This window comes from Selenomonas sp. oral taxon 137 str. F0430, assembly GCF_000183625.1.
GTDB lineage: Bacteria > Bacillota > Negativicutes > Selenomonadales > Selenomonadaceae > Centipeda > Centipeda artemidis.
Genome location: NZ_AENV01000005.1, coordinates 1 through 57,671 on the forward strand (window position 1 = coordinate 1; position 57,671 = coordinate 57,671).

Annotated in this window: 46 protein-coding genes, 1 tRNA gene, 3 pseudogenes and 1 riboswitch; of the genes and pseudogenes, 24 read left to right on the forward strand and 26 right to left on the reverse strand. The window is 57.8% G+C overall.

The genetic code is table 11. The features are described 5' to 3' along the window. Window positions 1-340: 340 nt before the first annotated feature. From HMPREF9162_RS11810 to HMPREF9162_RS12850, 4 genes and pseudogenes are all read right to left on the reverse strand, one after another. Window positions 341-1,576: pseudogene (locus HMPREF9162_RS11810) on the reverse strand (IS256 family transposase). Window positions 1,577-1,650: 74 nt separating this feature from the next. Then, window positions 1,651-1,944, reverse strand: a complete 294-nt coding sequence (locus HMPREF9162_RS11815) for a hypothetical protein (RefSeq protein ID WP_254655336.1) — start codon at window positions 1,942-1,944, stop codon at window positions 1,651-1,653. Window positions 1,945-2,525: 581 nt separating this feature from the next. Further along, a complete protein-coding gene (locus HMPREF9162_RS01400; protein ID WP_009752662.1) occupies window positions 2,526-5,153 on the reverse strand; it encodes a heavy metal translocating P-type ATPase in 2,628 nt (875 codons plus the stop codon). A gap of 44 nt (window positions 5,154-5,197) precedes the next feature. After that, window positions 5,198-5,323 carry a hypothetical protein gene (locus HMPREF9162_RS12850; protein ID WP_009752610.1) on the reverse strand — a complete coding sequence of 42 codons (126 nt, stop codon included), beginning with the start codon at window positions 5,321-5,323 and terminating at the stop codon, window positions 5,198-5,200. 197 nt (window positions 5,324-5,520) lie between these two features. On the opposite strand from HMPREF9162_RS12850, the gene HMPREF9162_RS01405 reads away from it, so the two are divergent. Continuing rightward, complete coding sequence (locus HMPREF9162_RS01405) at window positions 5,521-6,114, forward strand: sodium:proton antiporter (protein WP_026762395.1); 594 nt, start codon at window positions 5,521-5,523, stop codon at window positions 6,112-6,114. Between the two features lie 77 nt (window positions 6,115-6,191). Here the strand turns inward: HMPREF9162_RS01405 and HMPREF9162_RS01410 are convergent, their stop codons facing one another. Genes HMPREF9162_RS01410 through HMPREF9162_RS12650 form a run of 4 tightly spaced genes read right to left on the reverse strand, consistent with a single transcriptional unit; the run spans window position 6,192 to window position 8,146 of the window. Beyond that, a complete protein-coding gene (locus HMPREF9162_RS01410) occupies window positions 6,192-6,815 on the reverse strand; it encodes a flavodoxin (protein WP_009752590.1) in 624 nt (207 codons plus the stop codon). Window positions 6,816-6,874: 59 nt separating this feature from the next. Beyond that, entirely contained in the window at window positions 6,875-7,813 is a 939-nt protein-coding gene (locus HMPREF9162_RS01415) for an aldo/keto reductase (protein ID WP_009438248.1), read from the reverse strand. A 28-nt stretch (window positions 7,814-7,841) separates the two neighbouring features. After that, the gene (locus tag HMPREF9162_RS12645) at window positions 7,842-7,988 is read right to left on the reverse strand and encodes a hypothetical protein (protein ID WP_009752648.1); all 147 of its coding nucleotides are present in this window, start codon (window positions 7,986-7,988) and stop codon (window positions 7,842-7,844) included. Then, complete coding sequence (locus HMPREF9162_RS12650) at window positions 7,985-8,146, reverse strand: hypothetical protein (protein ID WP_009438287.1); 162 nt, start codon at window positions 8,144-8,146, stop codon at window positions 7,985-7,987. The genes HMPREF9162_RS12645 and HMPREF9162_RS12650 overlap by 4 nt, the downstream gene beginning before the upstream one ends. 158 nt (window positions 8,147-8,304) lie before the next feature. Between HMPREF9162_RS12650 and HMPREF9162_RS01425 the strand changes: the two genes are divergently transcribed. Next, window positions 8,305-8,381, forward strand: a tRNA-Arg gene (locus HMPREF9162_RS01425). Between the two features lie 52 nt (window positions 8,382-8,433). Here the strand turns inward: HMPREF9162_RS01425 and HMPREF9162_RS01430 are convergent. Beyond that, window positions 8,434-8,718 (reverse strand): zinc ribbon domain-containing protein, encoded by a 285-nt coding sequence (locus HMPREF9162_RS01430; RefSeq protein ID WP_009752721.1) that lies wholly within the window; start codon window positions 8,716-8,718, stop codon window positions 8,434-8,436. A 16-nt stretch (window positions 8,719-8,734) separates the two neighbouring features. After that, entirely contained in the window at window positions 8,735-10,351 is a 1,617-nt protein-coding gene (locus HMPREF9162_RS01435) for a DUF805 domain-containing protein (protein ID WP_254655337.1), read from the reverse strand. 219 nt (window positions 10,352-10,570) lie between these two features. On the opposite strand from HMPREF9162_RS01435, the pseudogene rsmG reads away from it, so the two are divergent. The 11 genes and pseudogenes from rsmG (at window position 10,571) to HMPREF9162_RS01490 (ending at window position 21,087) form a co-directional block, all read left to right on the forward strand. Beyond that, window positions 10,571-11,302, forward strand: a pseudogene (rsmG, locus tag HMPREF9162_RS01440) (16S rRNA (guanine(527)-N(7))-methyltransferase RsmG). Between the two features lie 30 nt (window positions 11,303-11,332). Further along, window positions 11,333-12,199: a hypothetical protein gene (locus HMPREF9162_RS01445; protein WP_009752730.1), complete on the forward strand. Its 867-nt coding sequence runs from the start codon at window positions 11,333-11,335 to the stop codon at window positions 12,197-12,199. A gap of 37 nt (window positions 12,200-12,236) precedes the next feature. Then, window positions 12,237-14,363 (forward strand): bifunctional diguanylate cyclase/phosphodiesterase, encoded by a 2,127-nt coding sequence (locus tag HMPREF9162_RS01450; protein WP_009752621.1) that lies wholly within the window; start codon window positions 12,237-12,239, stop codon window positions 14,361-14,363. Between the two features lie 189 nt (window positions 14,364-14,552). After that, complete coding sequence (locus tag HMPREF9162_RS01455) at window positions 14,553-15,737, forward strand: iron-containing alcohol dehydrogenase (protein WP_009438224.1); 1,185 nt, start codon at window positions 14,553-14,555, stop codon at window positions 15,735-15,737. Window positions 15,738-15,927: 190 nt separating this feature from the next. Then, the gene (locus tag HMPREF9162_RS01460; RefSeq protein ID WP_009438313.1) at window positions 15,928-16,599 is read left to right on the forward strand and encodes a Fic family protein; all 672 of its coding nucleotides are present in this window, start codon (window positions 15,928-15,930) and stop codon (window positions 16,597-16,599) included. Between the two features lie 75 nt (window positions 16,600-16,674). After that, window positions 16,675-17,400 (forward strand): AzlC family ABC transporter permease, encoded by a 726-nt coding sequence (locus tag HMPREF9162_RS01465; RefSeq protein WP_037350129.1) that lies wholly within the window; start codon window positions 16,675-16,677, stop codon window positions 17,398-17,400. After that, window positions 17,393-17,701 carry an AzlD domain-containing protein gene (locus HMPREF9162_RS01470; RefSeq protein ID WP_009752752.1) on the forward strand — a complete coding sequence of 103 codons (309 nt, stop codon included), beginning with the start codon at window positions 17,393-17,395 and terminating at the stop codon, window positions 17,699-17,701. The genes HMPREF9162_RS01465 and HMPREF9162_RS01470 overlap by 8 nt, the downstream gene beginning before the upstream one ends. A 79-nt stretch (window positions 17,702-17,780) precedes the next feature. Then, window positions 17,781-18,752, forward strand: coding sequence for a DUF4178 domain-containing protein (locus HMPREF9162_RS01475; RefSeq protein ID WP_009752527.1), 972 nt, complete (start codon window positions 17,781-17,783; stop codon window positions 18,750-18,752). A gap of 29 nt (window positions 18,753-18,781) precedes the next feature. Further along, window positions 18,782-19,212, forward strand: a pseudogene (locus tag HMPREF9162_RS01480) (DUF350 domain-containing protein). Between the two features lie 11 nt (window positions 19,213-19,223). Next, window positions 19,224-19,802, forward strand: a complete 579-nt coding sequence (locus HMPREF9162_RS01485) for a hypothetical protein (RefSeq protein WP_009438253.1) — start codon at window positions 19,224-19,226, stop codon at window positions 19,800-19,802. 7 nt (window positions 19,803-19,809) lie between these two features. Then, window positions 19,810-21,087 carry a glutathionylspermidine synthase family protein gene (locus HMPREF9162_RS01490; protein WP_009752574.1) on the forward strand — a complete coding sequence of 426 codons (1,278 nt, stop codon included), beginning with the start codon at window positions 19,810-19,812 and terminating at the stop codon, window positions 21,085-21,087. 311 nt (window positions 21,088-21,398) lie between these two features. Here HMPREF9162_RS01490 and panF read toward each other — a convergent pair whose 3' ends face one another. Next, a complete protein-coding gene (panF, locus tag HMPREF9162_RS01495; protein ID WP_009752683.1) occupies window positions 21,399-22,844 on the reverse strand; it encodes a sodium/pantothenate symporter in 1,446 nt (481 codons plus the stop codon). After that, complete coding sequence (locus HMPREF9162_RS01500) at window positions 22,841-23,101, reverse strand: DUF997 family protein (protein WP_009752586.1); 261 nt, start codon at window positions 23,099-23,101, stop codon at window positions 22,841-22,843. Before HMPREF9162_RS01500 ends, panF begins: the two co-directional genes overlap by 4 nt. Window positions 23,102-23,658: 557 nt before the next feature. Here HMPREF9162_RS01500 and HMPREF9162_RS01505 point away from each other — a divergent pair. Together HMPREF9162_RS01505 and HMPREF9162_RS01510 are read left to right on the forward strand one after the other, a co-directional pair. Continuing rightward, window positions 23,659-25,632 carry a methyl-accepting chemotaxis protein gene (locus tag HMPREF9162_RS01505; protein WP_009657567.1) on the forward strand — a complete coding sequence of 658 codons (1,974 nt, stop codon included), beginning with the start codon at window positions 23,659-23,661 and terminating at the stop codon, window positions 25,630-25,632. Between the two features lie 240 nt (window positions 25,633-25,872). Beyond that, on the forward strand, window positions 25,873-27,849 hold the full coding sequence (locus HMPREF9162_RS01510; RefSeq protein ID WP_009752677.1) for a methyl-accepting chemotaxis protein: 1,977 nt from the start codon (window positions 25,873-25,875) through the stop codon (window positions 27,847-27,849). Between the two features lie 89 nt (window positions 27,850-27,938). Here the strand turns inward: HMPREF9162_RS01510 and HMPREF9162_RS01515 are convergent, their stop codons facing one another. From HMPREF9162_RS01515 to HMPREF9162_RS01530, 4 genes are all read right to left on the reverse strand, one after another. Next, entirely contained in the window at window positions 27,939-28,517 is a 579-nt protein-coding gene (locus HMPREF9162_RS01515; RefSeq protein ID WP_009438257.1) for a phosphatase PAP2 family protein, read from the reverse strand. Window positions 28,518-28,644: 127 nt separating this feature from the next. Continuing rightward, window positions 28,645-29,379, reverse strand: coding sequence for a PepSY domain-containing protein (locus HMPREF9162_RS01520; protein WP_009752560.1), 735 nt, complete (start codon window positions 29,377-29,379; stop codon window positions 28,645-28,647). Window positions 29,380-29,577: 198 nt separating this feature from the next. Then, entirely contained in the window at window positions 29,578-30,009 is a 432-nt protein-coding gene (locus tag HMPREF9162_RS01525) for an EamA family transporter (RefSeq protein WP_009752594.1), read from the reverse strand. Window positions 30,010-30,101: 92 nt separating this feature from the next. Next, entirely contained in the window at window positions 30,102-30,878 is a 777-nt protein-coding gene (locus HMPREF9162_RS01530; RefSeq protein WP_139057068.1) for a substrate-binding domain-containing protein, read from the reverse strand. A 64-nt stretch (window positions 30,879-30,942) separates the two neighbouring features. On the opposite strand from HMPREF9162_RS01530, the gene HMPREF9162_RS01535 reads away from it, so the two are divergent. Next, complete coding sequence (locus HMPREF9162_RS01535) at window positions 30,943-32,349, forward strand: MATE family efflux transporter (RefSeq protein ID WP_009752516.1); 1,407 nt, start codon at window positions 30,943-30,945, stop codon at window positions 32,347-32,349. An 80-nt stretch (window positions 32,350-32,429) separates the two neighbouring features. On the opposite strand, the gene HMPREF9162_RS01540 is transcribed toward HMPREF9162_RS01535, so the two are convergent. Continuing rightward, complete coding sequence (locus HMPREF9162_RS01540) at window positions 32,430-34,094, reverse strand: methyl-accepting chemotaxis protein (RefSeq protein ID WP_009438290.1); 1,665 nt, start codon at window positions 34,092-34,094, stop codon at window positions 32,430-32,432. 242 nt (window positions 34,095-34,336) lie between these two features. Beyond that, on the reverse strand, window positions 34,337-35,428 hold the full coding sequence (locus HMPREF9162_RS01545; protein ID WP_009752760.1) for a D-serine ammonia-lyase: 1,092 nt from the start codon (window positions 35,426-35,428) through the stop codon (window positions 34,337-34,339). Between the two features lie 176 nt (window positions 35,429-35,604). Between HMPREF9162_RS01545 and HMPREF9162_RS12900 the strand changes: the two genes are divergently transcribed. After that, window positions 35,605-36,648 (forward strand): CatB-related O-acetyltransferase, encoded by a 1,044-nt coding sequence (locus tag HMPREF9162_RS12900; protein WP_009752695.1) that lies wholly within the window; start codon window positions 35,605-35,607, stop codon window positions 36,646-36,648. A 100-nt stretch (window positions 36,649-36,748) separates the two neighbouring features. Here the strand turns inward: HMPREF9162_RS12900 and HMPREF9162_RS01555 are convergent, their stop codons facing one another. Then, complete coding sequence (locus tag HMPREF9162_RS01555; RefSeq protein WP_037350067.1) at window positions 36,749-37,378, reverse strand: NAD(P)-dependent oxidoreductase; 630 nt, start codon at window positions 37,376-37,378, stop codon at window positions 36,749-36,751. Window positions 37,379-37,579: 201 nt separating this feature from the next. Here HMPREF9162_RS01555 and HMPREF9162_RS01560 point away from each other — a divergent pair, with 201 nt between their 5' ends. Further along, a complete protein-coding gene (locus HMPREF9162_RS01560) occupies window positions 37,580-39,016 on the forward strand; it encodes a sodium:alanine symporter family protein (protein ID WP_009752554.1) in 1,437 nt (478 codons plus the stop codon). A gap of 76 nt (window positions 39,017-39,092) precedes the next feature. Here HMPREF9162_RS01560 and HMPREF9162_RS01565 read toward each other — a convergent pair whose 3' ends face one another. Together HMPREF9162_RS01565 and pfkB are read right to left on the reverse strand one after the other, a co-directional pair. Further along, window positions 39,093-40,997: a fructose-specific PTS transporter subunit EIIC gene (locus HMPREF9162_RS01565; RefSeq protein WP_009752656.1), complete on the reverse strand. Its 1,905-nt coding sequence runs from the start codon at window positions 40,995-40,997 to the stop codon at window positions 39,093-39,095. A gap of 569 nt (window positions 40,998-41,566) precedes the next feature. After that, window positions 41,567-42,478, reverse strand: a complete 912-nt coding sequence (gene pfkB / locus HMPREF9162_RS01570; RefSeq protein WP_009752698.1) for a 1-phosphofructokinase — start codon at window positions 42,476-42,478, stop codon at window positions 41,567-41,569. Window positions 42,479-42,653: 175 nt separating this feature from the next. Between pfkB and HMPREF9162_RS01575 the strand changes: the two genes are divergently transcribed. The 3 genes from HMPREF9162_RS01575 (at window position 42,654) to HMPREF9162_RS01585 (ending at window position 45,751) form a co-directional block, all read left to right on the forward strand. Further along, a complete protein-coding gene (locus tag HMPREF9162_RS01575) occupies window positions 42,654-43,535 on the forward strand; it encodes a YitT family protein (RefSeq protein WP_009438223.1) in 882 nt (293 codons plus the stop codon). Window positions 43,536-44,266: 731 nt separating this feature from the next. Next, window positions 44,267-44,902 carry a hypothetical protein gene (locus HMPREF9162_RS01580; RefSeq protein ID WP_009752611.1) on the forward strand — a complete coding sequence of 212 codons (636 nt, stop codon included), beginning with the start codon at window positions 44,267-44,269 and terminating at the stop codon, window positions 44,900-44,902. Between the two features lie 189 nt (window positions 44,903-45,091). Continuing rightward, window positions 45,092-45,751 (forward strand): hypothetical protein, encoded by a 660-nt coding sequence (locus HMPREF9162_RS01585; protein ID WP_009438231.1) that lies wholly within the window; start codon window positions 45,092-45,094, stop codon window positions 45,749-45,751. Window positions 45,752-45,925: 174 nt separating this feature from the next. On the opposite strand, the gene HMPREF9162_RS01590 is transcribed toward HMPREF9162_RS01585, so the two are convergent. Together HMPREF9162_RS01590 and HMPREF9162_RS12855 are read right to left on the reverse strand one after the other, a co-directional pair. Further along, window positions 45,926-46,366 (reverse strand): DNA starvation/stationary phase protection protein, encoded by a 441-nt coding sequence (locus HMPREF9162_RS01590; protein WP_009438237.1) that lies wholly within the window; start codon window positions 46,364-46,366, stop codon window positions 45,926-45,928. Window positions 46,367-46,509: 143 nt separating this feature from the next. Then, window positions 46,510-46,641: a hypothetical protein gene (locus tag HMPREF9162_RS12855; RefSeq protein ID WP_009657764.1), complete on the reverse strand. Its 132-nt coding sequence runs from the start codon at window positions 46,639-46,641 to the stop codon at window positions 46,510-46,512. Window positions 46,642-46,874: 233 nt separating this feature from the next. Between HMPREF9162_RS12855 and HMPREF9162_RS01595 the strand changes: the two genes are divergently transcribed. Both HMPREF9162_RS01595 and HMPREF9162_RS01600 read left to right on the forward strand, forming a co-directional pair. Further along, on the forward strand, window positions 46,875-48,164 hold the full coding sequence (locus HMPREF9162_RS01595) for an O-acetylhomoserine aminocarboxypropyltransferase/cysteine synthase family protein (RefSeq protein ID WP_009752727.1): 1,290 nt from the start codon (window positions 46,875-46,877) through the stop codon (window positions 48,162-48,164). A gap of 187 nt (window positions 48,165-48,351) precedes the next feature. Continuing rightward, a riboswitch (cobalamin riboswitch) is annotated at window positions 48,352-48,528 on the forward strand. A gap of 199 nt (window positions 48,529-48,727) precedes the next feature. After that, the gene (locus HMPREF9162_RS01600; protein WP_009752652.1) at window positions 48,728-51,313 is read left to right on the forward strand and encodes an autotransporter outer membrane beta-barrel domain-containing protein; all 2,586 of its coding nucleotides are present in this window, start codon (window positions 48,728-48,730) and stop codon (window positions 51,311-51,313) included. Window positions 51,314-51,395: 82 nt separating this feature from the next. Here the strand turns inward: HMPREF9162_RS01600 and aepY are convergent, their stop codons facing one another. Then, window positions 51,396-52,508, reverse strand: coding sequence for a phosphonopyruvate decarboxylase (gene aepY, locus HMPREF9162_RS01605; protein WP_009752608.1), 1,113 nt, complete (start codon window positions 52,506-52,508; stop codon window positions 51,396-51,398). A 171-nt stretch (window positions 52,509-52,679) separates the two neighbouring features. Then, window positions 52,680-54,806, reverse strand: a complete 2,127-nt coding sequence (locus tag HMPREF9162_RS01610) for a sulfatase-like hydrolase/transferase (protein ID WP_009752522.1) — start codon at window positions 54,804-54,806, stop codon at window positions 52,680-52,682. Window positions 54,807-54,868: 62 nt separating this feature from the next. Here HMPREF9162_RS01610 and HMPREF9162_RS12570 point away from each other — a divergent pair, with 62 nt between their 5' ends. Continuing rightward, a complete protein-coding gene (locus HMPREF9162_RS12570) occupies window positions 54,869-55,027 on the forward strand; it encodes a hypothetical protein (RefSeq protein WP_217490381.1) in 159 nt (52 codons plus the stop codon). Window positions 55,028-55,314: 287 nt separating this feature from the next. Here the strand turns inward: HMPREF9162_RS12570 and HMPREF9162_RS01615 are convergent, their stop codons facing one another. Then, on the reverse strand, window positions 55,315-57,417 hold the full coding sequence (locus HMPREF9162_RS01615; protein WP_009752644.1) for a sulfatase-like hydrolase/transferase: 2,103 nt from the start codon (window positions 57,415-57,417) through the stop codon (window positions 55,315-55,317). Window positions 57,418-57,671 lie beyond the last annotated feature (254 nt).

A 57,671-nucleotide genomic window follows, 5' to 3' on the forward strand; every position in this document is an offset into this window, starting at 1 on the left:
TACATCTGGTAGCGAACCCGGCTATATTTGTGGTCTCCGGCAAGCAGACGGGCGTATAATAGGAGTATGCAAGAAGCCATGCATAAAGGGTAAGACCGATCCCCATGATGACAGCAAGCACCTTTATGACGAAGTAGGATTTCATTTGGCCAGCTCCTCTTATTCATGAACCAGATCCGTTATAGGATAACTAAGGTCGTATGTCGTTTTATAAGCAAATGTACGTCGTAGGCCGGATTGCTGGACGATATATGCATCTCTAAGGAAAGAGCCCAGCCTTGCTTCGCCCTTGCCGTGATCCCAATTATCGGAGGTATGTCAAGTAAAGTGTGTAAGTTTCTTATAGAGCAGAATATTTTCGGATCATCTGTCCGAGCCGCTCATCAATACAGAGTTGATTCATCACAATCGCCCAGTTCTGAATGGAGTGTCCCTTCCACTTCTTGTACAGCTCCTTGATCCGTAAGTAAAACACCTTGAACACAGCCGTCTCGCTTTGAAATGCCCCTGCTTCGTTACTTTGCGAAAACTTGCATTGACGCTCTCTATCGCATTTGTTGTGTACATGACACGACGGACATCACTGCCATATTGGTAAAGTTGTTCAACATGCCGGAAGTTGTCCTTCCATACGCGAATTGCCCCCGGATACTTGCTCCAAGTCTCACAGAATTTCTCAAATTCGCTCTGTGCAGCCCGAAGGCTAACTGCCCCATAGATCTTTTTAAGTTGTGCCGTAAATGCCTTGTAATCCTTGCTCGGAACGTATTTAAGAGAATTGCGTATCAGGTGAACAATGCACCGCTGTACCACCACGTTCTTAAAGATCGACTTTGCGCCGTCTTCCAGGCCGCTCACTCCGTCCATTGATATGAAGCCGATGTCCTGTACGCCGCGTGCTTTGATCTCGTCAATACCTGCATCCAGTGATGTTTGCTTTCCGTATCGCCCATCCATAGCCCTAGAACGTCTTTCTTGCCTTTCAGATCATATCCGAGGATCACATATACCGCTTGATCAGATACGCCTTTGTCACCGCGCATTGAAACATAGATACAGTCAACGAAGACAAATGGATAAAATGCCTTGAGCGGTCGATTTTGCCATTCATGCAGCTCGTCAAGCACACTGTCTGTAATATGCGAGATTTGCTCGGCACTGAGCATAAAGCCATAGATGTCATCGATGGTGGAGGAGATGTCTCGCTGACTCATTCCTCTGGCATACATCGCGAGGACTTTTCCTTCAATGGACGAAACGTCCGTCTGTCTTTTGGGAACGATTTGCGGTGTAAAAGAGCCGTCACGGTCTCTTGGGACGCTGATGGGAACCTCGCCTGCTGAGGTTTTGAGGACTTTGGGGGTATATCCGTTGCGGCGATTTGCTGTATCCTTTCGCTGCGCTCGTTGCTCATGTAACCGAGATGGTTTTCCATCTCGCCGTTGAGCATGGCTTCAAACATGGGACCGAAGATTTCTTTGAGGGCGTTTTGCATGTCTTCTACACTCTTGGGCTGATACTCTTCGATAATTGCCTTGGCGAGCGTTGCACTGCGCCGTGGGAGCCTCTTTGACATAAGGGTTCCTCCTTAGTTTTTGACTTCCCCTCACGGGGAGTGCTCCTAAGCTGTCTTCCTACTTACACAGTTTATTATACACTCCCCGTTTCTAAGTCATACTCGCAAGATATGGAGTCATGATATTTAAAAAACTTATTCCATGTTTTGTATGGAGAGGATTTAAACGGTTCTGTTGGTTCGATTTCTTGTTGATAGGCGGAGATACTGTCTCGTATACATATAAGAACCTCCTTTTTTAATGATTCTCGATCCGTTTGAATCAGGCAGCCCATACCTGTCCAATATCCAATTTTTGTTTTATACTCTTTGAGTAAGGAAATTTCTCTATCCTTTTTATTTACATATATATGTACAGCGCCTCTCATATCAATCTTCCTTTCATTGATCACGGTTTTGTTCAGATAAACCTTGCTTTATAAATTCAAGCGAGTAAGAGTATCGTCATATTTGATTACAACGACCGGATTATACGAATCATTTTTTGCCGTTTCGACAACAGCTATGTATCTGTCTTTCTTTGTGCTTAGGGAATGTGTTCCGGTGATCGCCTTTATTTTTTCACTTCCCATCCGGTGCTTAATAGATATGCTTCTATCTCACGGATAGAATCCTCACCCGATTGATTCGTTTCGAGGCATGTCGTGAGGGTTTGTGAAATCAACGCCCTGCTAGTGCTTCTAGGCTGTATTTCTCTGACTGTATATTTATCCAAAATCTCTATTCTATGTAATACCCGGAGCATCGCTTGTTCCCTTTCTTGTATTTCGTGTTGAAAAAAGGTGCCGTAATAGTTTATTATATTATACAATGATCCAAAGCATGGAGCAATTTAGAAATAAAAATCCGGCGACATGGAGATGCCCCGACGACGGTACTATTTCAGTATCGTTGTCGGGGCATTGTTGTAATTTACAAAGAGATTTTCGTCGGTTGGGAGGTGTCGAGGTCAGCCCAGCTCATACCCCGCGTCGTCGAGGATGGCGGAAAGCTCGGTATTCGGGATGTCGCGTGCGGCCTTAAAGGTTGCCGTGCCCGCCTCGAGGCTGACGCTGACGTCCGAGACACCCTCCATGCCGGAGAGCGCTTTCGTGACGTGCTTGACGCAGTTCGGGCAGGTCATGCCCTTGACGTTGATTGTTTTTTCCATGATTTTTCCTTCCTTTCCGGAGCTGCCGGCGGCAGACTCCTCCATATCTTCACCCCGATCATCGGGGAGTGAAAGCTCCAAAATATTGACCTCCGCCGTGGGCGCATCCGTCGCAGCCTTCTCCTCGTGCGCGATGGCAAAAAAGCGCAGGCGCAGGGCGTTCAGCACGACGCAGACGCTCGACAGGCTCATCGCCGCCGCGCCGATCATGGGCGAGAGCTTGATGCCAAACGCGGGATAGAGCACGCCCGCCGCGAGCGGGATGCCGATGATGTTGTAGAAAAACGCCCAGAAGAGATTTTCCTTGATATTGCGCATGACCGCACGGGAGAGGCGCATTGCAGATACGGCGTCCAGCAGGTCGCTGCGCACGAGCACGGCATCCGCGCTCTCGATGGCGACGTCCGTGCCCGCGCCGATGGCAATGCCGAGATCCGCCTGCACGAGGGCGGGCGCGTCGTTCACGCCGTCGCCGATCATGGCGACGCGGTGACCGTCCGCTTGCAGCCGCTCGACGTGGGCGCGCTTATCGCTCGGCAGGACGCCCGCGATGACGGTCTCGATGCCGAGCCGCGCGGCGATCGTGCGTGCCGTGCGCTCATCGTCGCCCGTCAGCATGACCGGGGTCAGCCCCATGCGCTTCATCTGCGCGACGGCCGCGGCGCTCGTCGGCTTCTCTGCGTCGCGTACGCCGAGGAGTCCCGCGATGCGCCGATTGCGAATGACGATGAGCGCGGTCTCCCCGCGGTCTGCCATCTCCTCCATCCGCGCGCGGACGGTATCGGGGAGCGTGATCCCCATTTCATCGAGCAGGGCGGCGTTGCCTGCCGCACAAGGCGCACCGCCGACTGTGCCGTGCACGCCTTTGCCGAAGACCGCCTGAAAGTCCGTGACGGGCGGGACGCTGAGACCGTGTTCCGCCGCATAGCCCGTGATGGCGGCGGCAATCGGATGCTCGCTCCCCGCTTCGAGCGCGGCGGTGAGCGCGATAAGCTCGTCCGCTGTCATGCCCGCGGGCGCGATCGATACGAGCTGCGGGCGTCCCGCAGTGAGCGTGCCCGTCTTGTCCATGAGAACCGTGTCGATATGCCCCGCCGTTTCGAGCGCTTCGCCCGACTTGATGAGGATGCCGTGCGCCGCGCCGCGCCCCGTGCCGACCATGATGGCGACGGGCGTTGCAAGTCCGAGCGCGCACGGGCAGGAGATGACGAGGATGGAGATGACGATGGAGAATGCAAACTCCGTATCCGCGCCCATCATGAGCCACACGCCGCCCGCGATGAGGGCGATTGCGATGACCGTGGGGACAAAGACGGCGGACACGCGGTCGGCAAGGCGCGCGATCGGCGCCTTTGACCCGCTCGCTTCGTCCACGAGCCGGATGAGCCGGCGGATCGTCGTGTCCTCACCGACGCGCGTTGCGGCGAACCGGATCGTCCCCTCGACGTTCAGCGTGCCGGAGGTCACGGTGTCCCCTTCGGATTTCGGGACGGGCATGGATTCGCCTGTGACGGCGGATTCGTCGATACTCGTTGCGCCCTCCGTGACCGTGCCGTCGACGGGAATGCGCGCGCCCGGGCGGACGACAATGATGTCGCCGACCGTGAGCGATGCGACGGAGACGGTTTCCTCAACGCCGTTCCGCATGACCTGCGCTTCGGCGGGGGCGAGCTGCATGAGCGCACGGAGCGCCCCCGTCGTCTGCCCCTTGGCACGCGCCTCAAGATATTTTCCGACGGTGATGAGCGTGACGATCATGCCCGCGGATTCGAAATAGAGGTTCTCGCCGTATGCCTCCACAAGCGCAAGATCGCCGTGTCCGAGTCCCCAGCTCATGCGGAACATCGCAAACACGCCGAAGAGGGCGGACGCCATCGAGCCGATTCCGACGAGCGAGTCCATGTTCGGCGCGCCCGTCAGGAGGTTGCGGAAACCGTGGACGTAGTAGGCGCGGTTGACGTACATGATCGGCAGGATCAGCACGAACTGCGCGAGCGCGAATGTCAGCGCGTTCTCCGCTCCGTGGAATACCGTGCCGAACCATGACGGGTACGGGATGCCGAGCGGCATGAACATGTGGTGCATCGCGATATACATCGTCGGCAGGAGGAAGATGATCGAGATGAGGAGACGCGCGCGCATCGCGCGGATCTCCTTTTCGGCGCTATCCTCCGCGGATGTCGCGGCGGGCGATGCGCTCTGCGCGCCGGGCGCGGACTTCACGCTCGCCCCGTAGCCCGCATCCTCCACGGCGGAGATGATCGCGGCGGGACTTGTGCGTCCTTCGTCGTAGGAAAGCATCATCGTATTCGTCAGCAGGTTCACGCTGACATCCGCCGTCCCCTCGACTTTCTTCGTCGCCCGCTCGACGCGCGCCGCGCAGGCGGAACAGGTCATGCCTGTGATGGTGAATGTTTCTTTTCGCATAATTTCATATATTTCCCTTCCAAAGTGTGACGCAGGATTTTGACTTACTGAATCTGCACCGCTTTGGCATCCGCCTTGCCAAAAAAGCGGGGCTTAAAAATGGCTGCGGCGGATGCCGACGCTGCACGAAACGATGCGGCACAACGCCGTGTTCCTTGCTCTGCATCCAAACTTCCGCGTCACTTATGTTGCGGAGGCGCACCGCTCCCCATTGTGCGACGCACATATATTGTAACTTGATGTTTTTCTATTATATCACGCCTTGGCAAGAGGGGGGCTGTGTTTTTGTGCATGGTGGGTAAGGAGTCCCGTTGACGTGTGTGTTACTATAAAAAAGAACATATATGTGTACGAACAGGAGGAAAAGATGTTTCAACGAATCGACCGCCCCGGCTTTTACTATGGCTTCCCGGTACTGCTCATGACGACGAAGGATCAAGAGACAGGGGAGGACGCCTTAACGCCGCTTTCCTCCTCGTGGGTGCTCGATCAAACAATTGTCATCGGAATCGGCGCGGGCAACAAGGGATTTTGCAACATAGAAGCGGGGGCGGATATGGTTTTTAACCTGCCGGGTGCGAATCTCTATGAGAACGTTAAGCGGATCGAACGCCTGACGGGGCTGCGCAAACTTTCTGAGGTGAAGAAAAATCTCGGCTATACCTACTGCGTGGATAAGTTCGGCGTCGGCGGATTTACGAAGCTGCCTGGGGAGACCGTCGCGGCTGTGCGCATTCCGGAATGCCCCTTTCACATTGAGGCGACCGTCGAATCCATCACGCGCAAGGACTGGTTCGCGATCGTCGTTTGTCACATTACGGCGATCTTTGCGGATGAAAAACTTTTAACGGCAGATGGGCGCATTGATACGGCACGCTGGCAGCCGCTCATCTATAAGCTCAAGGAGTATACGACGACGGGCGTGCGGCTCGAACTGAACTTTGGGTTCAGGGAATATTGAAACCGCGCGGTCATGAAAACGACAAAATAAAAGGACGGCAGACGTTTCATCTGTCGTCTTTTTAGTTTACAAAAATTCTACTCGATCAGCCCGATTTCCTGAAAACATTGGCCGAGTGTATCGTTAGAGGTGTCGGGCTCGAACCGTTTGCCCTCTTTCCAGTTCGCCGCGCCGGTCATATTGATGGCGAGCGCCGCGGCACTGCGGTCGATGTCGCTGCTGCCGGAGGTACAGATCGGAACGATGGTCTTGCCGGAAAAGTCGTAGCTCTCGACGAAACTGTCGATGATGCGCGGTTCCTGTCCCCACCAGATGGGATAGGCGAGCACGACGGTATCATATTGATCGAAATTCTCGATCTTATTTGCGATCTTCGGGCGGGCGGAGGGATCGTTCTGCTCGCGCGTTGCGCGTGAGGTCTTGTCGTTGTAGTTCAGATCCTCGCTCGTATACGGCTCTGCGGGCTGTATCTCAAAGACGTCGGCACCGAGGATATTTGCCGCGTTCTTTGCGAGCGTCTCGGTTCGTCCCGTACCGCTGAAATAGACAACGAGCGTTTTGCCCGGGGCTGTTTTCGGTGCGGCGGCGGTCTCCTGCTTTGGTGCAGTGTCCGTGTCGGCGTTCGTTCCGGCGGAAGAGCCGCAGCCGATCACCGCCAGCATCAGGAAGAGCGCCGTGATGATAGACAGCAGTTGTTTCATCGTTTATCCCTCCTTTTAAGGTTCTCCTAGGTTCAGAATACCGCGTTACGGATGCGGTGTCAATTCATTTCCTTTTCCCATGCGCGGATGATGCTGAAATCCAGCTTGTCCGCGGTGTCCTCGAGGAGCCGGATCTCCTCGGGCGTGAGCGAAATCGCGGCGGCTTTGACTGCATCCGCGACGTGATGCGGCTTCGTGACGCCGATGATGGGGAGCGTCCCCTTGCCGATCGCCCAAGCGACGGGGATCTGCGCGATGCCTACGTTGTACTTATCGGCGAGCAGCTTGAGCGACGCGTTTAATACCTCGATTTTGTCGAGGATGGGATTGTAGGTCGCTGCGCGCGCCGAGCCCTCGGGCATGGGGTGATGCGTGTCATACTGCCCCGAGAGTGCGCCCTGCTCGAGCACCATGTAGGAGAAGAAATGCACATCGTTCTCGCGGCAGTATGCGAGGATGCCGGAGTCCTCCGAGGAGCGGTTCAGCAGGCTGTAGTGGTTCTGCACGGCGCCGAGCTTCAGCCCGTGCTCACGCAGAATCCTGTCCGCCTCCTTGATCTCGTCGATGTTGTGATTCGATACGCCGATCATGGGAGGATTTTTCTTATCCTTGAGGAAAATCGCAAGATCGCGGATCCAGCGCGGCGCGTCGACAGGGTTGTGTACCCAGTAGATGTCCATGGTATCGATGCCGAGCAGTTTGCACTGCTGCTCCCACATGTCCTTCACGGGCGTATTTGATTCGTAGTTCATGCACTGCGGCGTGAGCTTATCCGAGACGATGTATTTCTCGCGCGGCAGCCCCTTGAGGAACGCGGCGAGCATCCGCTCCGATGTGCCCATGCCGTAGGCGTACGCCGTGTCCCAGAGGTTCAGTCCCGCGGCCATCGCGGCGTCGAAGACCGGGCGCAGCGATTCCTCCGTGTAGTTCGTGCCGAATGTGCCGTCGTTCCCCCATGCCCATGCACCGAGCGCGATCTTTGGCAGTTGTGTGGCCATTGTAAATGCCCCTTCCATACAATAGATATTATTTCCCTGTGTATGCGGTGATGCTGTCCGCAACCATCGCGGCGCGGAACTCGTGCACCTCATAGCGCGCCATGTTGTCCGCGTAGAACACGTCCCCGCGCAGGATCTCCTTGAGCGCTTCCCTGCTCTCCGCTTGCGCGATCATGATGCCCGCGCCCTCCATGTCGAGGTACGGACACCTACGATGAGGAAGTCCCCGCGGTCAAAATGCGCATTGAACCATGCGCGGTGCGCCGTCATCAGTTCGTCGGCGCGCTCCGCCGGCAGTTTGTCCCTATCGATATACTCGCTGACAATATACATAGATCGTTCCCCTTTCCATTGATACATTTATATTCAGTATAATACCTAGAGCATAGTTCAGGTCAAGAAAATATTCGGAACAGGGGATTTTCGGCGTCTTTTTTGCGGTGTCGAGGGCTTGCATATCGCGCCCCGGTTTGATACAATCTATCTTGCTTGCGGTTGTAGCTCAGATGGATAGAGCATCTGCCTCCTAAGCAGAGGGTCGCGCGTTCGACTCGCGCCAATCGCACCATATACGCCAAAACAAAGGGCTGTGTACGCGCAGATTCGTACACAGCCCTTTTCTATTTCTTTCCAAATCCAAACAGCGATTTGAGTTTTGTGCCGATGCCGGAGGATGATTCCACTTCCTGCGGCGCATCCGCCGCATCCTCCTCGGGGATGTCGTCGTAAAGGTCGGAGTCATCCGCTGCGCGGGGCAGAGCGTCACTATAGCTCTCCGTATCGTCGGCACCGAGGTCGAATCCCGCGCCGTAGTTCGGGGAGAATCCGGAGATGATCTCGATGCCGCAGTTCGGGCACCTGCGCGCGGAGGAGGGGACAAATTTGTCACATTTCGGACAGAACATAGGAATCCCCCCTTTCTCAGTCTCTCGTCAGACGAACGACAGATACGATACTGACGATGCCGCAGACGAGTGTGAGCGCGGCGCAGGCGATCGTACTGCTGCTCGGCTCAATGCTGAGGAGTGAGAGGAGCTGCGTCGGATCGATCTCATCTGTGCCGGAAAGGGCGGCCTCTACGTTCAGACGATCCAGCTCACCGTAGAAATGCGCGATCGGCAGCACGATCACAGGCGTGGGCAAAAGCGCCGCATAGACGAACAGCGCTTCATAGGCGCTGCGTCCAAGGGTCTTCAGACGGCGCAGGACGAGCGGCAGCGCCGCGAGCGGATAGATGGAACTCAGAAGGAGGATGAAATAGTAATCGCTCCCGTATGGCAGTATACCTGCAGGCATCAATATGATGCACAGCGGATTGATGATGAGGTTGGATGCGAACATGAGGATGAAGTTCGCTGCAGCGCAGACAAGGAGAGCGGAAAAACGAAAATTGCGGTAATTGATCGTTCGGATCCGGCTCAGGAATGCCGTTCGTACACCCGGCAGGGGCTGCGTCGACGGGGGCGCGCCGTAGGCATTTTCCCCGGCATCTCCGCTGCCGAAGAAAAGCCATCCGTTCAGCGGAATGAGGATCAGCAGGAGGACGGCGCCGATCAGCGTCGAGCCAAGCAAAATGTAGGGAAGGGTATTTCCGCCGGTGGACCAGTGCATAAAGTCCGTCAGGAAACTTGTGAGCGGAATGCCCATCGCGTAGGCCTGACTAACGCCCCAGATCAGTATGTAGAACACGGGGATAAAGATGATCGTCAGGATGGCAAGGAAGGCGGGCAGGGCGTAGAGACCGCTGCGTCCCATATCGTGCAGACGGCGCACGACGGCAGAGACGCCGAGGAACGGCGTCGCGAGGAGCATCAGGAAGATCGCGGCACCGAGCGTTGTAACGGTCAGCCCCCAGAATGCCGGCGTTGCATCGCGGAAGAGAGATGCGGCGACGAGGTAGTTCAGCGGCAGGACAAGGCTGTCATAGAGGGCGAACAAAAGCCCCTGACCGCCGCAGATCGCGCCAAGCGTGAGTGCAAAGTCGCGGCGGGAGAGCCGACCCTTCATTGAGAAAAAGCGCAGATCGGAAAACGTGTGCAAAGGGGCATCCGGGAGCTCGGCAGCGGCAGCGGGCAGGGATGGCTCCGCATCGGCGGGCGGCGACGGGTGCGCATCTCCGGCATTTGCCGCAGCGGGCAGCGCGCGCGGATCGTCGCCGTAGGCGTTCGCGCCCGACTGTCCCTCCTTGAAGAGGAGATAAAAACCGAGCGCCACATTGACGAGCGGCACATAGAGGAAGAGGAGGTACCACCCCGACATGCCGACATCGTGCAGGCGGCGGACGGTGAGGGTCAAATGGGAGATAATGAGCGGTGTGCAGAGCAGCATGAAAACGCCGATTCCGGTCATGAAGGAATGCAGAAATGCCGCGAATGCACCCTCCCCGGTATCGATCAGTGTCATACCGATATAAATGCTGAAGAAGATCAAAAGGAGCACGCCGAGGGCGGCGAGCACAACATTGCGCAAAAAGTACCGCTTTCGGTTCAGACGGCCGTCCGTGCGGAAAAAGTTCTCCTTGAGTCCTCTGTCCGGCATATGCATAGTGATTCCCCCGTTCCTGCGATCAGTTGAAATTCTGTTTCATTGTAGCACGAATCACAGGGGCAATCAAATAGAAGGAGATGAAGCTTTTCAGGATGTTTTCATCAAAGCCGTATGCACCGGCGATCCCTCTTGCACGATGTGATATGATAGAAGTACCGCTCGCTGCGTACGGCGCGGGCGGCATGATGAAAAAGGAGAGGGGCGCGTTTTATGGCGGAGGGATTTCGTGAGATACTGGCGGCGCGTGCGGCGGCGTTCGGTATGGCGCTGACGAATGCGCAGCTCGAGCAGTGCGTACGCTACAACGAGCTGCTGCTCACGTGGAACGAACGCATGAACCTCACGGCACTGACTGCGCCCGAGGATGTGGCGGTGAAGCACATCGTGGACAGTCTATCGGCGTACGACGCGCCGCTCTTTGCGCGTGCAAAGTCGCTCATCGACGTCGGCACGGGCGCGACTGCCGGGCATTCCTCTTGCGATCTATGCGCCGGAGATCGAGGTGACATTGATGGATGCGCTGCAAAAGCGCGTCCGCTTCCTCACGGAGGTCATAGAACAGCTTGGTCTTAAAAATGTCGTCTGCGTCCACGCACGCGCGGAAGCGGCGGCGCGGATGCACACCTACCGCGCGCAGTATGACATCGCCGTCAGCCGCGCGGTGGCGCGGCTGCCTGTGCTCGCCGAATATGCGCTCCCCTTTGTCCGCGTCGGGGGACGTTCCTCGCGCTGAAGGGGCGCGCGTACGCCGAGGAGATGGAGGAGGGGCGCGCGGCGGTGGAGATGCTCGGCGGCGGCGGGATCGCGGCGCGCCCCGTGACCCTGCCGGGACTTGACGATGCGCGCGCCGTGCTCGTCATCGAGAAATACCGCAGCACGCCGCGCGCCTATCCGCGCCGTGAGGGAACGCCGGAGAAGAGCCCCCTTCGTTCGTGTCCTTGAAATAATTCTAATGAAGGATTTATTTCCTTTTTGTCGAAATATGAAATACAGGTTGTATTTGCTGTGCGCATTTTCAAGGTCGGATTAAATCGACTTATATCTGAATACGTCGTGTTTTTGGCAATAGAACCGGGGAATAATCAGCAAGGGGATGAGGTAATGAACCGAGTCAAAGGATTTGCGGCGGGACTTTTCGCCGCACTCGTCTTTGCCCTGCCTGTGGGGGGCACGGCGGCATCGGCAGCGGAGGAAAGCGCCGATCCGGCCGCCCCGCCGCACCGGACGGCAGACGAGGTACAGACGGGCGCGCTCAAGGCGCCCGCAGAAGCGGCGGCACAGCGCGATGCCGAGCGCGCCGCACAAAAGGCTGCAAAGCAGGCGGTCAAGGAACAGAAGAAAGCGGAAAAGAAGGCGGCAAAGGCGGAGAAAAAGCGCGAGAAAAACGCGCGGTTCAAGCGCCTTTTTGTCGACAACGGCTTTACGTATTATCTCGATTCGAAAAACTCGCGGTGGATTCCGCGCCCGAACAGTGGCTCGGAGCGCATCATCGAGGCGTGGGTACGTCTGGTGGAGGATGCGCAGAGCGATGCGGCGGATAACGATGCGCGCCCGCAGAAATACTTTCTCGAACATTACTATATCAGTCCGACCCGGCGCGAGATCATGTTCATCTCGGAGCTCGAGGTCACGGGACGTCCGGAGAACGCGATTCATGAGCGTCCGTACGACGCGGCGCATTGGGAACGCCTCGTCCCCGGATCGATCGAGGACGACCTCTTCGACGCCATTGTAGCGCGGATGAAGCAGGCACCGGGTGAGCGCCGCGGCGTGCTCAGCGGAACGAGCGGAATGAGCCTGCGCGACATGGTGGAGGAATACGCGCGCATCTCTCTCTGACGCGCCTGTGGGGGGAAAGAACCCGGAGGATTATATTTTGAAGGAAAAACCGTGTAATTACGACCGGTGCCAGGTCACGGGACTGCTGAATATGATGCAGTTCATGCGGCATGTTTCCGTTCGTATGCAGGAAGGCGGGGCGGGGAAACTCACCTTCCTGTATTTTGACATCGAAAATTTTAAGAGTTTCAACCAGCGCTACGGGTTCTCGCAGGGCAACCAATTCCTGCGCTACATGGCGGATCTCCTGCGCGAGACGTTCGAGGAGGATCTGCTCGCGCGCTTCAACGACGACCATTTTGCCGTCGCCACGGGGCGCGAGGACATCGCGGCGTGCATTCAGTACATCCACGAGCGCGTCCGCGCGTATGAGCTGGGGCTTGCGATGGAGATCAAGGCGGGCATCTACCACCCCTCCGAGGATGTGCGCGACATTGCGCTCATCATGGATCGTGCGAAGATCGCGTGCAACAGCATCAAAAAAACCTACGACCTCACGTGGGCGGAGTTTGACCCCACGATGGAGGAGAACATCAATTTCCGCAGCTACATCATCAGCTCGTTCCAGGAAGCGATGGCGCAGGGGCATATCGAGGTTTTCTATCAGCCCGAGATTCGCACGATGACGCGCGAAATCTGCGGGGTCGAAGCACTCGCACGCTGGCGCGACCCCATCCACGGCATGATCGCGCCGGGCACGTTCGTCCCCGTTCTCGAGGACGCGCACCTCTCGCCGCAGCTCGACCTTTATATCGTCGAGCAGGTGTGCAAGGACATTCTCCTCACGCGCAGCAACATCCCCGACTGGGAGCAGCTGCGCGTCTCGGTCAACATCTCGCGCGCAGATTTCCGCCTGCTCGACGTCGTGCAGGCAGTCGAGGATATCCGTATGCGCTACGGGATTGAGCGGACGATGCTCAACATTGAGGTCACGGAGGGCGTACTCAACGACGATGAGAAATTCCTCCAGTCCGAGATCGCGCGCTTCCGTGCCACGGGCTATGAGGTCTGGATGGACGATTTCGGCAGCGGCTACTCCTCGCTCAACAATATCAAAGACTACGTGTTCGACGTGCTCAAAATCGATATGGCGTTCCTGCGCTCCTTTGAGACCAATCCGAAGACACGCGTTGTCGTGCGCTCTATCGTCAACATGGCGAAGGAGATCGGGATGCACACCCTTGCCGAGGGCGTCGAGACGGAGGAGCAGTTCGAGTTCCTGTGCGAAATCGGCTGCGAAAAGGTGCAGGGCTTTCTCTTTAGTCCCCCCATCCCGATTGGAAAGATGGTTGCTTATTGTCAAAAAAGAGCGGTCGAGCCGTTTGACCTCGCGGACTATTATACGGAAATCGGGGCGATTAACGTCCTCTCGAGCGAGCCTCTAGAGCGGCGCGGATCGCCCGAGATTGGCGATGCGCCTTCGCTTGCGCTGCTGGAGCGGCGGGACGGCGAGATCCGCTATCTCTACCAAAGCCGCATGTTTCGGCTGTTCCTTCATAATATCGAGCTGGATGAATGCTGTGCGCATACCCCGAACTACGAGCGGCGGCTCAAGCAGAACCACCGCATGATCGGGCATATGATGGAGGAAGCGGAGCATACGGGACGAGAGGCGTACACGGACTTTATCACACGCAACTCGTTCAACAGCGTACGGCTGCGGCTCGTCACACAGTGCCCCGACAACTCCCGCGCAGTCTTTCTCATGGCGACCGTCAACATCTCGCGCTTCAGCCCCGAGGCGGGTTCTATGCAGGAAGCGCTCAATCAGATCGTCGCGCTCTATGACCGCATTGATCTCTACGAACTCGGAACGCATCGTGTATCGACGTTGTACCGCGACGTCTATGAGCCGCGCTATGAGGAGACCTATGGGCATTTTGAAGATCTCGTCGCACGCTATGCCGACGAGATGATTATTCCGGAAGACAACGCCGCATTCAAAAAGTTCTACAGCGAGACGCATCTGCGCGGCATTCTCGAGCACAAAGAGTCAAGCGACCATACCGCCGTACTCTTCCACAAACGCATGCCGGACGGCGAGCGCTGTCTGCGGCTGCACTATCTGATCCCGTTCCACGTTGAGGGACACGACTATGTCATCTCGTGCATACAGACCATCGACGAGAAGGGCATCGGCGCCGCCCTTGCCTCTCTCGCATAGATATGATTGCTTCAAACAAAAAACCGTCACAGAGAACATCTGCGGCGGTTTTTGTGTGCTTCTCGCACATGGGGCGGGCATGCACAGTCTGCGGCAGCGCGGCGCCCCTATCGGACAGATGGTATTTATGGTATAATAACGCCGATACGATTGCGAAAACGGCTTTAGCACGCCGGAGGAGGATACATCATGCAGAGTTTTACCTTTCAGAGTCCTACGGAGATCATCTTCGGGCGCGGGGCGGAGGATCGTGTGGCGGAGCGGCTGCGCGCACGCGGGGCGAGCCGCATTCTGATTCTCTACGGCGGCGGGAGCGTGGTGGAGTCGGGGCTGCTCTCGCGCATTGAGAAAAATCTGACGTCCGCGGGTCTGGCGTTTCTCGTCATCGGCGGGGTGCGTCCCAATCCGCGCGTCTCCCTCGTACGTGAGGCGATTCGTGAAGGCATCGCGGCACAGGCAAATTTCGTCCTCGGTGTGGGCGGCGGCTCTGTCATTGACTCGGCGAAGGCGGTTGCACACGGGATTGCGAACCCAACCGTGGATATTTGGGATATTTGGACGCACAAGGTCGAGATCGAGCAGACCATACCCATCGGCACGGTGCTGACCATCCCGGCGGCGGGCAGCGAGGTCAGCGACTCGGCGGTGCTGACGAACGAGGATACGGGGCGCAAGCTCGGGCTCAATACGCCGCTGAACCGCCCGCTCATTTCCTTTCTGAACCCGGAACTGGCATTTACGCTGCCGCGGGCGCAGATCGCCGCGGGCGCAGCGGACATCATGATGCACACGATGGAGCGGTATTTTACCAATGTGAAGGAGCCGAATGTCTTCACTGACCGCGTGGCAGAGGCGCTGATCCGGACGGTGATGGAGTGTGCGGAGCGCCTGCTCATCTCGCGCAAGGACTACGACGCGATGAGCGAGCTCATGTGGTGCGGGAGCGTGTCGCACAGTGGATTTACAGAACTCGGGCGGTGCAAGGATTTCTCCGTGCATAAACTGGGGCATGAGCTCTCGGCGCGGTTTGACTCAACACATGGGGCGACGCTGACGGCGCTCTGGCCGTCGTGGGCACGGCATGTTTATAAATATGACGCGCCGCGCTTTGCGCAGTTTGCCGCTGCGATCTTTGGCGTCAATGCGGGGACGGACGAAGAGCGTGCGCGTGCGGGCATCCGGCACATGGAGGAGTTTTTCACATCGATCGAGATGCCGACAAGCCTTGCGGGACTTGACATCGGCACGCCGGGCAAAGGGACGATTGAGGAACTGGCGCGCGCAGCGACGGCAAACGATACGATCCGTCTTGGATGCTTCCACCCGCTGAACGCGGCGGACGCGGCGGCAATCTATACGGCGGCGAATCACTGAGACGGGGCGCCGCTGGGTGTGCGGCAGCCGGCGCGCTTATCCATGTGGTTCTAAAGAAAAAGTTGAGGCGCAGCCCGTTCGAAGACCAAAACCACCGCAAGAGCGTATACTTTGCGGTGGTTTTTGATTGTATAATTTACAAAAGCCCGTGCATGTTGGTATAATAGCACAAAGAAAGGAGCCTCTTGCTATGGTTCTGCCGGACGATTATCTAGACGACCTCATGGTACGCATGGCACACCACTCCACTGCCATCGAAGGGAACTCTCTGACGCAGGGGGAAACCAAAAGCGTCCTGATCGACGCCTATATTCCGCGCGCGATGAATGTGCGCGAACTCAACGAGGTGTTGAACTATAAGCGGCTCATGCCCGTTTTGATCGAGATGCTCAAAGAGCATTCGCCTGTTGATGTGATGCTCGTTCGCCGCATTCATGGCATCCTATGCGAGAATGCGATCGAGGGCGTACCCGGCGCATTCAAAACGGTGCAGAACATGATTGTCGGTGCAGATTTTACACCGACGCCGCCATATCTTGTGCCCATGCAGCTGCACGATTGGGCGTGCAATCTCGAGACGCAGATGAGGTGCGCAGCGACCGATGCAGAGCGCATCGAGGCAATCTGCCGGCAGCACATCGCCTTTGAGCGGATTCATCCCTTCTCGGACGGCAACGGGCGCACGGGGCGTGCATTGATGGTGTATTCCTGTCTGCGTGCCGAACTCCCGCCCATCGTTGTTCCCGTGGAGCAAAAGCCCGCCTACATCAGGTGTCTCAATACGGAAGATCTGCCCGCTTTTGCCGCATTTGCGAACCGGCTGATAGAGGAAGAACGTGCGCGGATGCGTCTGTTCTCGTAAATGCGCCCTGCCGGCGTATCGATATGTATAAAGCTGCCGCCTTGCGGTACCGAAGAAAGAAAGGTCGATGTCCGTATGGTCGAAGGAGGACGACGCGCGGCGTTCATGCAGGGGATACACGACGGGGTGCCGATTGCGCTCGGGTATTTCGTGGTCTCGTTCACGCTTGGGATTCTCGCGGGGACGGCGGGGCTGAGTCCCGTGCAGGGGTTCGTGGCGAGCTGGCTGAACTTCGCCTCGGCGGGCGAGTACGCGGGGTTTACCTCCATCGCGGCGCATGTGCCGTATGCGGAGATCGCGGCGCTGACGCTCGTCGCGAACATCCGCTACACGCTGATGTCGGCGGCGCTCTCACAGCGGTTCGCGCCCGATACGCCGTTCCTCCACCGTCTGGCGGTGACGCTTGGCGTGTCGGATGAGATCTTTGGCATTACCGTTGCGCGCGGCGGCTGTGTGGAGCCGTTCTACAACTACGGTGCGCTCGCGATCTCTCTGCCCGCGTGGTCGGTCGGCACGGCGCTCGGCGTGGCGGCGGGGGATGTGCTCCCGGCGGCGGCGCTCTCTGCGCTGTCGGTCGCGCTGTACGGGATGTTCATTTGGGTGGTGATTCCGCCCGCGCGGACGAGCCGGATCATCGGGGGACTCGTGCTTACGAGTTTCCTCCTGTCCTTTGCGGCGGCACATGCGCCGCTCGTCTCCGCGCTCTCGGGCGGCACGCGGACGATCATCCTGACGCTCCTCATTGCGGGGGCGGGAGCGGCGCTCTTCCCGGTGCGCGGGGAGGAGGACGGCGATGCATGACATTTGGAGCTATATCGCGGTGATGTCCGCCGTGACGATTGCCATCCGCCTGACGCCTGCACTTCTCCTGCGGCGGGAGATAAAAAATGTGTTCGTGCGATCGTTCCTCTACTACGTTCCCTACGTGACGCTTGCTGTGATGACGTTCCCCGCGATCATGGAGACGACGCGCATCCCCGCGGCGGGGGCGGCGGCGTTCGTGTTCTCGCTCTATCTTGCGTGGAACGGGGCGAGCCTCTTTCGCGTGGCGGCGGGGGCGTCGGCGACGGTGTTTCTCGTGGAGCTGCTTTTCTTTGCATAATGTTTGGGATTCGTATTTGCCATTTTTCGGGCAATGTTATATAATTGTGTGAATATTTACATGAGAAAGGGGCGTTCTCATGGAGTTTGACTGTTGGACGGGCATCCTCGTCGAGGGAAAACCGTACACAATCGTGGAGAAAATCCGATATAAGGAAAAAGAGACTGATGACCGCTGGACGGAATACGGTCTCGCCGCGGAGGGCGAAGAAAAACGTTTATGGCTCACCGTCGAGGGGGATAATCTTTCATGTACGCTCAGCCGGACGGTGCATCGGTCGACGGCGCCGCAGGGCTACGGTCTCCGGGACAAGGGGGAGCAGATCGTCACGGGCGTGTGGGGCGACACGGACGCATCCGTCGGGGATACGGCGTCCTACCGCCAATATCGGCATGAGGACGGGAAGCGTCTCTTTTTCATCGAGTGCTGGAAGGGCGGCGAGCAGGATTCTGCCGAGGGACACAGCGTACAGCCGAGTGACATCGCACTCGATCCCGCGGTCTCGGAGACGCGCGTCCGCAGTATGAAATGGTCGGCGCGAAAGAAGCGGTTCATGAATGGGCTGTCACAGGGCGTTACCGTTCTCGGTGTGGGGCTGTTCTTCTTCTTCATGATCGACGAGATGCCCGATATGAGCACATGGCACGATCTGCGCCGTCTCGTGGGGATGCCCTATGCGGCGGAGGAGCGCGTCGGGGATGCGCCGTACGCATCCAAGGAAATCTCCGCCGAGGGCGGCGCGCGTGCCTACGAGGTGCAGACGGATGCGGGCACGGCGACGCTCGACCTCATCGAGGGACTGGACGGGAACGTCATGGATGGGTATACGGAGCCGGAGCTAGAGGATCCACCGTTCGTTCTGCGTACGAAGGCGGAGGAGGTGCGTATCACCGCCGCATCTGCGGGGACGGCGCACATCGCCATACTGCCGCACTACGTCGACGATGCGTCCGCACAGAACCGGCTCAAACGGAACTATACGCTTGCGCGCTATGCGGAGGTTGTCCGTACAGGAGATGTACGCGGTCGTTCCGTTGTCGTGCGGCAGTAGTAGCCCGGGAGAAGATAGGAGCGTTCGTTATGATCGATTTGTCCGTTCTTATGCTGTCTGTGTTTTATGCCATGTTCGGCATTCTCTTGATGATTGTCTCGAACATCGTCATTGATTTTTTATCCCCGGGGACTTTTCGGAGGAGATTCGGCGCGGCAACCGCGCGGTCGCGTGGCTCTCGGCAGGCTCGTTCATCGGCATCGGCGAGATCCTGCGCGCGGTCATCGTCACGCCCGTCTATGACGCTGTGCCGCTCGATTTCGTGAGCGGCGTCACGGGGAGCGTCGTCTATGCGTGCGTCGGCATCGTCTTTTTCATCCTCGGGTTCTTCATCATCAATGTGTGGCATCGGAAGTATGAGCTGCCCGCCGAGATCATGCGCGGCAACACGGCGGCGGGGATCTTCGTCTTCGGTATTTTTGTCGGGCTCTCGCTCGTCATCAGCGGCGCGGTACACTAACGGGGCATGCCATGGAGAATGCAGGACGAAAGGCAAAAATTCTCGCTGCCGTATTCGCATCGGTCGCGGCGCTCGGTGCAGGGTATTACTATCGCAACGACATTGTATATGTGCTGTGCGAGGTCGTACACCCTGCGTGGAACGCGGGCGAGCAGCGGCTCTCGGATGCCTATGGGCGGCGCTTCACGCTGATGAACGGCGGCGACGGCACGGAGACCGCGCTCTATGACGACGATACGGTGGTGACGTTCCGCCGGGACGAGGCGGGCAATCTGATCTGGGAGTACGGCACGGCAAGCCTGCTCGCGCCGATTGCCGCGAACTATTTTGCGTTCCACGGGATCGCGTACCCGGGCGGCGCGATGGATGTGAGCGCGATGACCTATCGCCCGAACGGAGCGCTAGAGGCTCTGCCCGCGCCGCCGCCCGTGTCCAAGGGGGTGTCCAACTACCACGGCGGCGCGGGACGCGGCTACTGGGGACGCAGCGGAACGAACTACGACGGAAAAAAGAGCGATAATGTCAAGCAGCTAACGCGAAAATCCGGCTTTGGACGCGCGGGCGTGCGCTCGTCCGGGCACGGTTCGTGAGGAATCTATGATGAGTGCATCCGCAACCTATATCGATCGGCTCGATCCTCGTATTTTCACGTATATTCAGTACGGTGACTATGCGGATCGCTACCCCGCACATACGGCGCAGGCGTTTCCCGACTCCTTTTATGAGGAGCTGCGCGCGGCGTCCCGGGGGCTTTTTCATGTGTTTTGCAAGGCGGCGGCGGTGTTCCGCGATGCGCCCGACGACTTTGCGCGCGCGATGGACATGCCCGAGGAGCTGCTGCCCTATCTGCGTACGCCGAACGTGTTTGGGCTGCCGACATGGCTCGCGCGGTTCGACTATGTGCTCGACGCGGCGGGGCGCATCCGCATGGTGGAGATCAACGCGGATACGCCCTGTTTTATCATCGAGAGTTACTATGCGAACGCTGTTGCGGCGGACTATTTCGGAAAAAGCGATCCGAATGCGGGCGCCATGGCGCAGCTGCGCGTCTTTCTCTCGCATGTGTGGGCGCGCTGCATCGGTGATGCGGATGAGGACGCGCCCTTCGTGTTCTCCTGTTTTGACGACTATCCCGAAGACCTCGCGACGACCCTGTTTTTGCAGAGGCTCATGCAGGAGGGGCATCCGCAGGCGGACATCCGCTTCCTCTCGTTCTACGACATGGAGATCGATGCGGAGGGTATTCCGCTGCCTGATGATGAATATACGGCAGCACTCTACCGATTGCATCCGATGGAGATCCTGATCGACGAGCGGACGGATGAGGACGAGCCGCTCGGCGCGATGTTCCTCGATCTTTATAAGGAAGGAAAGTTCGCGATGATGAACCCCCCCGAGGCGATCGTTTTGCAGAACAAATCCTTTATGGCACTCGTTCATGCCCTCGCCGCGGAGCGCAAATTCTTCTCCGCGGAGGAATGCGCGCTCATCGGGCGGTATCTCGTCCCATCCTATTTCGAGGACGACTTCGGCGCGCTCGCGGACGGAGCGTATATCCGCAAGGAGATCTGGGGGCGCGAAGGACGGAACGTCCGCGTCGTACAAAAAAACGGCAGTCAAACGCGGACTGCCGTTGAAAAATACGTCGAGAACTATGATGAGATCGTCTGCCGCACGAGCCGCAAGGCGATGTATCAGGACTTCATCCGTCAACCGCAGGTTCGGCATACCGTTGATTCGGGGACGAAAGACGGGTACCTCACGCTCTCCTGTTTTATGCTGCTGGGCGAGCCGTCGGCGGTCGGTGCGCGCTTCTCTCCGGAGGAAATCGCCGGCACGGAGGCGTATTTTGTGCCGCTTGTGTGCACGAAGTAAGAGGAAAATACATCTTCTAATTATAGAAAATATGTGCTATAATAATCACAAGTGGCAGACGAGGTTCGGCCTCCCCGCGGGAGGTGATGCGCATGACGCTGTATGAAGTGCTTTCGCTTGCGATCGCTGCTCTGACGCTGATTGTCAGCATTATATCTGCTCTATTTAATCGTTGATTAAATAGAAAAAGAACCGTCCACGCGGTTCATGTCGGCTCTTCTTCAATCCTAAAAAATTTGGGGAGTGACCGACGGTACCACTCGGCTGTCACTCTTTTTATGCCATTATTATACGGTTCGACACAAAAAATGTCAAGTCTGAGTGCGCCGCTCGAGCATATTCCCGATGAGGAAAAACGCGAGCGAGACGGTAATGCCGACGGCGATGGGATGCAGACCGAGCGGACGAAAGCCCACCGCCATCGCGATGCAGTAGACGAGCGTCCCGCCGCCCATGGCGCAGAGCGCGCCCGTGCGCGTCGCGTGCGTCGTAAAGAGACCAAAGACAAGCACCCAGAAAAACGCCGTCTCAAGCCCACCGAACGCGAACATATTGATGAGCCAGATGAGCGACGGCGGCGCGATGGCGAGAATGAACACAATAATGCCCAGCGCGGCGGTAATGCCCATGGAGAGACGGCGCAGCGTCTTTTCCGGGACGAACCGACCGCGTTTTTGCATGTGATGGAGATAGACATCCTTCACCACCGCGGAGGACGCCACGATGAGCACGCCCGAGATCGTTGAGATGGACGCCGCGAGCGGGCCGATGATCGCAAAACCGAGCAGCGCGGGCGGCATCACCGACGCCATCAGCTGCGGGATCACACTGTCCACGCCGCCGAGTTCCTTTGCCGGAACCATGAGCACACCGCGCCCGAGCACACCGACGAGGTTCACCGCGATGTTCATAAAGGAAATCACGATCGTCCCGATGATCATCGCCCGGTTCATATCACCGCTGCTCCGATAGCTGATCGAGCGCACCACCGACTGCGGCAGCGCGATCGTCAGCGCGCCCACGAGCAGCCACTGTGAAATGTAGAGCGACACCGGCATATGCCCCGCTGACGTCGGCGTCAGCATCTCCGGATGCGCCGTGCGCAGCGTCTCCATGATCGCCGCAAGCCCCCCGCCTGCATCGAGTACATAGTAAAAGAGCAGCACGATCCCCGCCATCATCACCAGCGCACAGCAAGTATCCGTCAGTGCAACGGCACGGAATCCGCCGATCGACGTATAGACAACGACCACCACACCGAAGAGAATCAGCCCCAGCTCGTAGCTGTATCCCGTCACCGCCGCAAAGAGCTGTGCCCCGCCGACGAACTGCGCCACCATCGACGCCGCAAAGAACAGCACAATCGCAAATGCCGCCAGCGCCGCGAGCGCGTCCGAACGGTAGCGGTGCCGGATGATGTCCACGATCGTCACCGCGTGAATGCGGCGGGCAAGGCGCGCCACCTTTTTCCCGAAAATGCCGAGCACGAGGAAAATCGTCACCGCCTGAATGACCGCCATATAGATCCAGCCGAAGCCGATCTCGTACGCCATCCCGGGACCCCCAACGAACGAACTCACAGAGCTGTACGTCGCGACCATCGTCATCGCGAGCACGAACGATCCGAGCGACTGCCCCCCCACGAAGTAGCCCGAGAGGAAGCCGCCCGCACCTTCATGTCGCCGCACATAGATGCCGAGCGCGAGCATAAAGACCATAAAAAAGAGCAGCGGCAGCAGCACATAGAGCGTATTCATCGCTGCGCCCCCTCTCCGTGCGACTCAAAGGGCACATCCTCCGCCGTGCGCGCAAGATAGAACGCGAGCAGGGCCCCCACCACCATCACGCCGACTGTCGACGTGATCGCCCAGAGCGGGAATCCCGCGACCCAAATATCCGCATCCGCCAGCCCAAAGCCCAGCAGCACCCACAGCACCGCAAACACGATACCGGCAGCCACGGTACGCCTCGCCTCACGCGCGATAGCGTCCGCACATCTCTCTTCGGTTGTCATAAACTCCTCCTCAAAACACGCGCCGTCGAACGCAGAACAACATGCTGTCCGCGGCAGTTTCCAATAAAATATACCGCATTATCCTACCATAAGTTGATATAGTGTGCAAATTTTTTCTGAATTCGACGTAGGTCTTTAACTACGCCTTCGCTTGGATTCTCCTCATGCCTAGCTATGCATCAAAGCTTGCACGCCGCGTAGGTTGCGGTGGGGAGACACGGAATTTTCGCGCCTAGCGTTGTCATTTTCGTCGAACGCTTCGTCGACGTAGGTTTTGGCTGCGCCTTTATTCCTAGCTATGCATCGAAACGTCCGTGTCATTCGGCTGCAAAATCAAATATCATAGATCGAAAAGAACCGGAAACGTTCCTCGTTTCACGGTTCTTTTTATTGTTTCTATAAAATTCTCATGACATTTGTTAAATTTCTTAAAGTATGGGATTGATTTAAATATATAAATCATATAAAATGGATAGCATTAAATGTCGGGGACAGGTACGCTGTGGGGCGCACCCGATTGTTGTGTAGAAATGGAAATGAAAAGGAAGGGATGTATTTTGGGAATCAAGCAAAAACTGCTTCTCATGGGAACCCTCATGGTGCTGCTCGTTATTGCGATCTGCGGCATCGGCTACTACCGCGCACAGGAAGCGCTCGTGGAGAGTACCTCCGGCGAGATCAACGCGCTCCTGCACGTTGAATCGGAGAAACTCGACAGCTGGATCTCGAAAAAACTCCAGCGCACCGAGAGTCTGGCGAACCTCCTCACCGCCATGGGCGACAATCCCGTCGTCATGAACCGTGAGATCGTCAGCCTCGCCGCCGGCGACAAAGATCTCATCGACCTCGCCTACGGCGCCGAGGACGGGCGCTTCATCAGCTGGGTCGACGGCAACATCACCGGAGAGTTTGACCCGCTGAACCGCCCTTGGTATCTTGAGGCAAAGACCAAGAGCGCACCGTTCTTCACATCCGTTTACGTGGACAACTCCACGAAGAAACCCATCATCTCCGCCGTCGCTCCCTACAGCATCGACGGCACGTTCCGCGGCGCCGTTCTCTCGGACATCTCGCTTGACGCCCTCGCGGAACACATCAAATCCGTCAAATACCAAGGTACCGGAGCGAGCATCGTCGTCGACCCGAGCGGGCTGATCATTGCGTCCTCCGAAGGGCAGGCACTGCACAAGGTCGACGAGAACGAAGTCCTCAAAGTACGCTTCCCGGAGATGCTGCAAAATAAAAATGGCTACTTTATTATGGAAAAAGACGGGCAGTCGCAGATCATCGCGTACGCCACCGTCCCATCGACCGGCTGGGTCGTCAGCATCGCCGTCCCGGAGAGCGTCGCCTTTGCGCAGCTTGCCGGGCTCAAGACCACCTACACGGTCATGAGCATCATCGGCATCCTGCTCGTTGCGGGCATCCTCTTCGCCCTCCTGCGCTTCGCATCGTCCATTACCGGAGCGACCGAGCGCCTCATGCACCACGTCGGACTGCTCGCAAAGGGCGAGCTGAACCTCCCCGATCTGCCTGTTGTCTCGCAGGATGAGCTCGGGCGCCTTGCTGAGAACTTCAACAGTATGGTCAAAAATATCAAGGCGCTCATCAAGCAGGTTGCCGGAACCGCCGAGCAGCTCGCCGCCGCAAGCGAAGAGCTCACCGCAGGCGCGCAGCAGATGGCGGAATCCGCCACCGCCGTCGCCTCCACCGTCATTGAGGTCGCGGGCGGTACGGATCGCCAGCTCGAGAGCCTTGCGGGCGCAAAGAAGACCATCGGTATCGTCATGGGCGACGTCACGCGCATGAGCGAAAAAGCGGAAAAGGTCGCCGCCGGCTCCGCCTCCACCGCGGATGCTGCCGCCCGGGGCGAAACCCTCATGAACGAAGCCATGACAAAGATGAGCGGCATCGAGCAGAGCGTCCTGCGATCCGCCGAGGTTGTCGAAAAACTCGGCGAGAGTTCCAAGCAGATCGGCGAGATCGTCGAATCCATCTCTGCCATCGCAGAGCAGACCAACCTCCTCGCCCTCAACGCCGCTATTGAGGCGGCGCGCGCAGGGGAGTCGGGGCGCGGCTTTGCAGTCGTCGCCGAAGAGGTGCGCAAGCTCGCCGAGGGGGCACGTGAAGCCGCCGAGCAGATCAAAGAGCGCATCTCCGTCGTCCAGCACGATACCGCCGAAGCAGTTACCGCCATGCAGAGCGGCACCGCCGAGGTGCAGTCGGGTTCCGCTGCCATCCGCGACGTTGGGGCGCAGTTCGAGGACATCATGCGTATGGTCGATGAGATCAACACGCAGATGACTGAGATGAACAGCGCCATTCACACCGTCGAGACAGGCATGGACGACATTGTCGGATCTGCGACCATGGTCAACGAAATCACCGAGCAGACCGCCGACCATATGCAGAGCATCTCCAGCTCGTCCGAGTCGCAGTCCGCCTCGAGCCAGGAGATCGCAAGCGCATCGCAGAGTTTGGCGATGCTCGCGACGGACTTGCAGAATACCACGAATAAGTTCAAATTCTAATCGGGTTCGATTAAATATTGGTTCCGCAAAGGCATGCCGGGGATTTCCCGCCGTGCCTTTTTTTGCGCGCATATCCGATGGCTTCGAATCATTTTCTCACAGATATCTCGGTAAATTTTCTCTAAATATGCATAAGGGCTTGATTAACCCGCGAGAATTATATAGAATAAAAAAGGAACGCGATAGAGTCGGGGGACTCTGATAGAGTGATTCCATATTTTTTGAAGGAAGGAATATATTGTGGGGATCAAACAAAAACTTCTGCTGACGGGAATTCTCATGGCGGTACTTGTCGTTGCGATTTGTGGCATCGGTTATTTCAAGGCGAAAAGCGCGCTCGAAAATAGCATCTCCGGCGAGATCAAGGCGACGTTGACCGTCGAGAGCGAAATGCTGAACGGCTGGCTGAACGAAAAAGGGCGTATCGCTCAAGCCACGGCAAACCTCCTCACCGAATATGCGGGCAGACCTGAGCAGTTTGACCAAAGCATGCTTAGTCTCGGCGCAGACGATAAGGATGTGCTTAACATCATTCACGGTGCGGAAAGCGGCAGGTACATCCGCTGGACGACGGGCGATGCCACGGGACAGGTCAATCCACACGAACGCCCGTGGTACAACGAAGCCAAGGCAATTGGAAAACAGGGATTTACCAAGGCATATGAAGACCTCAATACCAAAAAGATCCTTGTCTCGGCAATCGCTCCATACAATGATAAAAATAATACGGTCGCGGGTGTTGTCTGCGTCGACATTTCGCTTGCTCCGCTCGCCGAACATATCAAGAATCTCAAATATCACGGGCAGGGACAGGCCGAGATCGTCGATCCGAGCGGTATCATCCTCGCCTCCTCCGAAGGGCAGGAAATGCAGCGCTTCGACCAAAATGAGGTTCTGAAAGCGCGTTTTCCTGAGATGCTGCAAAAGAAAGCCGATTACTTTACAATGGAAGAGAACGGTGAGGAGCAGATTATCGCCTATGCCACCGTCCCTGTAAACGGTTGGATCGTCGTCGTTTCCGTACCGGAATCCATTGCTTTTGCCGAGTTGAACAGCCTCAAACTGACCTACGCCGTGATGAGCATCATCGGTATCGTGCTTGTCGGCATCATTATTTTCGTGCTTCTGCGCTTTGCGTCTACCATCACGGGGGCGACCGATCGCCTCATGCACCATGTCAGTGCATTGGCAGAGGGGAAACTGAACCTCCCGGATCTCCCCGTTACCTCCAAGGATGAACTCGGTCGGCTTGCATCGAACTTTAATACTATGATGAAAAATATCAACGGTCTCATCAAGCAAGTTGCCGGAACCGCCGAGCAACTCGCGGCGGCGAGCGAAGAGCTCACCGCGGGCGCGCATCAGATGGCCGAATCCGCAACAAATGTTGCCTCCACCGTTGTCGAGGTCGCGAGCGGTACACAACGGCAGCTTACGAACGTCTCCGGAGCAAAGGCCGGTGTCGAAACCGTATCCGGCGATATTCGCCGTATGACCGACGATGCGAAACAGGTTGCCGCCGGCTCCGCTGCGACTGCAGACGCAGCGCAAAAGGGCGAAGCTCTTATGAACGAGGCCATGGCGAAGATGGCGGGCATCGAGCAGAGCGTTCTGCATTCAGCCGAAGTCGTCGAGAAACTCGGCGAAAGCTCCAAGCAGATCGGCGAGATTGTTGACACGATCTCCGGTATCGCCGATCAGACCAACCTTCTTGCACTCAATGCAGCCATCGAAGCGGCACGCGCGGGAGAGACCGGACGCGGCTTTGCAGTCGTCGCAGAGGAAGTAAGAAAGCTTGCTGAACAGTCCCGTGAAGCCTCCGAGCAGATCAAAGAGCGCATCGCCGGCGTCCAGCGCGATACCGCCGAAGCCGTCGCTGCGATGCAGAGCGGCACATCGGAAGTACAGGTAGGCACAGCTGCGATTCATGACGTCGGTGCGCAGTTTGAAAGCATCATGAAGATGGTCGATACGATCAACGGACAAATGGCACAGATCAACAACGCCATGCAGACCATATCGACGGGTGCCGAGGACATCGTTCACGCCGTCGACGACATCAATGAGATCAGCAAAATAACGGCAGATCATATGCAGAGCATTTCCTCCTCGTCCGAGTCGCAGTCCGCTTCGAGCCAGGAGATCGCAAGCGCATCGCAGAGTCTGGCGACACTAGCGACGGATCTGCAAAATATCACGAATAAATTTAAGTTTTAGCAGCGACGCGCGACCTTAGCACATCGTTGTGTTACGATAAAAAGACCGCTCCCCATCGAGCGGTCTTTTTTGTATGCGGTCGATCGTATTTACTTTTTACACCGGCAGATCAGCGTGGGCGGGAAGTTCCGCAGGATGCGCTCGGCAAGCCGCCACGCGGCGACACCGAAGAAGATGCCGAGCGCGGCGCCGGCGATGACGTCGGTCGGGTAATGGACGAAGAGATACATCCGTGAGAACCCGATGAGCGCAGCGAGCGCAAGGAATACCGTGCCGATGCTGCGCCGCACGCCGCAGGCAAGCGCCGACGCCATTGCAAATGCGCCGAAGGTATGCCCCGACGGGAAGGAGTAATTCGTTGGACCGCCGTCCGCGAGCACGGTAACGAGTGGATATGTGACGCAGGGGCGCGCGCGCATGATGAGGTTTTTCAGCGCGAGATCGCCGACGACGAGGCAAAAGAGCAGTGCGAGGATGACGGCGATGCCGACGCGGCGGTATTTACGGGTGTAGATGAGCACTCCTGCGAGGAGGCACCAAATGATGCCGAGTCCGTGCAGATCGCCGAGCGACGAGGCGCCGATCATCCACGGGGTGAGCCACGGGTGTACGAGGTGGTTCTGTATCCAAAAGATTGCCGCCGTATCCGCCCCAAGAATCATGTCCATATGTGAAGCTTCCCTCGATTCTAATCATATGAAATGTAACTTTTTTGCCCAAAACGATACCCGCAGTGCGCCTGACGGTCGCCTGCGGGATCGCGGCGTTGCTCTTTAATTTTCGGTATCCGAGGGATTAGTCGTCAACGCGGCTCGAGAGCACATTGCCGGTTGCGGCGTCGATGCGGACTTTGTACTTCACCGTGCCGTCGGTGCAGGTGACGTTATAGACGGGCAGGAAAGCGGGGCGCGCGTCGGGCATGGCCATATGCGGGGCGGGTGCGGCGCCGTGCATCGGTGCAGGGACGCCGACGGGCGGCTGTGCGGCATCCGCAGGGGTGGTCTGCGGCGGCTCTGCGGGAGCTCCTGCCGGCTGCGGAGCGGGGGCGTTTGCCGCCTGTGCGGCGATGCCGCGATCGCGCTGCGCCTCTACGAGGCGGAAGTAATCTTCGGTGGTGACGTCGCCGCGGTCACGCCGTTCTTTGTGTTTTTCTCCCTTTTCGTGCTTTTTGTCCTTGTCGTGTTGATCGCGCTTGTCGTGCTTGTCGCGCTTCTCATCACGGTCGGCGGCGTTGCCGAGCTCCACGCGGCGGAAGGTCAGCGCGCTCTCGTCCTTTCCGATTGCCGTTGCGGCGATCGAGCGCGCCTCTGCCTCGGAGATGAGGCTGACGTTCTCGCGCTCTGCCTGTGCGGTGATCATCGCGCTCCGTGCGGCTGCGGCGGCGGTGCGATGCGCGATCTTTTGCTCATGCATGTAGTACGATGCGCCGCCGGTGACGACTGCCGCGAGCACGAGGAGCGCGCCCAGTTTCTTCAGACGCGACTTCGTGACGATACCCGATGCTGCATTTTTGATGTTTTCCATTTCCATGATGTATTCCTCCTATATGATAATGACTTTGTTCCGGTCGGGCGGGATGTTCTCGCCCTGTCGATAGACATAGTATAGGAGAGAGGTATAAACAATTCGTAAACAAAGGAAAAAGAATGTCTAAATTATTTGCCGCGGGCTGTTTTTGCACAAAAAAACGCACCGATGCGGTGCGGTATGTATGTTCAGTGCAAAGTCTCACGGAAAAACAGCAAGCATGAGTCCGCCTGCCGCGATCAGGGCGATGGCGATGCCGTGCATGAGGCTGACGTGTTCGCCGAAAAATATCAGGGCGATGAGGACGGCAAAGACGACGCTGAGTTTATCGATGGGGGCGACTTGTGTGACGTCGCCGTCCTTGAGCGCGAGAAAGTAAAAGAGCCACGAGAGTGCGCCCGCAATGCCGCTGAGCGCGACGAAGAGAAGCGCCTTTTTATCGGCAAAGACCGTCGGCAGCTCGGCGGCATGTCCCTCTGCGAGTACAACGCCTACGAGAAAGACCGACATGATGACGGAGCGCACCGCCGTTGCGGCGCTTGTATCAAGCCCCGCAACGCCCATCTTGCCAAAGATGGAGACGAATGCCGCGCACAGTGCCGAGAGTAGCGCATAGAAAAGCCACGAGCTCATGGTGCATCCCCCTTTTGTTGCTTGATCCCCATGGTGTGAGTATAGCACGGTTCATCGTCAAATGCACGCATCCAAAAGCATTCCGTTGTTCCTCATAACGCCGATCCATTTTTGATTGCCGGCCGGTGCAGCTGTTTGGCGGCGATCGACATATAGGTGCGCCAGCGCGGCGGCTGCGGGTCGCCGATGAGGGGGATCTCGCGCACCGAGCCCTCCGTGAGAAATGCCTGCGCCGTGGATCGTGTGACAATCGCCGTGCCGAGGCCTTCTTTGACCAGCGCCATCAGCGCGGGCGTGCTGCTCATATAGCAGCCGGAAAACCGATTGGCCGGAATGATGCTGTGGAACCACTCGGAAAATGCCCCGCCCCAATCCTGCATGATCAAGTTCGTGATCGTGAGCCCTTTGACATGAATGCTCTCATATTCCGCCAGGGGATCCTTACGCCCGACCACAAAGACGAAGTCCTCGTCGACGCAGACCCAGCTGCGTATCCGACTGCTTTTTGGGAGGCGATAGCTGATCGCAACGTCGATCAGACCGTCCGCGAGCTGCTGCAAAATATCCGACAAATGCCCGATCGCGGCATGTACCGAGATCCGGGGATAGGCGCGCATAAAATCGACGTAGACCGGCAGCAGGAAATTACCGAGCGCGGAATTCACATTGCCGATCGCCAGCCGGTCGTCAAACGTCTCGATTGAGTTGATGTGCCAGCGTCCCTGCTCGCATCCGCCGCGGATAAGGTCGTCGTCCTGCACGAAAAGAAGCTGTACGCAGAGGGCGCTGTCGAGGACATCCTCACGGAGCGCATGTTCCGCGATGTGTACCGGATGAACGTGGAATTCTGCCGGACTGCCGCAGGGCATACGGTGACGGTTCCTCTTTCGCCCTGTGAGTAAGACTGCCGCAGGGAAGTATAAGGAGCGGGACATGAATCCGATCGAACGATTCTTTGCACTCGAACGCCATTTGGATGCAGGGGAAAAACAGGGCAATATCCCGCCGGCAAAGGCGCTGTACCGCGATTACTGGCGTGTGGCATGGCCGACGGCGCTCGAGGGCATCTTTCTCAACCTCATCCTGCTCGCGGATCTCGTCATGGTCGGGAGCCTCGGCATCGCGCAGGCGGCGGCGATCGGGATCGTCAGTCAGCCGAAGATGCTCATGCAGATGTTCGGAAAGGCGCTCGGCACGGGGGTCACGGCGGTCACTGCACGCAGAAAGGGCGCGCGCGACTACCGCTCGCTGAACAGCTGCATCAAGCAGTCGCTGGCGCTGACCGTTCTCGTCTACGCCGTGCTGGCGAGCCTTGGCTATACATACCGCGAAGAGATTCTGCGGCTCATGGGCGCGAACGACGAATATATCGGCTATGCGCTCGTCTACTTCACATATCTGATCGGTGCGCTGTTTTTCAAGGCGATGTCGGCGATCCTCACCGCCGTGCAGATCGGCATCGGGCAAACGAAGATCATCCTGCAGGCGAGCGTTGCGGGGAACCTCGTCAACGTCTGCCTGAACTATGTGCTGATCTTCGGCGCGTTCGGCTTCCCGCGGATGGAGATCAAGGGCGCGGCGATTGCAACGATCATCGGGGAAGCGGTGATCTTCCTCGTCCTCCTCTATGCAGTGCTCCGATACCGGCAAGAGGGTGTCGATCTGCGCGGGCAGGGGACATTTGCCTTCGAGCGGAAAACCCTGACTCCGGTGCTGGCGGTCGGCACGAATTCCTTTTTGGAGCAGATCTTCGAGCGCATGGGGCTGCTTGTCTTTGCCCGCCTGATCGCCGAGCTCGGCACGGTCGCCGTCGGGACGCACCACTACTGCATCATCCTGTGGGATCTCTACCATTATTTCGGGCTAGGAATGAGCACGGCAAGCGCGTCCTTTGCCGGGCGAAAGCTCGGGGAGAAACGCCGCGACCTCGCGCGTCTCTATATGAAAGCGGCGCAAAAGTCGGGGCTTATCGTCTCTCTCGTCGTCGCCGCCGCGCTCCTGCTGCTGCGCGGGACAATTTTTTCCGCAATGATTGCAGACGCGGATGCCGCCGCGCTCGGCGCAGGCATCATCGCCATTGTCGCCGTTCTCATCGTGCCGCAGACGCAGGCGCAGGTGCTCGCGGGGACGCTGCGCGGGGCGGGGGACAACCGCTTCATCGCGCAGTATTCGCTCTTTGTCAGCGCGATTCTGCGTTCCTGCATCGCATATGTTTTAGCTTTTCCCCTCGGGATGGGGCTCTATGGGATATGGGGCGCGCTCCTGATCGACGAGGTGCTCAAGATGCTCTTGACAGAGTACCGCATCGGCAAAGGCATTTGGCTGACCAAAGAGCTCTGAGACGGGAACCTGTTCCGCCATAAAAAAAGAGCGCGGGCATTGCTGCCTGCGCTCTTTTCTATGTGTCGGGGATTGCAATATCATACCTTGAACTTGCCGACGAGCCCCTCAAGGTTCGCTGCGAGCTGCGCGAGGTTTTCGGCGGTGGCGGTGAACTCTTCGATGGAAGCGGTTTGCTGCTCGATGGCGGCGGCGGAGTCCTCGGAGAGACTCGCGATATGCGTGGCGCTCTTTGCAACGCCCTGTGTCGTTGTCTCCATGTCCTTTGTATCGGACGAAGTCGAGCGGCTGAGCGCACTGATCTCGGCAACGGCGTCGGCACTGGCGCGCGAGCTCTCCAAGATGGTGTCAAGAGCGCCCGTGAGCCCTTTCACGACGGCGATGATCTCATCAAGCTCGCGCACGAGCGTGTCGTTTGCCGTGCGTGTCTGCGTGACCTGACCGCGGATGTCGGCGATTTTTTTCGTCACCTCATCGGCGGCATTGCCGGAGTTCTCGGCAAGTTTGCGCACCTCTTCGGCGACGACGGCAAAGCCGCGTCCCGACTCTCCCGCGCGTGCGGCCTCGATGGCGGCGTTGAGGGCGAGGAGGTTGGTCTGCCCGGAGAGTTCCTTGATGATGTCGACGATCTGGTTGATGTCCTCGGCGTATTGGGTGAGCGTCCGGACATTTTCGTTCATCTCGTCAACGATGCCGCGCAGGCGATCCGTCTGCGCCGAGACATTGCTGACGTTTGTACGTCCCGCTTCCGCGTTCTCCTTCGATTCGACCGAGAGTTCGGACGAATGCTGCGCATAGTCGAGCATCTGCGTCATGTTGCCCGCAATCGCAGTGACCCGGTCGGCAAGCCCCTGCATGTCTGCATTCTGTGCGTTCGCGTCGCCCGCGACATCCGTAATGATGTGCGCGACATGTTCGACGGCACGGCTGCTTTCGCTGCTCGCCTGCGAGAGGTTCGTCGAGAGTGCGGAGACCTGCTCGGCGGCGTCCTGTGCGCCGCGCATGATGGTCTGTAAATTCGCGACAAATTTGTTGAAATACTGCACGATCTGCCCGATCTCATCGTCGCGCTCGGCGTGCATCCGCTGTGTGAGATCGCCGTCCCCCTCTGCGATATCCGCAAAAGAGTGCGTCAGCATGGCGAGCGGGCGCAGAATCTGCGTGAATATGACGAAGAATGCGCCGCCCACGATGATGAGGGCGAGCAGGATGACGATCTCCTGTACGGTCTTGGAGGCGGCGATCTTTTCCTGACTTGCGGCGTCGTACGCCCCGACGAGCTTATTGACCTCGGCAACGTAGTCCGCGACGGAGGCGGCGACTTTGGCGTCCGCCGCTGCGCGCGCCTCGGGGCTGTCGGCGGTCATCACGGCGGTGATCTGCGCGCGGTAGGCCTCCCAGCGCGGTTTTACCGCATCGAGCTGCGCGCGTGCGGCGGGGTCGTCCGTTTTCGTGAGGTTCAGCGCAGGATCACCCGCGTCGAGCCCCTTGAGGATCTTGTCGTACTGGGCGATAAATTCCTCAATATTTTTTCGGATCGTATCGGCGTCCGCGCCGTCCGCCGAGACAAGACGCGCGGAGAGCCACGAGAGCTGATACGCCTTCATGCGCAGCGAGCCGGAGGCGTTCACCATCGGCGAGTCGCCCTTGAGCTCATCGAACGTGTGGAAGTTGAATCCCACGAGCGCAACGATGAAGACGAAGAGCGTGATGAGAATGGAGAGAAGTTTGACGCGGATAGACATTGCTTTCAGAACCTTTCTTGCATAACGTGAAGCTATTATGCCGGGGCAAAACATGCGCCCGATTCCTATTATACTTTTGTGATAATAGCACAGTAAAACATAAAATTCAAGTTGAAGCGTATGCGAGTGGTGTCGTCGGGGACACTTACGATCAAAAAATATAAAAACAAGGCATTCTGATTGGCAATGCATTGTGCCGATCAGAACGCCTTGATTTGTATATGCGTTGTATATGGTTTCTCTCACTGATACGTCGCGAGGTACTCCGTCCACATCTCTTCGGGGACGAAGCCGCCGCCCGTCGCCCATGCAATCTGCGCCGCGTTTGCAAGGCGCGCGGGGGTGAGGTCGTGCGCCTTGCAGTATGCCGCGGCGTCCGGCAGGCGAAGGAGGTTCAGAGGCCCGACAAATGCGGCGCAGCTCGACGGCTCGACAAAGAACGCGTGGACATCGTCGCCGTAGATGCGGCGGAGTCCATAGGAGACGCCGCCCGGCGAGCCGCCGATGCCCGCGGGGATGTAGACGATGAGCGGATGATCGGCATCGACGGGGATATTCATTTCCTCGAGCTGCTTTTGGAGACGTGCCCCCGCGACTGTATATCCCATGAAGAGGTCGCGCGATCGCTCGTCGTCCACGAAATAGCTCATGGAATCGGCTTCCGATGTGCGGCGTCCCTCGAGCACAGCGCGGGCGAAGTCGTCGTCGTACTCGATGACCTCGACGCCCTTCGCGCGCAGGAGGTCTTTCTTCCACTGCTTCGCATCGGCGGACATGTGCACACGGACACGGAAGCCGAGGGCGGCGCTCACGATGCCGATCGAGAGCGCGAGGTTGCCCGTCGAGCCGACCTGCACCATGTATTTTGAAAAGAACTCCTTCATCTCGGCGAATTTGCCGTAGTCGTTGTCCGGGGTGATAAGTCCTGCATCAATCGCGAGCGTTTCTGCATGCTTGAGCACCTCGTAAATGCCGCCGCGCGCCTTGATCGATCCCGCGACGGCGAGGTGGCTGTCCATCTTGAGGTAAAGTTTGCCGGGGATCTTGGCGCCGTATGTCTCCGCAAGTTTCTTCTGCAAATGCGGCAGAGGGCGCAGCGGCGACTCGATGATGCCGTTCGTTTCCGCCGTCTCCGGGAACGCGCGGCGAAAGAACGCGGCGAATCGCTTGAGTCGGGCGGCGGCGTCCGCGATGTCCGCGTCCGAGACGACAAGCTCCGAGACGCCCTTCGTCACGTCGTACGGGACGAGACGCGGATTGATCCAGACGGCTTCCTCCTGCCGCGCAATGGGGCGGATCGACGGGGCGCGCGCGAGATATTCTTCACAGTTCATCACATATACCTCCAAGATCTATATTCCGCCGCGGACGGCGGTAAAATATGGCGATTCGATACGGCGATTATAGCATATTTTTCACGCGGGAGCGAATGAATCTCCGCACAATATGGCGGGGACATTTGATTTATGATATGATGCGGATATCAGCAACTATAAGGAAGGCGATGCACATGGATTTGACGTTAATGGATTTCGCGCCCAACGAGTGCAAAATCCTTTCCCCCAACTCGAAAACACCGCTGGTTACGTTCGGTGCAATGTCGTATCTTGTGGGCGGAACGCTTGACGCCGCGAGCATGGACTGCCACATCCTCATCGGGCGCTATACGGCGCTTGCGCATCGCCTGAAATTTTCCATTGCGGGCAACCACGATTATCGATGCCTGACGATGTTCCCGGAGCATATGCTCACGGGCGATGATGCGGCGGAACTTACGAATATCAATCCCGGCTCCGCGGCGGTTAATCGCAATCAGTTGATCATCGGCAGCGACGTATGGGTCGGCTCGGACGCGCTGCTCCTCGGCGGCGTGCGCATCGGGAGCGGTGCCGTCGTCGGGGCGGGAGCGGTTGTGACGAAGGACGTCCCGCCCTATGCAATCGTCGGCGGTAATCCGGCGCGGGTGATCCGCTATCGGTTTGACGAGGAGACGATCGCACGTCTCCTGCGCATCCGGTGGTGGCATTGGCCGCACGAAAAGGTAAAGGAATACATTCCTCTCTTCAATCACGATATGAAGGGCTTCCTCGATCGCTTTGATCCGGGCGTAGATCAAAAAACACCGCCGGATGAGACCGTCGCGTCGATGCTTGTCAAAGGGAAAGAGGGGATTCTGCGCTATTATTTTATCCCGGATTTCGATGCGCCCGAGCAGCACGCCGTTTGGCCGCGTCTCATCGGAACGTATCTCTCCGCCTATACCGCGGCGGATCCCGTCCTTCTCATGATCGCCGTGCCGGAGGGGGACGGGCATCCCCAATTTTTTGCGGCGGTGCAGGCACGCCTTGATGAGCTCGGCGATGCGGCGCCGCATCTTTATATGCATACGACCGGGGGCGGATCGCAGTTCTCCCCCGCCGTGCTGGAGGCCGCAGACATCTATATCACGACGCGTGAGGGCAGCTGCTCCGCTGCCGTCGATGCGGCGGCAAATGCCGGGCTTGTCGTGCGCTACGGACTCGATCCGCGTGAACTGCTCTTCCCGCAGGTGTAGATACCGCGAGGGCATCAGATTGCATTATAAAATTGATACGCTGCAAAGGAAAAGGGCTGCCGCACAAGCTTGTGCAGCAGCCCTAGAACTTTTCTATATATTACGCCTGAACAAGGGAGACGCGAATCTGCGAGAGATCGTTTTTCTCGATGAGATCCGCCATGCCGACGGCGTAGTCCGCGTAGCTGATGACGCTCTCGCCCGCGTTGCTCAGCGTCAGCTCCTCGCCGCCCAGTTTATATTTCCCCGTACGCGCGCCGTCCTCTCGGAAGTCCGCCGCGGGGCTGACGAAGACCCAGTGCGCATCCTTGCGGGAACGCAGCGCCGCGAGTTCCTCGGTCTGCGCCTTTGCGAGCGGATAAAACTCTGCCGGGAAGTCGGGCGTATCGAGGAGCTGCGTCTTGTGCGCCGCATCGACATAGAGTGAGCCCGCTCCGCCGACGATGTAGAGCCGCGTATTCGTCCCCGCGACGAGATCGGCGAGATGCTGACTCGTCTTTGTGTGCAGCGGCAAAACGTCGGGCTCGTACGCGCCAAATCCGTCCACCACGGCGTCAAATCCCGCGAGATCCTCCTTCGTCAGCGCCAAAATATCCTTCTGCACAAAGTTCTTCACCGCGCTCCGGTTCGCGCTGCGCGCAAATCCCGTGACCTCATGCCCGCGCGAGAGCAGCTCTTTGATGATCAGCTGCGATGCCTTGCCGTTCGATGCAATAACTGCAATTTTCATATGATGTACCCCCATCTCAAAACGTATATGATTTTTGAAATCATCTCGACTACAAAATGGAGTATAGCGCACACGATATAGAACGTCAATAGATACAATAAAAATAATTTCCATGTGCACAAAAGAATACAGAAATGCAATTTGACAAAATACGCCCCTTTCTATTAAGATGAATGCTATTGTATGAGAAAGGGTGACTCGATGGACATGCTGAATGCCGCCGTGGATGCGGTCAACAACTTTCTATGGACGTATATCATCATCGTTGTGCTCGTAGGATCGGGGCTGTGGTTCACACTCTCGACGGGCGTGGTGCAGCTGCGCGCGCTGCCGGAGATGGTGCGCCTGCTCGCGGGCGATCTGGGGCGCCGCCCGAGCGGACGCAAGGCGATCTCATCGTTTCAGGCGTTTTGCGTCAGCACCGCCTCGCGCGTCGGCGTCGGCAACATCGCGGGCGTAGCGATCGCGATCGTGACGGGCGGACCCGGCGCTGTCTTTTGGATGTGGGTCATCGCCTTCATTGGGACGGCGACGGGATTCGTCGAGAGCACACTCGCGCAGATTTATAAAATCCCGCGCGGGCATGGGCTCTTTCACGGGGGGCCGGCATATTACATTCAAAATGCGCTCGGACAGCCGGCTGTTGCAAAGCTGTTTGCCGTGCTGATCTCCGTGACGTTCGGTCTCATCTATGTCTCCGTGCAGGCGAATACGATTGCGCTCTCGATGGAGAAGGCGTTCGGCATCGACACATGGGTCATGGGCGGCATTCTTGCGGCGCTCTCAGCAGCGTTCATCTTCGGCGGGATTCACCGCATCGCGAGCTTTACGACGCTGCTTGTGCCGTTTATGGCGGGGCTTTACCTCCTCATCGCACTCGTGATCGTCGTCATGCATATTGATGCCGTGCCGGGCATGTTCGCGCTCATCCTGCACGACGCGTTCAGCCCGCAGGCGGCGGTCGGCGGCGGCATCGGCACGGTCATCCTGACGGGCATCCGCCGCGGACTCTTCTCCAACGAGGCGGGCGAGGGCTCGATCCCGAACGCGGCGGCGACGGCAAACGTCACGCATCCCGTCAAGCAGGGGCTCGTGCAGGCATTCGGCGTCTATGTGGACACATGGCTCGTATGCTCGGCGACCGCATTCATCGTCCTGCTCACAGGGCAGTACCGCATCGGCGACGACAGCGTGACGGGCATCGCGCTCGCGCAGGACTCGCTCGCGAGCGTCTTTGGCGGCGGCGCATCGGCGCTGCTCGCCGTGCTCATCTTCCTCTTTGCATTTAGTTCCGTCGTGGGCAATTATTACTACGGCGAAATCAACATCCATTTCTTTGGGAAAAACACGAAAACGGCGCTCTTCCTCTATCGGCTCGCCGTTGTCGCAATGGTGTTCTTCGGCTGCATCGCGGCGCTCGGGCTCGTGTGGAACCTCGCCGACCTCTTCATGGCGATGATCTGCCTGACGAATCTCTATGCCGTCCTGCGGCTTGCCCCCTATGCATACGCCGCTCTTCGGGACTATCGCGCGCAAAAAGCTGCCGGGAAAAATCCCGTCTTCGACCCCGCCGTTCTCCCCGATCGCCGCGGCATCGAGGCGTGGAGCGGCGAAGAGTTCCACGCGGAGAAACACTGAAAAACTTTCAATACAAAACGACCATGACGCACATGCGGTGTCATGGTCGTTTTTATATTATCTTTCGAAACGGTTTTTACGCATCAATTTTCTTTTTGAGCAGGGCGAGGAGAAGTGCGCCCACAACGGAGCCGACGGCGATGCTGAGGAGGTACATCAGCGGGTTGCCGATGGTCGGCACGACGAAGATGCCGCCGTGCGGGGCGCGCAGTGTGCAGTCAAAGACCATGGTGAGCGCACCCGCCAGTGCCGAACCGACGACCATGGAGGGAATGACGCGCACGGGATCGGCGGCGGCAAACGGGATCGCGCCCTCCGTGATGAACGAGAGTCCCATGACATAGTTCGTGAGACCCGCCTTTCGTTGGCTTTCGGTAAAGCGGTTTTTGAAGAACGTCGTGCAGAGTGCGATCGCAAGCGGGGGCACCATGCCGCCCGCCATGACCGCCGCCATGACGTGGAATTCGCCCGAGGCGAGGAGCCCCGTGCCGGTGACGTACGCCGCCTTGTTGATGGGGCCGCCCATATCGATCGCCATCATGCCGCCGACCACAGCGCCCATCAAGACGCGCGCCGAGGGATCCATGCCGCCGAGGGTCGCAATCAGCCACTGATTGATCGCGGAGACCGGCGGGGCGATGATGAAGAGCGAGATGAACCCCATGATGAGGATGCCGAAGAACGGATAGAGCAGGATGGGCTTGATGCCGTCGAGCGAGGCGGGTAGCGATGCAAAGACTTTCTTGAGGAAGTTGACCGTGTAGCCGCTGACAAAGCCCGCGAGCAGGGCGCCGAGGAAACCGGTGCCCGTCGATCCTGCGAGCGCACCGCCGACGAATCCGACGGCAAGTCCCGGGCGGTCGGCGATCGACATGCCGATGAATCCTGCGAGGACGGGGAGCATAAAGCCGAACGACGCGCCGCCGACGTCCTTAAAGAACTTCGCAAGCGGCGTGTTCGATCCAAAATTGGCGGGGTTGGCGCTGTTGTAATCGTCGAAGAGGAAGGCGAGCGCGATGAGAATACCGCCGCCGACGACGAAGGGGAGCATGTGCGAGACGCCGTTCATGAGGTGTTTGTAGATCTGGCGCGCGAGGCTTTCATCCTCCGCATTGTCTGCACCCTCGGTCTCGTCTGCGCCGGAGGCGTGATAGACGGGAGCGTTCCCGGAGAGCGCACGGTCGATGAGCTCGTCGGCCTTGTTGATGCCGTCCGCGACCTTCGTGATGACGACGCGCCGCCCGTTGAAACGGGACATGGCGACCTGCTTGTCCGCCGCGACGATGATGCCGTCGGCGGCGGCAATCTCCGCGTCCGTGAGGACGTTCTTCACGCCTGCCGACCCGTTTGTCTCGACCTTGACGGTGAGTCCGCGCTTTTTCGCGTGCTGTTCGATGCTCTCCGCCGCCATAAAGGTATGCGCGATCCCCGTCGGGCAGGCAGTGACGGCGAGGATCTGGATGTGGTCGGCTTTGGGGGCGGCGGCTGCGGGCTCCTCTGTGGCAGAAGGCGCGACGAACCGGTCGTTCTCCTTATCGTCGACGAGTTTGCGGAACTCTTCAACCGTCTTTGCATTGATGAGCGCTTCTTTGAAGTCCGGATCCATGATCATCGTCGCGAGCTTCGAGAGGATCGCAAGATGCTCATCGTTCGCCGCATCGGGCGCCGCGATCATGAAGAACAGGCGGCTCGGATTGCCGTCCATCGCGGCAAAGTCCATGCCGTCCGGGACGGTCATCGCGGCAAGTCCCGCAGCGCGCACGCCCGCACTCTTGGCGTGGGGGGTCGCGATGCCGTCGCCGAGCCCCGTTGTGCCGCTCTCCTCGCGCGCGAGCACGTCTTTGATGTATTGGTCTTTATCGCTCAGATTGCCGCCTTTTTCCATGTAGTCCGCGAGCAGGCGGATGGCCGCCTCCTTTGAGGCGGGCGGCGTGATGCCGAGGGCGATGCTCTCGGGTTTGAGCAGATCGTTAATAGTCAAAATGAAACCTCCTTTGAGACTGTGAGGCAGGATTTTGGCGTATCGCTATGTCATATCGAAAAGCACTTCGCTTGTAGCAGCTTTTCTACGCCGGCGCTTGTGTTTTTCTCATTCCTTGCGCTGCATCCAAACTTCTGCCTCACACCGGGTTAGTCGTTTAAGAATCACGAGATTTTCTCATCGGTCTGTATTTCAATATTTTTATGGCGGCTTAGGGCATCCGTCTTGCCGCTGCGCAAACGACGCGGCAGACCGCGTGCGTCATAAAGCCGATTCCGACGCACAGCCCTTACGCCGCTGCGCGGCGAGGCTGCAAAGCGTCGGTCTCACATGTCAAAACCCGGCGGGAATACATGCCGCGCCGCCCCTTGCGGGGTAAATGCTCCGCGGCGGCGATCGGACGCCCTTCGCCGCATGATACAAACTGCCGTGAAGCTATGCGCCCCCATCATCGTGGGCGCAAAAAACGTACCGCCTAATGCGTGCCGCGCGGCGTTTGCCGCAGCGATTTTTAAGCCCTGCTTTTTTCGCAAGGCAAATGCCAAGCGGCGACGGAACAGAACTTTTTATCACACGGTGATCGTTTTCAGCAGCTCCAACGCCTCATCCCGCGTCGCGAGGTTTTCCGAGAACGCCGACGCGGAGCCTGTCGCAACGCCCATGTAGAACGCACGCGCATAGTCGCCGTCCGACTCCATGAAGCCCGCGAGGAAGCCTGCGACCATCGAGTCGCCCGCGCCGACGGAGTTGACGAGCGTCCCTTTCGGCGCGGCGGAGCGGTAGAACACGCCCTCGCGCGTGAGGAGGATTGCGCCGTCGCCCGCCATCGAGATGAGCACGTTCTCCGCGCCCTCTTCTTGGAGCTTTTTTGCGTGCGCGACGATCTCGTCGTCCGTTTTGAGAACGACGCCGAACATCTCGCCGAGTTCGTGATTGTTCGGCTTGATGAGGAAGGGACGGTACTTCAGCACGCGGCGCAGGAGGTTCTTCGTCGCGTCCACGACGATGCGGATGCCGCGCCCCGATAGATGCTCCATGATGCGCTCGTACATATCGTCCGGCAGTGTGTTCGGGATCGAGCCGGCGAGGACGAGCGTATCGCCGCTTTTGAGGCGATCAAGCCTGTCAAATAATGCACGCTGTGCATCCGCTGTAATGACAGGACCCTGCCCGTTGATTTCACTTTCCTCCTCCGCCTTGATCTTCACATTGATGCGGGAAAAGCCCTCATCCAGCGGAACGAAATCCTCCGCAACACCGAACGAGGCGAGCATCTGCCGCATCGCCGTCCCGGTGAATCCTGCGGTAAAGCCGAGCGCCGTACTCTCGTGCCCGAGATTTTTCAGCACGATGGAGACATTGATCCCCTTGCCTCCCGGCAGGATCTGCTCGTAGTTCACGCGGTTGATTTCCCCCGGCGCGAATCGTTCCAGCCGTACGATGTAGTCGATCGACGGGTTGAACGTGACGGTGTAGATCATATATTATCCCCTCCCATACGATGGTTTCGTGATAAAATTAACATTCCCCTTATACAGCTATGATATATCGGGGCAGGGGCAAAGTCAAGAAAACCATTTTCATCTTCGCGGTCTTGCCTGAAGTTTTTCTTTCCTCTATAATATAAGCGGGAAAATAAATTATCCGGGAGGATTTATGACTGCACAAAATACGCACGCCCGCAAGCCGAAGCACGGCATGCTCTTTTATGTGAAAAAAATGCTGATGCTCATCATCGGCGCGCTCATCACCGCGGCGGGGCTCGAGCTGTTCCTCATTCCGAACAACGTCATCGACGGCGGCGTCGTGGGACTTTCGATCATGTCGCACACCATCACGGGCATGACGCTCGGCACGTTCCTCGTCATCTACAATATCCCGTTCATCTACATGGGGTACAAGCAAATCGGCAAGAGTTTTGCGCTCTCGACGATCTTTGCCATCGTCATGCTCTCCGTGTGGACGGGCGTTCTGCATTCCGTCCCGCCGGTGACGAGCGACCCGTTCCTCGCCGCGATCTTCGGGGGCGTCGTGACGGGGCTCGGGGTCGGCATCGTCATGCGTACGGGCGGCTCGTTCGACGGCACGGAGATCGTCGCCATCATCCTCGATGCGCGGACGCAGTTCTCCGTCGGCGAGGTCGTCATGTTCATCAACCTCTTTATCCTGAGTTCTGCAGGGCTGTTGTATGGTTGGGATAAAGCTATGTACTCGCTATTTGCATACTTCGTCATTGCAAAGATGATTGACGTCGTGCTCAAGGGGCTCGACGAGTCCTACGCCGTCATGATCGTCACGAACGAGCACGAGGAGATGACCGCCGCCCTCAACGAACGCCTCGGGCGCGGCGTCACCCTCCTGCACGGCACGGGCGGTTACACGGGCGAGGCGAAGGAAGTCCTCTACTGCGTCGTCACGCGTCTGGAGCTCGATAAACTCAAGGAAATCGTGCTGGATAAGGACGAGAAGGCATTTGTCACGATTAATGCGGTTCACGACATCGTAGGGGGGCGGTTCAAGAAGAAAGCCATCCACTAGGCGTGACGTGCGATCTTGGCGCATAACTGTGTCACTGCGAAAAATACGGCGGTCGACGTAGGCTTTGTCTACGCCTTCCCTTGTATTTTTCTCGTTCCTTGTTCTGCATCCAAGCTTGCACGTCACTTACTTTACGATAAATAAGGCGGGATTTTCGCGCCTAACTTTGTCATATCGTCGAGCACTTCGGTTGACGCAGCTTTTTACTACGCCTGCCCTCGTGCTCTCCTCATTCCTCGTTATGCATCGAAACTTCCGCGTCACTTACGTTTCGATTTGGAGTACGATCTCGGCGCATAGCGTCGTCATTACATCGTGGGAAAACTCACAACTTATGCGTGCCCCTACAAAGGCGGCTTGGATCGCAGCTGCTTCTTACGACGCAGCTGACGCCCTCCCGCATACGCCGGTCTCTATCGCAAGGTGAGGGGGTATTCGCCGTCGCGGAGCTTTTACCCCATAGGGACGGCGTGCTCCGTTCATTTCTTTTAGATGCAATGTCACCGCGCCGCGGTACTGCCCGGCGCATGATCGACCGCCGGGCGGTGCGGCGCAGTACCTTGGTATTTCGTCTAAAGCGCGTACGCCGTTTGCGCAGCGACAAGAATATGCCCACGAACCGGAGAAAACATATCCGCCTCGTTTGCGACGCCGCAAGAAAGATAGCCTGAGCTGCGACCTTGCCGATACGTCATGCCGCCATAAACTTACAGCATGAAAGGAGCCCTCCCATGAACTGCCGTCTCTATCGCATCATTATCCTATGCGTGCTCCTCTCTCTCCTTTTGACCGCCCCGGTTGCCGCGGCGTCCGTGCCGCAGGTCGCGCGTCTCTCCCTCGTCACGGAAAATGCGTGGGATCTCGATCAAGATACGATCGATATGCTTGACGACATGGTCGCCGATGCTCTGCACATGCCGTTTGGCGGACTCATGGGGTGGGTGCAGGACGTGGACGAGCACGATTTGTTCGCCGCCTACAATGCCGCTGTGGAGATGAAACGCACGACGAGGGATACCCCTGATTATCCCGCGATCGTTCGTATGGTCGCGGACGTCACGGATGCCGATCTCGCCGTGCTCCCTATCCTCACATATTACGACGAAGAAATCTATCACGGGTGGGATTTCTCCGCGGATGATTACCTCGTCAGCCGCGCAAGCGTGCGGCTCCTCGTTTATGACCGCCAAAAAGATGAGCTCGTCGATCGCCGCATCACGCGTACGTTCCGCGACGAATATGCCGTGCGCGGCAGGGCGCATGAGCTCGCCCGCGACGCCATGCACGCCGCACTTGCCGAGGTTCGGCTCAAGGAGCGCGTCAGGGATCTGCGCGAAGCTGCACGCAGCGGCAGGTACCCGTATTAAATCAATCGGCGATTCCTTATAAAACAGTGGGCGGGAATCCATTTTCCATATCCTATATTTGGGGATTTTGAGGGCTGTAATGTCCGGGATTAAGTCGATAAAAATAAATTCGAATAAATAAATATAAAAAGGAATAAAATATAATAAATAAATCAATAAATATATGATGGACGTTTAGGAGGGGCTATTGTGCGGCACATTCATTTCCTCACGATCTTCTTTGCAGTTCTTATGAGTACATCCGCTGCATTTGCCGCACCGCTGATCGCAGTCGATCGCGGGGATGGGGTGCTTGTCGAAAAAGAAAGCGGAAAAATCATTGGAAAAATCAACCCGGGCAATCCTACAGGACAGATTATACGCGTCGATGCGGGGAACTATGCGGTCGGCTTTGTCTCATCGCTCCTCTTTGAGCCTGTAGAAAAGAAAGATGTCCCCGTCCCCGCATACAACCGTGACGCAATGGAACGCGTGACGACCTTCCTCACCACGGGGCGTAAAGATCCCTTACGTCTCTTTATTTCCTGCACAGAGATGAAGGAAGAGTTCTACAATCGTGTTATGCGCGGTGCGGAAACGGAGTACATTGACACGCGGCTGGAGAAGGCTTCGCGGGATGCCGGCAAAACGATGCCCCGGCGTGTCGATTTTCCCACAGTCGGCGACGGGAGCCGGCTTTACACGGTCACGGATATGATGAATGGGATAAAGATGCATACGGATATTCTCTATATCGTCAAGGCTCCCGTGATATGGGCGGTGGAATTTGACTATCCGGAGGATGTGTCGGGGCTCCGGGAGCGTGTGCGGGAAGCGTTGGAAGACGTTAATGTTTGGACAACCGAGTGACAAGGAAGGAATAAAACCGAAAGGATACAGTGGATTGGAAAAGGACGGCTGACGTATGCTTTAAGTTATTTATATTATCAAGACCGGAAGTCCCTTGCATACAAAAAGAGACCTGCAGCACATACGTGCAGCAGGTCTCTTTTCTATGCAATTTTACCCATGAACTATGTTGATTTACGCAAGCATCGAGCGGAGGAACCAGATCTGCTTTGCGTAGTTCGCGATGTGATCCTCCATGAGGTTCGCGACGCCGAACACATCGTCCTTGTCCGCGAGGGCACGCACTGCGGCAGCCTGGTCACGGAGCGTCTCGAGGTCGGCAAGCGTGATCTCGAGCGCCTTCTTCTGATCGACTTTTCCATCCGGCAGCTCGCTGATACTTGCACGCTCGAGGTAGCCCTTGAGGCTTGCAACCGGCTGCTCGCCGCACATCTTCAGAATCTCGGCGGCCTCGTCGAGGACGTCTGCGAATGAATCGTAGAGCGACTCGAGGTATTCGTGTACTGCTTTGAACTGCGAGCCGACCACGTTCCAGTGGAGGTTGTGCAGCTTGATGTAGCCGACGCCGATGTTGGCGATATAAGCATTGACGGATTTCGTAAGTTCCTTGTTCATAATAAAATCTCCTTTTCTCAATAATAGAATATATGCAGATACATTCATATCTGTTTTCTATCTCGTTACATGTGTCATTATACCCGTCTATCTACTATTTGTCAATAGTAATTATTAAATAGAGAATGATTTTTACTTCGCCGCTATGCGAGGTACGCCCCAAGTCTCTGATGAATGGATGCTGCGGCGGGGGAACACTGCCGGATGGGGTAAATCGTCGGTTTACTGTGCTGTATCTTGCTCGAAATCCGCACTGCAAAGATTCCTTTTGCCATAATTTACGGTTTGCTTCCCATGCGCCTTGCGTGCCGCCCGGGCGTCCGCTGCAGCGATTTTTAAGCCCTGCTTTTTTCGCAAGGTGGATGCCCAGACGGCGATATAAACCCCGCATACATAAAGCCTGCGGCACCTCTGTTTTTCATATTGACAACAGTATATTGCAGGAGTATAATATAACATATCTATTAAGTATGAAATTAAGCTCTGACAAGGAAAGGGGTACCCCCTCATGAGTGACAAGAAGTACCGTTTCGAAACGCTCCAAGTCCGCGCCGGCCAGGAGCAGCCGGATCCCGTCACGGACGCGCGCGCTGTTCCGATCTATCAGACGACCTCCTATGTGTTCCGCGATGCGCAGCATGCGGCGGATCGGTTCGCCCTGCGCGATCCCGGCAACATCTACGGGCGGCTCATGAACCCCACGCAGGATGTCTTCGAAAAACGCATCGCGGCGCTCGAGGGCGGTGCGGCGGCGCTCGCCTTCGCGTCGGGCGCGGCGGCGGTCACCGCGACGATCCAGGGGCTCGCCCATGCGGGCGATCACATCGTCTCCCAGCAGACCATCTACGGCGGCTCGTTCAACCTCCTGAAGCACACGGTCAAGGAGTGGGGCATCGACGTCACCTTTGTCGATCCGAAAGGCGGCGCGGCGGCGTATGAGGCGGCGATCCGTCCGAATACGAAATGCGTCTACATCGAGACCGTCGGCAATCCGAACGCCGATCTCGTCGACATCGAGGCGATCGCCGAGATCGCGCATAAGAATGGCATCCCCGTCGTCATCGACAACACGTTCGCGACGCCGTACCTCCTGCGCCCCATCGAGCACGGCGCGGATATCGTTGTGCATTCGGCGACAAAGTTCATCGGCGGACACGGCGCGGCGCTCGGCGGCGTCATCGTCGACAGCGGCAGGTTCGACTGGAAGGCGTCGGGACGGTTCCCGCACATCACCGAGCCGAACGCGAGCTACCACGGGCTGAGCTTTGCCGATGCGCTCGGCGCGATCGCCTTCATCGTCTACCTCCGCGCGCTCATTCTGCGCGACACGGGCGCGACCATCTCGCCGACGCACGCATTCCACTTCATCCACGGCCTCGAGACGCTCTCCCTGCGCGTGGAGCGTCACACGGAGAACGCGTTGAAGCTCGTCGACTTCCTCAGCAAACACCCGAAGGTCACGAAGGTCAACCACCCCGCGCTGCCCTTGCATCCGGATCATGCCCTCTACGAGCGGTACTTCCCGCACGGCGGCATCTCCATCTTTACCTTTGACATCAAGGGGGGACAAGAGGAGGCGTACCGCTTCATCGATAAACTCGAGCTGTTCTCCATCCTCGCGAACGTCGCGGATGTGAAGTCGCTCGTCATCCACCCCGCGACCACGACGCACTCGCAGATGAGCGCGGAGGAGCTCGCGGCATCCGGCATCAACGCCGGCACCGTGCGGCTCTCCGTCGGCATCGAGCACATCGACGACCTCCTCGCCGACGTCAGCGCGGCGCTCGACGCTGTGTGAGGCATTCGGTTCGCCACTGAATTATGTGAAGTAAATATTTAATCCCCCTGCATTTAATGTAGGGGGAATTTTTTATACTTATGATAAATTGAGGTTGTGAATGATATTCATGATTTTTTCAATAAAATATTGTCCCATATATTGATTCTATTGTAAAATGATGATATAATGTCGCCTGAAATTCACAAAACTACACAGACGAACAGGTTCCGTAAGGATTCATAGGGAAGTCGGTGCAAATCCGACACGGTCCCGCCGCTGTATCAAGGAGTGCGGCTGCATATGGTCACTGGAGATTTTCCGGGAAGACGCAGCCGCGCGATGATTTGGAGTCAGAAGACCTGCCTGTTCCAAGGTCACCGTTACCACCTGCGAGCGACAGGGAGGAGATTCATATACGGCTGTATTGCCGTTCCATTCATATGCTTCTGCCTCTTTTGGCAGAGGCTTTTTTTGTACCGCTCGCCGGGGATACGTTCGGAGAGGAGGAAAACGCAGAATATTAACAAGAATGCATGTGCATTTTTTCACAGAGTATTGATTGTTCGGGAGGAAGAAAAAACGTGAAATTCGAAAAAAGAGAGCTGAGACTTACGGCACTGGTACTTATGGCGCTGATGGGGGTTAGTGCGTGCGGAACGGCGTCGGCGGAGGAGCAGACAGGAACCACGTTCACTAAGGGACAAATTGACGGGAAACCCGCATATAAATTTTCAAGTGATTTTGCAAAATTCAACGTCTGGGATGGCGCAACAAAGAGCTACACATTTACAAAAGACAGCACGATAAATACGAAATCCATCACAGGAAATAGCGCAGATGTCAATGTCAATGCACCCGGCGTGACGCTTACGCTCAATTCAAAGGAGAACCTTGGCATTCAGAGTTATAAGGGGCGCGGCTATAAGGCGGATCCCAATTACTATAACGGACTTCATGACGTCACGATTACGGCGAAGAAAGTCATTGTCAATGTTGACCGTACCTCACATACAAATGCGGACGATTCCTACGGGATCATCTCCGGCTCTTCCGACGCGAAAACTGTGCGCGTGAACGGCGATGTGGACGTTAATATCTCGAGCAATTTTTTGAAAGCGCCGGACGGCTCCGGCGACCGTGATCCCGCTGTGACCTGCGGCATCGGCACACTGAACCATGGTCATGTTTACATTGACGGAAATGCGAAAATTCGCGTCAAGGTGCCGACACAGCAGAGTCTCGGCAGCCATGGCGAGAACTTCCTCTCCCACTACTATGTCAGCGGTATTTCCGCGATGCTCAATTATGATGGAGATACACAGGGCGGCAATATCACGGTGACGGGTGACGTTGACGTCGAATCCGACGGCAGTGGCGTCCGTGCGGGAACGCGTTCCACGGTAACGATTGGCGGCGGCGGCAGAATCAAAATCAATAAGGAGCATAATCTTCCCCATTTTGCGATCAATGCCGAGGAAGCAACTGTCAATATGAATGTAAAGCTCGACAAGGACGGCAACGTCGTCGGCGCAGGCAGCCGCAAGACGGAGATCTACGGCAACATTGGGCTCATTGACAGAGAGGGAACGGCTACTACATTCGGCAATACGCTGACGCGGATCAATGTGGGACTGACGACCGCCGACTCCATATTTACGGGCATTGTGCTGGATAATTACAAAGAGCAAGGGAAAAACGAGCCGGACAAGAAGGCAATTCGTGAAGCGACGGGGCTTAACCTGTATCTGCAAAACGGTGCGAAATGGGTGAACGAAGAGTGGGGCGCGATGATTCCCACGCGTGCGGGGTTCAGCGGCAGTAAGCTACGCTCGCTCCATGGCGGTGTGGATGCCGACCATGCGGGCAGGATCTTCCAAAAGGATGCGCGCTCCATCACGATCAACCACTATGATGGATTTACCAATGTCTACTATGATCGCACGGCGCCGGATGCCACGACGCTTGTCGGCGGAGATTTTGTCGTTAAAAATGCCGCCGCAGGCAGCGGCGTCACTCTGCGCACCTCCGGCAACGGGCTCGACACATCGAAATATAAAGAAGCGCTCGAATCGCTCGCACATAAATTCTACTACGAAGGATATAAGAGCGGCGAGAAGAACATCACGGGCAAGGCGGAGATCGCCGAAGGCGCGATTACGCCATGGGCACGGCGCATGTTGTCCTATGACGACGCAACGGGACAGGCGATGCTCGGCGCAGCGGTTCCGGATGAAAACCGCATCACTTACGGGCCAAAAGAAACACTCATCATGAGCAGCGCAAAATCCGCGATGGCAGCTTCTGCAATGGCATTCCGCGCGGAAGCCAACGACCTCATGAAGCGCATGGGCGATCTGCGCCTATCGCCGGAGCAGACGGGGACATGGGTACGTTTTTACCGCGGCAAGACCGGCAGCGATAAGGACAATACGAACTTCCATATGAACTATCATACGGTGCAGGTCGGTCATGACCTGCAGGTATCTCCGCAGTGGCGTGTCGGTCTTGCGGCAAGCTATATGAAGGGCAGCGCTGGATTTGCAAACGGCAGCGGCAAGAGCAAAGAGGGCAACCTCGGCATCTATGGCACGTGGACGGGAAAAAGCGGCGACTATGTTGATCTCATCGCAAAGGTCGGCAGACTCGGCACGGAATACAGCGTTTATAATACGAGCGGAGACATCGTGCGCGGCGACTGCCATACATGGGCGGAAACGCTCTCTGCGGAGTATGGAAAACGTATCAAGTACAAGGGCGGCAGCTTTATCGAGCCGCAGGCCGAGCTGATCTACACACATCTGAACGGTGTCGACTATAAGGCAAGCCTCAACGGCGCGGCGAACGCCCTCAGTATCCGGCAGGGCGCGATGAACAGTCTCATCGGCCGCATCGGCATCGGCGTCGGGCAGGAGACGGCACGCAGTACGGTGTTCGCAAAGCTCTCGCTCTATCATGAGTTCTCCGGGGACATGAAGACAACGTTCTCGGACAGCGTCAATACCAACCGTGCATCGCAGGAGTTCAAGGATACCTGGGTCGGCGCACAGATCGGCGGGACGCTGAAGCTCAGTGATAAGTGCAGTGTCTACGGTGATTTTGAAAAAACCTTCGGCGGCGATATCAAGACCGACTGGCGCGTGGATGCCGGCATCCGCTGGGGATTCTAACCGCGGATTAGCTATCTTCAATAAAAATAACAGGGCGACAGCACGAATAAAGTGCTGTCGCCCTGTTATTGTATATACGGTATCAGTGCAGTGTCTGCATTAGTGCCGCTTTATTTTCTGCGGGCGTCGTTGTAGGGCGTCCGAGATCGCTGCGTGATCCGATGGCGATGCGCACCTCAAGGAAGGTGAGTTTCCTGTGTTCCCGGATATCCTGCAGCGCACGGCGGAGCGAGCCGGGATCATCGGCACTGCGGACGCGCCGGTAGCCGACGGCTTCGGCGATGTGGAGGAAGTTCATTGAGTCTGCGACTGTCGGCGCGCCGCCGACGGATTCGTGTGCCTCATTGTTGAGGAGGATGTGGACAAGATTCTCAGGCGCGATGGCGCCAATGGTCGCCATTGCCCCCATATGCATCAGCGCCGCGCCGTCGCCGTCGATACAGATGACGCGCCGCTGCGGGCGGTGAAGGGCGAGGCCGAGGGCAATGGCGCTTGCATGTCCCATCGAGCCGATGGTGAGGAAGTCACGGGCATGACCCTCGCCGCGCGCCTCACGCAGCTCGAAGAGCTCGCGTCCCGTCTTGCCCGTTGTCGCGACGATAACGGCGTCTTCTGCAGCATTGAGGATTTCGGCGACGGCATCTTCACGGCGCATGGGAAAGAGGTTTTCATATTTCTGCTTTGGATACGTGAGCGCGCCTTCGCGGACAAGGAATGCTGCCTGTCCGCCCGCCGCGAGATGAGGGCGTACCTCTTCCATCATGCGCGCAAGCTCTGCGGGCGTCGTCTCCCGCGTGAGGATGCGTGTCGTTACACCCATCGTATCGAGGAGCGGCTCGGTGAGCCGCCCCTGCAGGAGATGCTGCGGCTCGTCGTGCAGTCCAGGCTCACCGCGCCAGCCGATGACGAAGATGCACGGGATGCCGTAGACCGCGCGGTCGAGGAGCGAGAGCAGGGGATTGACGATGTTCCCCAGCCCGCTGTTCTGGAGGTAAACGACAGGCGTTTTTCCCGTCGCGAGATGATAGCCCGCCGCGAGCGCCGCAGCGTTTCCCTCGTTCGCAGCGATCACGTGGGATGCATTATTGCTGCCGTAGGTCTCTACGAGGTAATCGACAAGCGGCCGGAGCTTTGAGTCCGGCACGCCGGCGAAGAAATCTGCACCGAGGATGTTGACAAAATCTTTGACGTCCATGGTTGATGTCCCTTTCTATATGAGGAGTGATGCAGGGGGGGGGGAAGTTGCCGGAGCCGCTTGGCATTTGCCATGCGAAAACAGAGGGGCTTAATTGCTGCGGAAAACGACGCGCGGTACGAAGGATAACGGCGCAACGACGGTGACACCGCTATGCGCGAAAATCCCGCGTCACGTCTTCTTCATTGAGGGAAAAAGCTCTCCATTACTCGCAAATCCCTCCACAAACGCCCGCGCACGCGGGTAGAAGAACGCGCGCAGCTCCGCGCTGTCCGCCTCGTACCCGTCCTCCCATTCATGCCCGCGCGGGTAGATGCCCGTACGCGCGATGCGAAAATCCACCGTGCCGTCCTCGTCCGCCGTGTCCTGCGTCTCGAGACGAAACGCGTGCGTCTTTGACCGCACGGCGAGCTTGAACGTCTGCCCGGGGAAGGTCAGCGCGCTGTATACGACGTCGCGTTCCCGCCCGCCGAACACCGCGGGCAGATTCCCGTCGACGTCCTCCGGCACAGGGAACCCACAGAGGTGTCCGAGCGTGGGGTAAATATCGACAATGCTTGTCAGCTCATCGACAATACCGCACGCGGGCACACCCGCGCCGCGCATCATCCATATCGCGCTTGTCTGCACCTCGCGTGCGAGATCAAAACGGGTGCACACATCTGCCGCACCAAAGCAGGGCAGTCCATGATCGCTGTAGAGGTTGACGATATATTCGTCCTCATCATAGCGGTCGGCGATGTACGCGAGCAGGCTGCCGATCGTGCGGTCTACATTCCTCAGGCTTGCCCAAAATTCCTCTTGGTAGACCTTCGTCGGAAGCAGGCGAACGCTCGCGGTGCGCCCTTTGCCCGGGGTAAGCCTGCGCTCTTTGAGAGAGAGCCGCGCCTCGACGGTGGGGTCAAACTTAAAGTCCTTGCCGTCCCATGGGTGGACGTCCATCACATGCAGCAGGAGGAATTGATCCACCTCCTCGAGCGCCTCGATCTGGCGGATCGTGCGATCGACGCCCTCGTAGGAAGCGCCTTTCCATGACGCGGAGACGATGCGGTCGTAGCCGCGCATCACGCCGTTGTAGACGCCGAATCCGCTCGCCATCGGGGCTGCGCAGTAGTAGCCGAGCTCCTTCATCTGCTCCGAGAGCGTCCGTATATCGAGCGGCAGCTCGTGGCTGTCCTTTTCGTTAAAGATATGGATGCGCTGCGGATAGCGTCCCGTCTCGATGGCGGGGAGCGCGGGGAGTGTGTGCTCGGACGTAGAGAAATTCTGATCAAAGATGACGCCGCGCGAGAAGAACTCCGCGATGCGCGGCATACACGCCGGGAATCGCGTGCGCGCCGCCGCCCATGAAAGCCCGTCCACGAGGATGTTCAGCACGAGTTTTTTGCGGTGCGGATCGTGCCCGAGGTGGATGGGCGTGCCGACGGCGAACGTCTCGCTTGCGGTGAGCGTCGCACTCTCGCTCAGGCGATAATTGCTGAATGCCCATTTGCCGAGGAGAATGTCCTCCGCATCCGAGCCGGTCTCGATACGGCACTCCTGCAGGGAGTGTGTGCCTGCAATCGGCAGAATGATCTCTCGCCCCTCCGGCACCTCGATATGAACGGTATTGATTGCTTCGTGTGCCTTTTGAAAATCAAAGACGAAGTCGTGGTGCCCGTAGAGTGCAAAGAGATTGTCGTGACGATACTGTTCGATCAGCGCGCCCTTTTCCGAGAGAAAACATTTTTCTGCATAGCATCCGACATAGAAACGGTCGCTGCCCTGCGGCATCGTGAGCGGGAGCGTCTCGCCGACGAACACGTCGCGGCGGAACGTCAATGCGCCGTCATGATAGAACGGGCGGTGCGGCGCGAGCGGAGCATAGTTGCCGGGACCGAGCGCGACGGCGAGCCGATCGAGCGCCTCGGGGAGCAGTTCCGGCGACGGGAGTTCGATCTGCGGCTTGATCTCCTCGTATATGCTATATCCGTAGCCCTGCATGGTCATGGCGTCGAGGTATCTGCCGACGTGCCTGTAAATTTCCGCGAGGAGCTTCCACACCTCGTAGTTCACCGGGCGCAGGCGATAGGCGCGCTCGGCGAGCGGGAGCGCGGCGTCGTATCTGCCGTGTCCCGCGAGATACCGCGCCGCGAAGATGTAAAAATGTGCCGTGTCCGGGCGCTCCTCTTGGTAGGCGCCCAGGAGCGCGAGGTAATCGTCGTCATAGGCGCCGCGCTCCATGCGTGCGGCAAGATCGTCGAACAGCGCAAGCGCGCGGTCGTTGTTTTGCCAGAATATGGTGAAGTTGTCCTGCATGGGCGTGTCCTTTCTAGGCGTGACGCGGAGGGAAAAGTTATCGGAGCCGCTTGGCATTTGCCTTGGGAAAAAAGCGGGGCTTAAAAATCGCTGCGGCAAACGCCGCGGCAGGTATGTATCATTATCTCGTTCGTTCCGCCGCACAGTCCTTCGGACTGCAAAGCGGCGCTCTAACACATCCCCTCATCAACGGGCAACGAGCCGCGCCGCCCTACGGGTAAATGCTCCGCAGTTTCGATAAGATACCCGTTCGCCGCAGCTTACTACACGGCGATACACCTGATGCGAGACGTTCCGACGGCGTAGCGCACCGCCGCATGAAAATGACCCGGCGATGCGCGAAAATCCCGTCTTAGCCCGTAACCTGAGTGACACGGAAGTTTGGATGCAGAGCAAGGAATGAGAAAAACACAAGCGCCGGCGTAGTTAAGAGCTACGTCAAGCGCAGTGTTTTTCGATATGACACAGCTATGCGCCAAAATCCCGTGTCACGCCGTGTCACGCCGTGTCACGTCCCCGGGAAGGGGAAGATTTCGCCATTATTATCTATCCCCCTCATAAACTCCCGCACCCGCGGATAAAAGAATGCGCGCAGTTCTTCGCTGTCAATAGCATATGCCTCATCGCCCTCGTGTGCGCTCGGGTAGAACTGCACCTGCGCCTCTGCAATATCCGCCGTGCCGTCGACCTCGACCGCGCTGTTTACCGTCACGCGCATCGAATACTCCGGCGCACGCGCCGCGAGATAATATGCCTTCGTCGGGAAGAGCGAATTGCTGAATGCGATCTCGCGACCCGTGCCGCCGAATATTTTCGGAAGTACCCCGTCCACATATTCATCCACGGGGAAGCCGCAGAGCGCGCCGAGCGTCGGGTAAATGTCCACCCCGCTCACTACCTCGTCCGTATGAACGCTGCACGGAACCCCTACGCCGCGCATCATCCATGCCGCATGCGTCATATGCGGCTCGACCACCGTCTCATTGTCACGGAATACCGATGCACCGTGATCGGAGTAGAGCGTTACGAGGTACTCGTCGGGCGTGTAATGCTCCGCTAGGTAGGAAAAGAGCATCCCGAGCGCGCGATCCGTACTGCGGATTCCTTGGAGGCACGCCTCCTTGTTCAGCGGCGTCGCGCCGAGATAGGGGCTCGGCGTATTGCTTTTTGTCCCGGAGAGACGTTCCCTGAGCGAAAGTCCCGTCTGCGTCGGTGTCGACGGCTGCATGCTTGCTTCCGACCATGGGTGCGCATCCATGAGGTGGAGCAGGATGAAGTGATCGGCGTCACGCAGACCGTCCAGATGACGGACAGTGCGCTCTGCCGCCTCGTAGGCGAACATGCGGTAAGGCGTCATGATGAGCCGGTCGTAGCCGCGCATCGTCCCGTTATAGATGCCGTTGCCGTCGGTCATGAGCGACGCCGTAGCGTAGCCGAGCGACTTCATACGCTCCGAGAGGGTGATGTAGTCGGGCGGGAGCTCCACGGCGATCTTTTCATTGAAAATCTGACTGTGGTGCGCATACATGCCTGTCTCGATGGAAGCAAAGGACGGGTATGTATACTCCGCCGTCGAATAATGCCGGTCGAAAATCACCCCCTCGCTGAAAAAACGGGAGGTATTTGGCATGAGTTCTTCAAATCGGTCGCGCAGTACCGCCCATGGGAGCGCATCGACGAAGATATTCAGCACGAGACGGCGGCGATGCGGCGCGTGACCGATGCGGATCGGCGTGCCGACGACGAAGGCGTGTTCGGAGGAGAACGTCGTCTCCTTGTCGAGCCGGAAAAAGCTCGGCGTCGCAGGCGAGAGGTACGTCTCTGCATCTACATCTGCCGCCTTGACATGCACAGGCTGCGCCGGATGCATCCCGAGGATCGGGACAACTGTCTGCTCCCCTTCCGCAGGGGAAATGACCGCCCTGCCGGGGGCGCGCTCGGCGCGCATGATGTCGAAGTTAAAATCGCCTGCGCCAAAGACGCTGATATTTTCATCATCACGGATGAGACTGAGCAGCCACGCCTTATTCCCGCGCAGCTCCTGCTCCGTGTAGACCCCGACGTAGTAGGGCGGCGTGATGTGCGGCGAGATCGGCAGAAATTCGCCCGCAAAGCAGGAGGCGCGATCCGTCAGCCCCTTTTCTGCGTCGTAAGACATGCGCCGGAGCGTGAACGGCGCATAGTTCGCCTTGCCCATCGCGACAGTGAGGCGATCGAGCAGGGCGTCCGTCAGCTCCTCGGGCGGGAGCGTCAGCCGCATCGGCGTGCCGAAGAGATTTTCCGCGTACGCCTGCATCACGAGCGCGTCCGTATACCGTCCGAGTCCCTCATAGGCGCGCGCAAGGATGCCCCAAACGACATGGCTCACGGAACGCCGGCGAAACGCGCGCTCCCCGCAGACGGCGGCGTCCGCCGGATTGTCCTCGGCGAGCAGATAGAGCGCGGCAAAGATATCCGCGTGGACGGCATTCCCGCCCGCCGCGCGGTATGCGGCGAGCCGGGCGAGATATTCCTCGTCGTAGGCGCCGCGCTCCGAGCGGTCGCGCAGATCGTAAAAAAGCGCGTGCGCGCGCTCGCTGCGCCGCCAAAATGCTGCAAGGTCGTTTTGCATGGGCGTGTCCTTTCTAGGCGTGACGCGGGCGTCTCTCATACGGCTTCTATCGATATGCGGAATCAGAGGTGGGCACGGCACGCCGTGCCCCTACCGCGCGCGCGTGAATCGTATCTGTTTCCCGCGATGAAGGGAAACAGATAGGCGCCAAAATCTCGCGCATAAAACCGTACAGTAAGTGACACGGAAGTTTGGAGGCAGAGCTAGGAATGGAGGTGAACGCGAGGAAGGCGGCGGATTTATAAAATCCCATC

What these genes read in the sequence shown, in the direction of transcription:
- HMPREF9162_RS11815 (WP_254655336.1), bottom strand. Translation starts at nt 1,944, where the DNA reads ATGAGAGGCGCTGTACATATATATGTAAATAAAAAGGATAGAGAAATT.
- HMPREF9162_RS01400 (WP_009752662.1), bottom strand. Translation starts at nt 5,153, where the DNA reads ATGCGAAAAGAAACATTCACCATCACAGGCATGACCTGTTCCGCCTGC.
- HMPREF9162_RS01405 (WP_026762395.1), top strand. Translation starts at nt 5,521, where the DNA reads ATGTTTCAACGAATCGACCGCCCCGGCTTTTACTATGGCTTCCCGGTA.
- HMPREF9162_RS01410 (WP_009752590.1), bottom strand. Translation starts at nt 6,815, where the DNA reads ATGAAACAACTGCTGTCTATCATCACGGCGCTCTTCCTGATGCTGGCG.
- HMPREF9162_RS01415 (WP_009438248.1), bottom strand. Translation starts at nt 7,813, where the DNA reads ATGGCCACACAACTGCCAAAGATCGCGCTCGGTGCATGGGCATGGGGG.
- HMPREF9162_RS12645 (WP_009752648.1), bottom strand. Translation starts at nt 7,988, where the DNA reads ATGATCGCGCAAGCGGAGAGCAGGGAAGCGCTCAAGGAGATCCTGCGC.
- HMPREF9162_RS12650 (WP_009438287.1), bottom strand. Translation starts at nt 8,146, where the DNA reads ATGTATATTGTCAGCGAGTATATCGATAGGGACAAACTGCCGGCGGAG.
- HMPREF9162_RS01430 (WP_009752721.1), bottom strand. Translation starts at nt 8,718, where the DNA reads ATGTTCTGTCCGAAATGTGACAAATTTGTCCCCTCCTCCGCGCGCAGG.
- HMPREF9162_RS01435 (WP_254655337.1), bottom strand. Translation starts at nt 10,351, where the DNA reads ATGCCGGACAGAGGACTCAAGGAGAACTTTTTCCGCACGGACGGCCGT.
- HMPREF9162_RS01455 (WP_009438224.1), top strand. Translation starts at nt 14,553, where the DNA reads ATGCAGAGTTTTACCTTTCAGAGTCCTACGGAGATCATCTTCGGGCGC.
- HMPREF9162_RS01460 (WP_009438313.1), top strand. Translation starts at nt 15,928, where the DNA reads ATGGTTCTGCCGGACGATTATCTAGACGACCTCATGGTACGCATGGCA.
- HMPREF9162_RS01465 (WP_037350129.1), top strand. Translation starts at nt 16,675, where the DNA reads ATGGTCGAAGGAGGACGACGCGCGGCGTTCATGCAGGGGATACACGAC.
- HMPREF9162_RS01470 (WP_009752752.1), top strand. Translation starts at nt 17,393, where the DNA reads ATGCATGACATTTGGAGCTATATCGCGGTGATGTCCGCCGTGACGATT.
- HMPREF9162_RS01475 (WP_009752527.1), top strand. Translation starts at nt 17,781, where the DNA reads ATGGAGTTTGACTGTTGGACGGGCATCCTCGTCGAGGGAAAACCGTAC.
- HMPREF9162_RS01485 (WP_009438253.1), top strand. Translation starts at nt 19,224, where the DNA reads ATGGAGAATGCAGGACGAAAGGCAAAAATTCTCGCTGCCGTATTCGCA.
- HMPREF9162_RS01490 (WP_009752574.1), top strand. Translation starts at nt 19,810, where the DNA reads ATGATGAGTGCATCCGCAACCTATATCGATCGGCTCGATCCTCGTATT.
- panF (WP_009752683.1), bottom strand. Translation starts at nt 22,844, where the DNA reads ATGAATACGCTCTATGTGCTGCTGCCGCTGCTCTTTTTTATGGTCTTT.
- HMPREF9162_RS01500 (WP_009752586.1), bottom strand. Translation starts at nt 23,101, where the DNA reads ATGACAACCGAAGAGAGATGTGCGGACGCTATCGCGCGTGAGGCGAGG.
- HMPREF9162_RS01515 (WP_009438257.1), bottom strand. Translation starts at nt 28,517, where the DNA reads ATGGACATGATTCTTGGGGCGGATACGGCGGCAATCTTTTGGATACAG.
- HMPREF9162_RS01520 (WP_009752560.1), bottom strand. Translation starts at nt 29,379, where the DNA reads ATGGAAATGGAAAACATCAAAAATGCAGCATCGGGTATCGTCACGAAG.
- HMPREF9162_RS01525 (WP_009752594.1), bottom strand. Translation starts at nt 30,009, where the DNA reads ATGAGCTCGTGGCTTTTCTATGCGCTACTCTCGGCACTGTGCGCGGCA.
- HMPREF9162_RS01530 (WP_139057068.1), bottom strand. Translation starts at nt 30,878, where the DNA reads ATGCCCTGCGGCAGTCCGGCAGAATTCCACGTTCATCCGGTACACATC.
- HMPREF9162_RS01535 (WP_009752516.1), top strand. Translation starts at nt 30,943, where the DNA reads ATGAATCCGATCGAACGATTCTTTGCACTCGAACGCCATTTGGATGCA.
- HMPREF9162_RS01540 (WP_009438290.1), bottom strand. Translation starts at nt 34,094, where the DNA reads ATGTCTATCCGCGTCAAACTTCTCTCCATTCTCATCACGCTCTTCGTC.
- HMPREF9162_RS01545 (WP_009752760.1), bottom strand. Translation starts at nt 35,428, where the DNA reads ATGAACTGTGAAGAATATCTCGCGCGCGCCCCGTCGATCCGCCCCATT.
- HMPREF9162_RS12900 (WP_009752695.1), top strand. Translation starts at nt 35,605, where the DNA reads ATGGATTTGACGTTAATGGATTTCGCGCCCAACGAGTGCAAAATCCTT.
- HMPREF9162_RS01555 (WP_037350067.1), bottom strand. Translation starts at nt 37,378, where the DNA reads ATGAAAATTGCAGTTATTGCATCGAACGGCAAGGCATCGCAGCTGATC.
- HMPREF9162_RS01560 (WP_009752554.1), top strand. Translation starts at nt 37,580, where the DNA reads ATGGACATGCTGAATGCCGCCGTGGATGCGGTCAACAACTTTCTATGG.
- pfkB (WP_009752698.1), bottom strand. Translation starts at nt 42,478, where the DNA reads ATGATCTACACCGTCACGTTCAACCCGTCGATCGACTACATCGTACGG.
- HMPREF9162_RS01575 (WP_009438223.1), top strand. Translation starts at nt 42,654, where the DNA reads ATGACTGCACAAAATACGCACGCCCGCAAGCCGAAGCACGGCATGCTC.
- HMPREF9162_RS01580 (WP_009752611.1), top strand. Translation starts at nt 44,267, where the DNA reads ATGAACTGCCGTCTCTATCGCATCATTATCCTATGCGTGCTCCTCTCT.
- HMPREF9162_RS01590 (WP_009438237.1), bottom strand. Translation starts at nt 46,366, where the DNA reads ATGAACAAGGAACTTACGAAATCCGTCAATGCTTATATCGCCAACATC.
- HMPREF9162_RS12855 (WP_009657764.1), bottom strand. Translation starts at nt 46,641, where the DNA reads ATGGCAAAAGGAATCTTTGCAGTGCGGATTTCGAGCAAGATACAGCAC.
- HMPREF9162_RS01595 (WP_009752727.1), top strand. Translation starts at nt 46,875, where the DNA reads ATGAGTGACAAGAAGTACCGTTTCGAAACGCTCCAAGTCCGCGCCGGC.
- aepY (WP_009752608.1), bottom strand. Translation starts at nt 52,508, where the DNA reads ATGGACGTCAAAGATTTTGTCAACATCCTCGGTGCAGATTTCTTCGCC.
- HMPREF9162_RS01610 (WP_009752522.1), bottom strand. Translation starts at nt 54,806, where the DNA reads ATGCAGGACAACTTCACCATATTCTGGCAAAACAACGACCGCGCGCTT.
- HMPREF9162_RS01615 (WP_009752644.1), bottom strand. Translation starts at nt 57,417, where the DNA reads ATGCAAAACGACCTTGCAGCATTTTGGCGGCGCAGCGAGCGCGCGCAC.